This is a genomic window from Neobacillus sp. S1115, from assembly GCF_055385565.1.
The window spans coordinates 287,844-345,514 of the sequence record NZ_AP038275.1 but is presented as its reverse complement, the minus strand read 5'-3'; the positions used below and the strand labels follow the sequence as shown (position 1 = coordinate 345,514).

Here is a 57,671-nt window from a genome sequence, read left to right as displayed (position 1 = left end):
GGAAGCATTCCAACTGCATTGATTATAGGAAGACTGGTCTATGGTATTGATATCCGTGACCATGGCAGTAAAAACCCCGGTGCTACCAACACGCTGAGAGTATTAGGTAAAAAGTCCGCGGTCTTCGTCCTCGTGATTGACCTGGCTAAAGGTGCGTTAGCGGCGGCACTTCCCTTCTATTTTCAGCTCAATGCAGAACCGCTTTACTTCGGCCTGGCAGCAGTGGTCGGCCATTGCTTTCCCATTTTCGCCGGTTTCCGCGGCGGCAAGGCCATTGCCACAACCGCCGGTGCTTTATTGGTTGCAAACCTGCCATTACTTGCAATCGCTTACGTCACGTTCTTTGCTGTTATCTTTTTGACGAAGTACGTGTTTTTCGGTTCCATATCTGTCGGGCTCAGCATGCTGATTTATGATTTGATTTCTCCGAAGATTGAATTTGAACTGATTTTTCTTTTATTCCTTTTCTTGTTAATTTATCTTCATCGTTCTAATATTCGCAACTTCATTCTTGGGATTGAGCCAAAGATTAATGACAAAAATTTAGGCAGGGACCGGATCCCTCCCAAAAATAGCGGAATTAAATTTTAAATCAAAACTCACCGATTGGCGAGTCCGTTAGGACGGTTCATGAGGCGTAGTTAAATTTATTCTTTCTTATTAGCTAAAAAAAGGGCCCCAAATCGACATTGTTTGTCGCCGGGGCCCTTCACTTTACTTCAATAGGACAGCCATGATGCTATTTGCAACCGTCTGCCAAATGGAGGCATCCGTTTGATAAGAGGCAGCTAGTTGCTTATACATAGCAAGCTGTTTTTCCTGAAAATCCTCTGCATCCTTTTCCGGCAGGGCAGCACGTTCTCTTTCCACCCTCGCCTGCACTTCCGGTGCGCGCGGACCCCAGACTCCGATTTCAGTTCCTTCTTGGTCGATAAAAATAAAGATTGGAATCGCCCTTGATGTACCATTGGTCAAGTATTGGTCCATCAATTCCAGATTTTGATCGCGCAGGACCATCCGTACGTCCATGTCCGCTGCCTCGGCAATTCTCAGCAATACCGGATTATTCAGCAGCGCATCCCCGCACCAATCCTCTGTCAAAACAATCGCCCTCAACTTCCGAGACTTTAGCGTTTCCAGCCTGGCTGTATCCTCTTCTTTTAAAGCAAACTTCTCATAGATAGAAAGCATTTGTTCCTTATTTCGAGTCATCGCGCCAATGTACTCATTGACCGACATTCCTTTTTCGAACCAATCATTTAAATTCATCATTTCCCAACCTTTCTTTTTCCTTTTATGATAAACATTTTAAATATGAATTACAAAAACACCGCTTATAGCTGGTTATCATATTATTCTAAAAATATTAATCATTATCTTAGTAAATCAATATTTTGGTAGTGGAATTTTATACAGCAAACAGATAAAATATAAATACTGCAGAAAATATTATTCTAAATATTTTCTGTTTTTAAAAAAAGGGGGTAAATATATGTCCAATGAAACTTTACAACTTGTTTCGATTGGAATTTACTTGGCCGCGATGCTGTTTATTGGCTGGTATTCCTATCGAAAAACAAGTAACCTTACTGATTACATGCTCGGAGGACGTTCTTTGGGTCCTGCTGTAACCGCTTTAAGTGCCGGTGCTGCCGACATGAGCGGATGGCTCTTAATGGGACTGCCTGGGGGAATTTATGTAACCGGTTTAGCCGATGCCTGGATTGCTATCGGTTTAACAATTGGTGCTTACCTAAACTGGTTATTAGTTGCACCGCGCCTTCGCTCTTATACGCAAGTAGCAAATGACTCCATCACAATTCCTAGCTATCTTGAAAACCGCTTTAAAGACAACACGAAATTGCTCCGCATTGTATCTGGTATTGTTATTCTTATTTTCTTTACTTTTTATGTTTCATCAGGAATGGTTTCAGGAGCAGTCTTTTTTGAAAATTCCTTCGGTACCAGCTATCATACCGGACTTTATATTGTTGGCGGCGTTGTTGTGGCCTACACCTTGTTTGGTGGATTCTTAGCCGTAAGCTATACTGACTTCATTCAAGGCTTAATGATGTTGGTCGCTTTACTTCTTATCCCTGCACTTGGGATTTTTAAAACAGGTGGCCCAGCAGAAACGTTTGATACGATTCGCGCAATCGATCCGACTCTACTTGACTTCTTTAAAGGAACTACTACTCTAGGAATTATTTCAGCAATGGCTTGGGGACTTGGCTACTTTGGCCAGCCGCATATCATTGTCCGCTTTATGGCCATCAAAACAGTTAAAGAAACAAAAAGTGCCCGCCGCATCGGTATGAGCTGGATGATTATCTCGCTGATCGGAACAATTTTTACCGGATTTATTGGACTTGCCTACTTCCACCAACATACTGAGAATGTGTTAAAAAACCCGGAAGCTGTCTTTATTACACTTAGCCAGATTTTATTCCACCCATTATTTGCAGGCTTTGCCCTAGCCGCAATTCTGGCAGCGATTATGAGTACAATTTCTTCCCAGTTGATTGTTACTTCCAGTGCACTGGTTGAGGATTTGTACAAAGTGGTCGTGAATAAAAAAGCATCTGATAAACATTTAGTTTTCTTAGGAAGAATGGCAGTACTTATCGTAGCTGTTGTTGCCGCTGCACTTGCCTTTAAGCAAAACAGCACCATCTTAGACCTTGTTGCTTATGCATGGGCTGGCTTCGGCGCCGCGTTCGGTCCTGTCATCCTGTTAAGCTTGTTCTGGAAAAAGATGACGAACTGGGGCGCCCTGTTTGGAATGATTGTAGGGGCTGTCACGGTTATCGTTTGGAAAAATACCGGACTTGGCGATACGCTGTATGAAATCGTCCCAGGCTTTGTTTTCAACCTTGTCGTATCTGTTGTTATCAGCATGATCACATATAAGAAAAATGATGTAGTTGAGAAAGAGTTTGAGGAAAGCGTACGGTTGTTGAAACAAGATTAGATTTATGAGGGAAACGCTCGGAATATTTGATCCGAGCGTTTTTTTTGCATTTTTATTGCAGATTGTGGGGCTTTCCCATTTAAGATAGAAAAACTTGCCGGGTTCGGTTGTATTTAGCTTTTATATACTACTCAATTCTTATCAAGTTCGTTGGTTTGAGCTCATATAGCCTTTATATGCTACTCAACTCTTATGGGGTTCGTTGGTTTGGGCTCATATGGCCTTTATATACTACTCAACTCTTATGGGGTTCGTTGGTTCGGGTTCATATAGCTTTTATATGCGACCGAACTCTTTTGGGGTTCATCGGTTCGAGCTCATATAGCTTTAATATGCGACCGAACTCTTTTGGATCTCGTTGGTTCGGGTTCATATAGCCTTTATATGCTACTCAACTCTTCTGGAGTTCGTTGGTTCGGGCTCATATAGCTTTTATATGCGACTGAACTCTTTTGGGGTTCATCGGTTCGAGCTCATATAGCCTTTATATGCAACCGAACTCTTATGGGGTTCATCGTTCGAGCTCATATAGCCTTTATATGCGACTGAACACATTGAAAAGAATACTGTTCCAGCCACAAAAAACACCAATGTTCTCAACCCTTATGCTTTTGCTAGGGAATCGAGTTTAACTACCGTCTTCCAGTTCCTCACGGTCGCAGGAACACCTAACTTCGGAAGCTGTTGGGCCAGCTTGGAGGTCCGAATGCTTTGACGGAGATACAAATAGACATCTTTCCCCTCTATTTTAAATTCATCCTTATTACTTTGGATGGAGCCCAATTGCTGAACACCCTCCTGTGAAGGTTGACCTGCCAAAAATGCCACTTGTATACTTTCTTCCTCTTTTAAAGACTCCGTCGGGAATGGGCATGTCCGAATGATTCGTTCAAAATCCTCCGCTGTCCTTAAAACAACTGGGACCGGAAATCCAAATTTCTTGGCGATTTCATCTTCCAACAGTTGGGTAAGCTTTTCCGGCTTCTCGTTTGATTCAAATAATACGTTCCCGCTTTGAATATAGGTTTTGACCTTTTTTAGCCCTAGCTCTTCCAATAGATTTTTTAAGTCTGCCATTTTGATAATATTGTGCCCGCCAACATTTATGCCTCTTAACAGTGCAATATAAATGGTCATAGTAAGCCCCTCACTTTTTCCCGCTTTTCTTTCAATCTTACCATTTCTTATCATAGATAAACGAATTGAAACTGGTGTGGGAAGGAGTTTTTTGGAAGTTTAGAGAAAAAATAAGTAATAAACATTTTTTGGAGGTTTTATTGATGATTCCACAACGAGTAAGCCTAGTTACTATTGGTGCCTATAATCTGCCTGCACTGCGTGCTTTTTATAAGTCTTTGGGCTGGGAGGAAACTGAGTTCAGTTCTGACCAGTATGCTGTATTTAAAACGGCTGGGGTACTTATTTCTCTGTTTCCTATTGAGGAGCTGGCGAAGGATGCCGGGATTGAGTTTGGAGGCTCTGCTGAACATTATCGACCTGTTACCTTGGCGATTAATGTGGACCATAAGGAACAGGTAGATGAAGTTATCGAAAAAATCCGCGCGGCAGGGGCCCGAATCTTAAGGGAGCCAAGTGATGCCTTTTGGGGCGGGCGGACAGCCTACTTCGCCGATCCCGAAAATAATCTTTGGGAAGTCGCCTGGAACCCAAGTTCCGTATTTGATGAGCGCGGTGCGATGATCTCTTTCTAATGTTTTGATTTATACTTTTCATAACTACATGGAATCTGGGCCTAGTCTACTTAGGGCTTTATGAACATATTATAACTCCCTGGCATCGAATTCCGGGCTCCTTCGGGCGTTGTGAAAATTTCATAACTACCTAGTCCTCAGGCTCAGCTGCCTTTCAGGTGTTATAAACCCTCCATAACTACCTGAGCCACGGTCCCGACTACCTTTCGGGAGTTATGAACCCTTCATAACTACCTGGGCCCCGGACTCGACTGCCTTTCGGGCGTTATAAACCCTTCATAACTACCTGAGCCTCGGGTTCTACTACCTTTCGGGCGTTATGAACCCTTCATAACTACCTGAGCCTCGGGCCCGACTGCCTTTCGGGCGTTATGAACCCTTCATAACTACCTGGGCCTCGGACTCAACTGCCTTTCGGGCGTTATAAACCCTTCATAACTACCTGAGCCACGGGTTCGACTACCTTTCGGGCGTTATAAACCCTTCATAACTACCTGAGCCATGGGTTCGTCTACCTTTCGGGCGTTATGAACCCTTCATAACTACCTGAGCCACGGGCTCGACTGCCTTTCGGGCGTTATAAACCCTTCATAACTACCTGAGCCATGGGTTCGTCTACCTTTCGGGCGTTATGAACCCTTCATAACTACCTGAGCCACGGGCCCGACTGCCTTTCGGGCGTTATGAACCCTTCATAACTACCTGGGCCACGGACTCGACTGCCTTTCGGGACTTATGAACCCTTCATAACTCCCTAAGCCACCGGCTCGACTGCCCCTAGGGCGTTATGAGCCCTTCCCTGCCATTATTTATCCAATGTTCTGCCTAGCCGCCCTCTTAAAAAATAATTTCATCATCGGCGGAGTAACCAATGTGGAGACCAAAGCCACAACAACAATTATGGCGAACATGTCCTGACTTAAAAGTTTGGTCTCCAACCCAATATCGGCAATAATCAATGCCACTTCGCCGCGCGATACCATCGCAGCACCAATTCCCAAAGCACTGCCCCAAGAAAATCCCGCTAAAACTGAACCAAGAGATGCACCAATTAATTTCGTTAAAATAGCTAAAATACTTAATAATACGATTGGAATAATGTTTTCACCAATGCCGCCGAACTGTGCGGTCACACCAATTGAGGTAAAGAACACTGGTACAAAGATGGAATAACTGATGGTTTCGACCTTTTCAAAGATTTCATGTTTGAAATCCGTTAAACTGATTGCCACACCTGCGATATAGGCCCCTATAATAGCCGCAACTCCTGTAAATTCCGCTAAATAAGCATAAACAAAGCAAATTATCAGAGCTGACGATATAACCGTTTCTGATTCCTTTAAAACAGAGAATCTTTTTAAAAATAACGGGACGACTGACCAGCCGATTAAAAGCGCCCCTGCGAAAAATGCCACCTTTTTTAAAATAACGGCAGTTAGATTCACGTCCCCGCCTGAGAGGCTCATTAAAAATGCTAACGCTATAATGACCACTACATCATCAATTACTGCCGCTCCCAAGATAGTAGTGCCTTCCCGGGTTTTTAGCTGATTCATTTCTTTTAACGCTTGTACAGAGATGCTGACGCTTGTTGCAGATAATACTAGCCCTAAAAACCAAGATTGTGGCGCTGACATTCCGAGTAAAATTCCAGCACCATAACCGAAGACAAGAGGGAATATTATCCCGCCAAACCCAACATACGTTGATGCTTTACCTGTCCTCTTAAATTCATCCAGATCCGTTTCCAATCCAGCGATAAACATAAGCAGGATCACGCCAATTTCACTGAATTCTGCTAAAGTTTCAGTTTCATTTACCAATCCCAATACTGAAGGCCCTAAAACAATTCCAATCAAAAGGGTGCCGAGTACGGATGGCTGACCAAGTCTGACACTTAGACTTCCAGCAACTTTAGAAGCAATTAAAATGATAGCCAACTGCAGAATTTACATATTACACTCCTCTCTCAATTGTTAGCATTTGTTTTAATCAAACCATAAATGCAACACTATTATAAGGCTTCTATCACCGACAATTTCTCACACTCCCCCCTGCTAATCAAACGTTTAATTAAATGATAATAATCCTTATTATTCAAGGATTCAGATAAAATTAACCTTAATTTCTTGTCGAAAACATGCGTCCCAATCAAACGTTTGATTAAATTCCATGAATACTGGTAAATCAATGTTTCCCTATGACTTGTTCAAAAAATAGTCGCCTTTTGGCAGATGGTACTTTCACATGTTCCTAAAACCCATTTAAATTTGACATTTCCATGTCAATTAAACGTTTAATTAAATAGCATTTAACACCTTTAAAAATAAGGATTAAATAAAAAAACACCTAAAAAATTTGCCAAAATACGCCTTCAATCAAACGTTTGATTAAATCACCATTTCTTCTTAGAAAAATAGCTTTTCTCTTTTACAAGGGCGGAATAATGTCGTATCACATACCTTGTATTTCATTTGAAAATCTCAAATCAACCCGAAAAATAAAGCATCTCGACTTATTTCCCATCCTTCGACACATAATCCCACTTTGCAACATCATCCAAACGTTTGGTTATTTTAACAAGAAAACCTTTTCAGCAAAGGATTTTTTCCCGGGAAATGGTGCAGCGATTGTCGAATATTGCCCCGACATTATCTGCAAAGAAACTCATTTACAGCATGCAAAAAACCGGCAGAAAAAATTCTACCGGCTTGCAAGCTTATCTCTTATTCAATTCCTGCACTAACAACTGATTCACCAATTGCGGGTTGGCTTGTCCCTTTGTCGCTTTCATGATTTGCCCAACAAGGAAGCCAGTGGCTTTTGCCTTACCGCCCTTGAAATCTTCAATCGATTTCGGATTGTTATCAAGAATTTCACCAATAATCTTCAAAAGCGTTCCTTCATCGGAAATTTGCACAAGCCCTTTATCTTTAACAATCTGCTCGGCATCTCCGCCGTTTTCGATTAACTCTTTAAAGACAGTCTTGGCAATCTTCGAGGATATTGTTCCATTATTAATCAACTTGATCATACCGGCTAGGCCTTCTGGCGTTAGCGGAACATCATGAAGTTCTTTGCCCTCGGCGTTCAAGTAGGCGGAAACCTCACCCATGATCCAGTTGGACGCCATTTTTGCATCAGCACCTGCTGCTACTGTCGCTTCGAAGAAATCAGCTGTTTCTTTAATTACAGTCAATACTTTTGCATCATAAACCGGGAGGCCAAGCTCTTCGATATAACGCTTTTGACGCTCATCTGGAAGCTCAGGAATTTCGGCACGAATCCGGGATTTCCAGTCTTCGTCAATATATAATTCGAGAAGGTCCGGTTCCGGGAAGTAACGATAATCATCGGAGCCTTCCTTTACCCTCATCAGAATAGTCGCACCAGTTGCCTCATCAAAGCGGCGTGTTTCCTGATCGATTTTTCCACCGCCCAAGACAACCTCGCGCTGACGTTTTTCTTCATATTCAAGTCCTTTTCGTACAAAATTGAACGAGTTCAGGTTTTTCAACTCTGTTTTTGTTCCAAATTCCTCTTGCCCGACTGGACGAATCGAAATATTGGCATCACAGCGAAGTGAGCCCTCTTCCATTTTACAATCGGAAACACCTGTATATTGGATAATGGACTTTAATTTTTCCAAATAGGCATAAGCTTCATTTGGAGTTCGAATATCCGGCTCAGAAACGATTTCAATCAGCGGCGTTCCTTGACGGTTAATGTCCACTAATGAATAGCCTTTTTCATGGTTCAGCTTGCCGGCATCCTCTTCCAGATGAATCCGGGTTATGCCAATCCGTTTTGTATAACCGTCCACTTCAATTTCAATCCAGCCATGCTCGCCGATTGGCTGGTCAAATTGCGAGATTTGGTATGCCTTCGGGTTGTCTGGATAAAAATAGTTTTTCCTGTCAAACTTCGTATGCGTGGCAACTTGGCAATTCAGCGCCATTGCTGCTTTCATCCCATAATCGACTACCTTTTTGTTCAGAACAGGCAGCACCCCTGGGTAACCAAGGTCGATGACAGTTGTATTTGTATTCGGCTCAGCACCAAAGTGGTTTGGGCTGGACGAGAAGATTTTTGATTCTGTTTTTAGCTCTACATGGACCTCAAGTCCAATCACTGTTTCGAATTCCATTCTATTCACCCCCTACAATTGCGGCTTCTTTTTATGATGGTCGGTTGCCTGCTCGAACGCATGGGCAACACGATAAATAGTTGCTTCGTCAAAATGCTTGCCAATAATTTGCAGTCCTAACGGCAGTCCGCCTTCAAAGCCGCATGGAACTGAGATTCCCGGCACACCGGCAAGGTTCATTGGTATTGTCAGAATATCGTTCACATACATCGTTAACGGATCATCAATTTTTTCACCAATTTTAAAAGCAGGAGTTGGCGTAGTTGGCCCTATGATAACATCATATTTTTCAAAGACCTGCTCAAAATCCTGTTTAATCAATGTACGTACCTTTTGCGCCTTTTTATAGTAGGCATCATAGTAACCGGAGCTTAGCGCAAAGGTTCCGAGCATAATCCGGCGCTTTACCTCATCACCGAAGCCTTCTGCCCGTGTCTTCTTATATAAATCAAGTAAATTCTCTGCATCAGGTGTTCGGTAACCGTAGCGGACACCATCGAAGCGGGCCAGGTTGGCAGATGCTTCTGATGAAGAAATTAAATAATAGGCTGCCAATGCGTACTTGGAATGCGGAAGAGAAACTTCTTCCCAAACCGCGCCAAGACCTTCAAGCACCTTTAGTGCATCCAATACAGATTGCCGGACAGATTCTTGTACCCCTTCGCCAAGATACTCCTTCGGTACAGCGATTTTTAGACCCTTCACATCGCCTGTTAAGGCTCCAGCAAAGTTTGGAACGTCCACGTTTGCTGAAGTGGAATCCATTGGGTCTAGTCCGGAAATGGCTTGTAATAAATAGGCATTATCCTCGACTGTCCGTGTGATTGGACCGATTTGATCAAGCGATGACGCAAAAGCGACAAGCCCAAAGCGGGAAACCCGGCCATAGGTTGGCTTCATGCCGACAACGCCGCAAAAAGCAGCTGGCTGACGGATCGAGCCGCCTGTATCGGAACCAAGGGAAAATAGCACTTCTCCAGCTGCAACGGATGCCGCTGAACCGCCTGAAGAACCGCCTGGGACCCGGTCAAGATTCCATGGATTCCGCGTCTTTTGGAAGCGGGAATTCTCGTTGGAAGATCCCATCGCGAACTCGTCCATGTTTAACTTACCGATTGTTACTGTTTCTGCCTGCTGTAGCTTTTGAACAGCTGTTGCGTCATAGATTGGGTTAAAGTTTTCAAGTATTTTGCTGGCACAGGTTGTCCGAAGACCTTTTGTGACGATATTGTCTTTCACGCCGATTGGCATGCCGTAAAGCAACCCTTTTGTGGCATCCAGATTGTCATCCAGGGCCTTTGCCGCTTGTCTGGCACGCTCTTCATCCAATGTTAAAAACGCCTGAACCTTGTCCTCGACCTCAGCAATCCGCTTATAGGATGCATCAACAAGATCGGAGACCTTCAGTTCTTTTTTATGTAAAAGCTCATGAAGATCTGAAACTTTATGGTCAAATAAACTCACACTAATAATCCTCCTACTCCCCTAAAATAGATGGCACTTTGAATTGGCCGTCCTGATGCTCCGGCGCATTTTTCAATACTTCCTCACGCGGCAACCCTTGCTTTGGGATATCCTCGCGGAGAACATTTTTCATATCAAGCACATGGTATGTAGGAGCCACATTGTCCGTATCCAGTTCATTTAACTGTTCAGCAAATGTGATGATGGCATCAAGCTGCTTGGTGAACTTTTCTGCCTCATCCTCGGTAATCGCAAGACGCGCCAAATTGGCCACGTGCTTCACCTGGTCGGTTGAAATTCGCGACATGTCTAAGTTACCTCCGATTATTGTCATTTAATATTGATGATACCAAACTTTTTCGCTTTACCGCAATGATTACTCTTTAAGTATGGACAAGAGTTTTTAATTTTAGTTCAATTCGGACATTGAAAGTGCCTTTCCAAAAAGAAAAAGCACCCTATTCAGGCGATGGGTGCCTTGTTATTTGATCAAGTTACGTGCAGCTCGTACTGCCTCAACATATGCAGTTGCTTTTTCTTTTAGTTCGCTGAAGTTGCGTTCTTCTATTAATTTAGAATTGACCAGGCTCCCTCCGATTCCACAAGCTACTGCGCCGGCTTTAATATAGGACTCAATATTTTCTAACGAGACGCCGCCTGTTGGAATGACAGGAATGTGAGGAAACGGAGCCCCGACATCCTTAATATACTTTGGTCCAAGATTCCCAGCTGGGAAAACCTTCACTGCATCCGCGCCCCATTCAACAGCTTGAATCATTTCAGTCGGGGTCATCACACCTGGAATCGCTATTTTGCCATAACGCAGTGCCGTTCTAATCACCTCTTCAGAAAGGCTAGGGCTAAAGACAAAATCTGCACCTGCCGAGATGGCACGCTGAGCGGATTCACGGTCAATAACCGTTCCCGCTCCGATAAGAGCTTGACCTTTAAACATCTGCGAGTATGTTTCAATTGTTCGGTATGCATGTGGTGAATCTACAGTCACTTCGAGTGCCGTCACTCCGCCCTCGACAAGGCTTTCAATCACCTGTCCGACGATTTCCTCGGGCACCCTGCGGATGACTGCGATAATGCCGCTTTCGACCAATTTCTGCAGCAGCTGAACTTTCGGTATCATTAAAATCTCTCCTTCCGACAACTATCTCAAGATTTCTTCTGAACGGTCGGGAGCGATTTCAGCCCAATATGGATAACCCTCCACATCACCCGCCACCGTTACAGCAGAAGCGCCTACCCGGTTTCCAAGGGATACGGCATTCCTATAGGACCAGCCGCGAAGCAAGCCCGATATGAAGCCGGCAGCAAACCCATCGCCAGCACCAACAGTGTCGACTACCTTCTCAACTCTGTACCCGTCGACGTATTCCTCCTTGTCCCCATCATTGTAATAGGCACCGGTATCCCCAAGCTTCACAACAACCGCTTTTGATCCATTTTTAATTAATCGCTCAGCTATTTTCTCCGGTGTTTTTTCTCCTGTAAGAATCAGACCTTCTTCAATACCCGGCAAAACGATATCGCATTTACCGGCAATATCCATTAACACTTCACGCGCTTCTTCCTTTGACCAAAGCTTCAGGCGAATATTCGGGTCGAAAACAATCTTCACCTTATTTCGTTTGGCTGCATCAATCGCATGATAGACAAGCTCTCTGCAGGATGGACTTAACGCCGGTGTGATGCCTGAAATATGAAGGATTTTCGCTTTGGCAATTTCACTTTCCTGCAAATGGGCTTTTCCCATTCTGCTTGCCGCCGATCCTGCCCGGAAATAGCTTACTTTCGGATCTCTTCCATCTTGCCGTTCCTTAAAAAATACACCTGTCGGGGAGGCAGGGTCAAAGGTTACCAAACTGGTATCAACCCCTTCTCCGCGAATAAAGTTACGGATGTAAAGTCCAAATTCATCATTTCCGAGACGGCTCGCCCAGCTTACCCTATGCCCAAGTCTGGCAAGAGCGATGGCCACATTTGACTCAGCTCCGCCGATGGTCTTTTCAAATTCGTTGACATATCTTAGCGGCCCTGCTTTTGAGGGGTTTAAAAGGACCATAGTTTCACCAAAAGTAAGAACCTCCATTATTTATCCCCCTTACTTTTACCACTCTGCAACGCTGCCGTCTTTATTGCGCCAGATTGGATTTTTCCAATCGTGGCCAACCTTAGCCATTTCCTTTACATGCTCTTCATCTACCTCGATGCCTAAGCCTGGGCCCTCCAGTATCTTCACATAGCCATTTTCATATTTGAATACTGAACGATCCTTAACGTAATCAAGCAAATCACTGCCTTGATTATAATGAATTCCTAAGCTTTGCTCCTGAATAATTGCATTTGGCGTACAGAAATCCACCTGTAAGCATGAAGCTAAAGCAATTGGACCAAGCGGACAATGCGGAGCAACAGCAACATCAAAGGCTTCCGCCATAGCCGCGATTTTCTTCATCTCGAGAATTCCGCCAGCGTGCGAAACATCCGGCTGGATAATATCAACATATCCATCCATCAAGAGCTGCTTAAAGCCCCAGCGTGTATACTGTCTTTCGCCAGTCGCGATTGGCGTTGATGTATATCGGGCGATTTCCCGTAATGCCTCATTATTTTCCGGAAGGACTGGTTCTTCAATAAACATTGGTCGATACGGCTCTAATTCTTTGGCAAGGATTTTGGCCATTGTCTTATGGACACGTCCGTGGAAGTCAATGCCGATACCCACGTCTTTACCGACTACTTCACGCACAGCGGCAATCCGGTTAAGGACACTTTCCACACTTGAGAAGTTGTCGATATAGTCCATTTCTTCAGTGGCGTTCATTTTCACTGCTGTAAAGCCGGCATCAATCTTTTCCTTAGCCGCGCTGGCTACATCGCTTGGACGGTCGCCGCCGATCCATGAGTAGACGCGGATTTTATCACGTGCCGCCCCGCCAAGCATTTCATAAACAGGCATATTGTAGAATTTTCCTTTTATGTCCCACAGTGCCTGCTCAATTCCCGAAATGGCACTCATCATGATTGGACCGCCGCGATAAAATCCTCCACGGTACATCACCTGGAAAAGATCTTCAATTTTCCGTGGGTCCTGACCGATTAAATAGTCACTAAGTTCCTTTACACAAGCCTCTACCGTGCTCGCCCGGCCTTCGACGATAGGCTCGCCCCAGCCTTCTAAGCCGTTATCCGTTTCAATTTTTAGAAAAAGCCAGCGTGGAGGAACTTTGTATAATGTTAGATTCGTGATTTTCATAGTAAATTCGCCTCGTTTATATTATTTTTAAATCACGCATTTGCTAAGACTATTAACCTTTCACACTTCCGCCTGTTAATCCTGCAATGATATATCGTTGGGCAAATAGTGCGATGACTAGTACAGGTGCCGTAATGATGACAGATGCCGCCATCAGACCGCCCCAGTTAATTTCCGAATAGGATAGGAAATTAAAGATGGCAATCGGTAAGGTCTTCGTGTTATCGCCTGCTAAAATCAGTGAAAACATAAAGTTATTCCACGAGAAGATGAACGCCAAAATAGATGATGTCACAATCCCCGGTCCTGAGATTGGCAGCATAACTTTGACAAACGCCCCTGGAATAGAACAGCCATCTACACGTGCTGATTCCTCAAGCTCATGCGGAAGCCCTTCAAAAAACGGAATCATAACCCAGATAATAAACGGCATGGTGACAAGCATATGGCTTAGGATTAGCGACGTGTATGTGTCAATTAATTGCAGTTTTGAAAAGATAATAAACCATGGGATAAGGAAAGAAATTCCCGGTACAATCCTTGCTACAAGAATTAAAAGACCAAAGCCCTGCTGCTTGAATTTTGCAATTGAATAAGCGGCAGGAAGGCCAAGGATGAGCCCAAATAGGGTCGCCCCTGCTGCAACGACAAAGCTGTTCCATATAAAACTAAGAAAGTTATATTCTTTAAAAACATTAATATAGTTATTAAAGTTTGCTGTAATTTCAAAGATTTTATTGGTATTAAGAATTTGTACTTGTGTTTTAAATGAAGCGAGCAACATCCACAGGAACGGGAGTAAGAACAAAAATAGTACAAAATAAACGCCGAAATGGGTGAAAATGGATTTAATCGGACTTCGTTTTTCACTCATAGCTGTACACCCGCCCTTTTCCGTAAAAGAATCGTGAAAATACTAATCGATAGAACGATGATAAAGAAGATCATCAATAATGCGGAAGCTTGACCAATCTTGAAGTATTGGAAGCCTAACACGTACCCGTAAATGTTGGTCGTTTGGGATGAAGTCCCCGGTCCGCCCTGAGTAGTAGCATAAATAATGTCAAATGTTTTTAACGCGTCAATCATCCTTAATAAAACAGCGGAATATAGCGTCGGTTTTAACAACGGAAGCGTAATTTTTGTAAACGACTGCCAAGGAGTCGCCCCGTCAATCATCGCTGCTTCGTAAGGATCCTTCGGCAGGGAAACAAGACCTGCTAGAACGATTAAGGCGATCATCGGGGTCCATTCCCAAACATCAATAAAAATTAACGAAGGCATAACGAGACTTTGTGAGGTTAACCATTCCTGACCCGGAATTCCAAGTTTGCTTAAGAATATGTTAAGAATCCCAATATTCGGTTCATAAATTAGGACCCAAATTAAACCGACAGCAACTGGAGTTGCTACCATTGGGAGCAGGAATAAGGTTTTGACAACGCCTTTTCCAACGATATTCTGATTCATAAGAATCGCAATTCCAACCCCTAATACCGTTTCAATCAACACAGCTACAATTGTAAAATAGAACATTAACCAAAGTGATTTAAGAAAAAGTTCATCTTTAAATAATGCGATATAATTATCCAAAGCCACCCATAACGGAGGAGTCACATTGGACATGCTCCACTCATGAAAACTCAGCCAAAACGTATAGCCCACAGGCATGACCATCATTAATCCTACAAAAAGCACAGCCGGCAAGGTAAAAACCCACTTGATGTGACGGTCAATCCAATTTGTCATTCTTTTGTTCCTCCCGGAAAAGATTATGTTTTGTTAAAACAAACGGCTTTCGGGCATGATCCAGTATTACAACCTAGATTGCTGACCGAAAGCCGATTAAAAATTTGTGCTAATTAGAACGGATTACTTCTCACTGTCAAGAATCTTTTGGAATTCTCCGTCTGCCTTTTCTGCAGCAGCCTTAACATCCTTGCCTTCGATACCAGCAATGATGATATCGCCGATGGAATCACGTGCGCTTCCTACGTTGATTACCACTGGACGGTCATAAGAAGTACCAGCTTTACCATTTTCAGCAATCGCTGCCGCTAAATCTTTCGGGAATTTAGCAGTTCCTTCTGCAGACTCCCAAACAGAAATACGTGCACCAGGATTTCCTTCAGCTTGAAGCTTCGTAACCATTTCTTTGCTTTCTACCCACTTAATGAATTCCCATGCCGCTTCTTTCTTCTCAGAGTTAGCGCCAATACCAAGTGCCCAAGATGTTACGTTGTATGGCTTAGAACCATTAGCACCAGCTGGGAACGGAGCAAAACCAACTTTGTCAGCCACAGCAGATTTTGATGGATCAGTTGCGTTTGTGAACAAGGAAGATGCATCTGTATAGAAAGCAGCTTTTCCTTGAGTGAACACAGCCATTGCCTCAGGCCAGCTCATGTTTAAAGTACCTTTAGGGCCATATTTGTTTAATAGGTTTCCATAATATTCAAATGCTTTTAATGCCTCAGGTGAAGTAAGGGCGGATTTTCCATCCTTCATAAAGTCTCCGCCAAAACCATATAGGAAGCTGGAGAACTGTGTAACTGCAGCAGCACGTTTACCACGGGCAACAAATCCAGCAACGCCATTTGCAGGGTCGTTTAACTTTTTAGCCGCTGCTTCAAGCTCTTCTAATGTCTTTGGAACTTCGATGCCGGCTTTTTCTAACAGATCTTTACGGTAGTAAAGAACTTCCGTCTCTGTTACAAGGGGTAATCCAAAGTATTTTTTGTCTTGTTGCACGCTTCCTAGGGAAGAAGGAATAAAATCCTTTGTATAGTCTTGTTCTTTAGAAATATAACCAGTCATGTCTGCAAAGTAACCGCTCTTATGGAACATCTTACCGTCTTGAAGCGGACGGAACATAACAACGTCGATGTTCTTAGAGTTAGAGGCAAACTCAACGGAAGTTTTTTGTGTTAATTGGTCTTCAAAATAGCTGTCAATCTTTACTTTAATGCCAGTCTCTTTCTCAAACTCTGGCAATTGTGCCTTAATTGCTTCTGTCCAAGGATGGTTAGCAGCAACCAAGCGGATTTCTTGAACCTTTTTCTCAGTGTTCTTCTCAGGCGCCTTTGAGGTGTCAGAGGAATTCGAACCGCTGCAGCCAGCTAGTGCAGAGCTAAGACCAACGGCTAAAGCAAGAACACCAGCAGCTTTTTTAAAACCTACTAAACTCTTTTTCATAATTTTCCCCCTTGCTGTTATTTTCACAAAAGTGATAACGGTTTCATTTTATACTGTAGACCTATAACACATATTAAAAAATAGTTTGGTAGAATAATGAAATTAATAAATTCCCTTGCATGAAATTTTCCTTAAGTACCCACATTACACGATTGTTGCCTTAGCGTTTTAAAGCGTTTTCAAAAAAACTATAGATAATCAGCTTTTTTATATAATGAATAGAATCATAATGACCCTTTTCCTACATGCAAGTCCCCCTTTCAAAGGGATAATAAAATTTAGCATTGTGGTTATCTGTACCCAATACTGTCAGATATTTTCATTGAGGTATGGAGCAAGTTTTCCACAATTCGTTCTTTATTTTTTAACATTCTTTCTTTAGGACCTGCTACGCTAATTGCGGCCTGAATCGTACATTCTACCCCATATATAGGAGCAGCCAGACAATATAACCCCTCTTCATTCTCTTCATCATCAATGGCATAGCCAAGACTTGCGAACATTTCCAGTTGCACTTTGAGAGATGTTTTGTCAGTTATCGTCTTTGGTGTAATAGGCTGCAATATTAGGTTTCTGATAATTTCCTCCTGTTGCTTATCCGAGAGAAAGGTTAAGAAGGCTTTTCCTAATCCCGTGCAATACAATGGCTTGCTTTTTCCTGGTTCCGCTGTTGTACGAATGGATCGATTGCTGTTGATCTTCGCCACATAGATAAGTTCAGAATCTGATAAAACAGCCATAAAGACGGTTTCCTGTACCTCTTCCATTAGTTTTTTTAGAAAAGGCAAGCCTTGGGCAGCAACATCGAGACAATTCATCGCTATGCTTCCAAGGGGTATAAGCTTTGGTCCAAGCCTATACTTTTTTGAATAATCGACCGTCAAATAGTTTGCTTGAAATAATGTCTCAATCAAACCTGATGTACTGCTCTGCGGAAAAACAAGTGTCTCGCTTATTTCTTTGATTGTTAATCCCTCTGGGTGCTGTGCAAGCAACTCAAACACTTTTAACACGCGTTCTGCCGATTTAACAGCCATCTCCGATCCTCCTCGGAATCACATATGTGATTTTAAATCATGTATGTGATTTCATTACCCATATTACTACAGGATGTAAACCCTTACAACACATTTTTTTCTGATAAACTAAAAAATCTGCAATTTTTTAAAAAACGTTGCAGATTTCAACATAATTTCGGTTCAGTTTGCCTTATTTTTTTATTTTCCTTTTGGGGCGGGAAAAAAACTGCAAAATTTTAAACGGGATAAAGCCCAAAATTCCGCCAAAGGTATTTAAGATCAAATCATCCACATCGAAGCTGCCAAATTCGAACACCAACTGCAGTATTTCATAGGATAGACTTAAACTGAACGCGGCTAGCATGACGGTTCTAAGTTTTTGAAACTTTTTTGCCAAGAGTGGTAAGATAAAGCCAAGCGGGATAAAGCCAACCACGTTTCCAGCTAGATTCTTCACCCGAATATCGAAATTGACATCGGCTATATACAAATAAAAATTAATGGTTTTAAAGGGAACAAAATTGTTTGAGCGCCAGTGGTATCCGTCATAGGTGAAATTAAAATGATTGATAATCTGAGATAGCGGGATATATTTAAATAATACGAGTTTTGTAAGAATGGCCAGATAAAAGCAAAGTACTAAAAACAAAAATAGTTTTTTTATTAGGTTCATGTTTTTTGCTGCTCCATTTAATTAATAAACTAACCATATCATATTTTAAAAATCATCGGGTTTTTATACAAGAAATATTTCACTGGAGGTTTTTGGATGGCTGAACATCGATTTTTATTAAAAGCAAACTGGCCTGGGCTTCGGAATGATGTTGGTGAAATTGAAACCGCAAACCTGAAAACGAAGGTATCCATCCCGCCGGAAATGGACGGCCCGGGGGTCGGGACAAACCCCGATGAAATGCTGCTGGGTGCGGCTGCGACTTGCTATATCATCACGCTTGCCGCCATGATGCAGCGGAGCGGGCTTGATAAGGCGGGCTTAACGATGGAATCCGAAGGGATTGTCGATGTGACCAATGGGGTTATTACCTATAAAAAAATCATTCATAAACCACTTATCGTTTTGAAAGCGGATGCTGCCGAAAAGGATTTTGCATTAGCACACAGGCTTGCCAAGAAAGCGGAAACCTCCTGTATGATCAGCAGGGCGGTGCAAGGAAATGTGGAGATAGAATTGCGCGCTGCGGTCGAGGCGTCAAACTAAAAAGGGGCTTTAGGGCCCCTTTTTCAATTGAAAAACTCCATATGCTTTTTTTCTTGTTTATAGTAATCTAGTCTGTCTTGAAGTGTACCTGTGTGAAACTCAAATTTATGTCCATCCGGGTCGGTAAAATATAGTGATCGTTTATCCCTTTCGTCTCTTTGGCGGCCCGGCAGAATGTTGACCTGGAGTTGTTTCAGATTTTCAAACATGTTAAGGAAGTCTGCCTCTTCGATTGAAAAAGCCAGATGCGTATAGGAATGATGTATTTCATTTCTCGGTATATCCTTCTCCTCATTCAGGGCAAGCCATATGCCGTTTAGGTCAAAATAGGCGGTGGTCCTTCCTTTCACTAGCAATTTGGCGTCAAACACGCTTTGATAGAATTGGATGGATTTTTCTAGATTGGAAACGGAAAACAAAATGTGGTTTATTCCTTTAATAGTCATGATTCGCCCCCCTTCTAAATATTACCACGATTTTACTTATGGATATAAAAAAACCCATGGCACCTTTATTCCATGAGCTGATTAGCTTTATTTTCTTTTAAATAACTTTGAAAAAAGTCCTTTCTTCTTATTTTGCTTTGGAATCACAATTTCCTTTTTTGTAAGGTAAATTTCTTCTTTATCAATAGCATGATTCATTGCTAAAACTAAGCCGATGTCGGTGTCATGCTCCTTGTTGGTGACAATAGTGTGGCCAATCTTGTGTTTGGATGCGACTTTTACATATTTGGATAATTGGGCGTAACCCATATTTCCGTTTAGAAAAAGATGGGCACCAGGATATTTCTTCATTAACTGCCCTACTTGAGGGTACACTTCGGTTTCAGCTACCTGTTTTTTCGTAAGAGCGACAATAATTCGTTCGCGTAAAGATCCTAAAAATTTCCGTCTTTCCTCAGGCTTGGTTTCGAGCGGTCCATGAATGCCTTGCTGCAAGACCTCGTCAACGGTTTGTTTTTTCAAAAAGAATCAACTCCATTTAAAGGGCTATTTACTATGTATGATTTCTGTAAAGAAAACGTTCCAATCTCAGCATCTCTGAGAGTAAATGATGGCCATCCGCGAGTATTTTCACTTTATCCGAGAGTATTCCGCTCCTATCCGAGAGTAATTTGCGGTTACGAGAGTAAATTACGGTTATCCGAGAGTATTCCCGCGTTATCCGAGAGTAAACATACCTTATCCGAGAGTATTCACCGCTTATCCGAGAGTAACCCCCGCCCCAGCCACAAAGAAAAAACCCCTCCCTCCATTAAGGAGGGAAGGATTCACGTCCGAACTCTATATTATTTAGAACCAGTAAACTGCTCTTCCTCAGTAGAACCTTTCAACGCAGTAGTGGAAGAAGTACCGCCGGAGATTACCATAGATACTTGGTCGAAGTAACCAGTACCAACTTCGCGCTGGTGACGAGTAGCAGTGTAGCCGTATTGCTCGCTGGCGAACTCAGCCTGCTGCAGGACAGAGTAAGCGGCCATGCCGTTTTCTTTGTAACCGCGGGCAAGTTCGAACATGCTGTGGTTTAGAGCATGGAAGCCTGCAAGTGTAACGAATTGGAACTTGTAACCCATTTTGCCAAGCTCTTGTTGGAACTTTGCGATCGTTTCATCGTCAAGCTTCTTCTTCCAGTTGAAGGAAGGTGAGCAGTTGTAGGCAAGCAGTTTGCCAGGGAACTTCTCATGGATTGCCTCTGCAAAGCGGCGTGCTTCTTCAAGGTTTGGCTCGGAAGTTTCGCACCAGATTAGGTCGGCATATGGAGCGTAAGCCAATCCGCGGCTAATTGCTTGGTCAAGACCTGCTTTTGTACGGAAGAAGCCTTCAGCTGTACGTTCGCCAGTAATAAACTCAGCATCGTTTTCATCGATATCGCTTGTGATTAAGTCTGCAGCGTTAGCATCTGTACGGGCAACCAGCACAGTTGGAACGCCCATAACGTCAGCTGCTAAACGGGCAGCAATCAGGTTGCGAACCGCAGTTTGCGTAGGAAGCAATACTTTACCGCCTAAGTGGCCGCATTTTTTCTCAGAAGAAAGCTGGTCTTCGAAGTGAACGCCGGCAGCACCTGCTTCAATCATGCCTTTCATTAGTTCGAAGCAGTTTAGCTGGCCTCCGAAGCCTGCTTCAGCGTCAGCCACGATTGGAGCGAACCAATCGATAGAATTGTCGCCTTCTCCATGAGTGATCTGGTCAGCACGCTGAAGTGCTTGGTTGATACGCTTAACAACAGCCGGAACGCTGTTTGCAGGGTATAAGCTTTGGTCAGGGTACATGTTACCGGAAAGGTTAGCGTCTGCAGCAACCTGCCAGCCGCTTAAGTAAATAGCCTTAAGCCCAGCTTTAACCTGCTGAACCGCTTGGTTACCAGTTAAAGCGCCAAGAGCGTTGATATAATCTTCTTCGTTTACTAGTTTCCAAAGCTTTTCAGCACCTTTGCGAGCTAATGTATGTTCAATATCGATAGAACCTCGAAGTTTGATCACATCCTCTGCAGTATATGGACGTGTAATCCCCTTCCAACGTGCATCCATTTCCCAGCTTTCTTGTAATTGCGCTACTCTTGCATCAGTCATTTTAAAATCCTCCTATCAACCTATTAAAGTATTTTTTTAAAATATATTTTTGAAGAGTTAAAAACTCTCAAATCCCTATAGTTGTTGGTAACCTGGAATAGTTAAGAAATCTGCAAAGTCGTCATTTAAGATTAAGTTGTCAAACAGGTTAACGGCTTCGTCGAACCGCCCGTTCAAGTAGGCTTGGTCCCCAATTTCCCGCTTGATTTTCGTAAGTTCCTCGGCCTTTAGCTGTTCATATAATTCGGAAGTTAACTTCCGGTTGTCTTTTAAGATGCCCTTTGGATGACGGATCCACTGCCACAGCTGGGCCCGTGAAATTTCGGCGGTTGCCGCATCCTCCATTAAATTATGAATCGGTGCTGCACCGCGGCCTGAAAGCCAGGAAGCCACATATTGAATACCTACATTGATGTTGGTACGGACACCTTCCTCAGTAATCGTACCCGTTGGCACTTCCAATAAATCACTAGCTGTAATGGTAATCTTCTGCTGTTTAATCGTATGGATTTGGTTTGGAGTCGGCATTTCGCGGTTGAAAACCTCCATCGCCACCGGAACAAGCCCAGGGTGGGCAACCCACGTCCCATCGTGACCGTCCCGTGCCTCGCGCTCTTTGTCAGTGCGAACCTTGGCAAATGCCTCTTCGTTTGCCTTGGGGTTATCCTTGATTGGAATCTGTGCTGCCATTCCCCCTATTGCCGGTGCCTTGCGGCGGTGGCAGGTTTGAATCGTAAGTAAGGAGTACGAACGCATGAACGGCACTGTCATCGCCACCTGCGAACGATCCGGTAAAATAACATCATCTTGGTTACGTAGTTTTTTCAAATAGCTAAAAATATAATCCCATCTTCCGCAGTTTAATCCGGCTGAGTGTTCCCTTAATTCATAAAGAATCTCTTCCATTTCAAAAGCGGCCAGGATGGTTTCAATTAACACAGTTGCTTTGATGGTGCCTTGGGCAATCCCGAGCCTTTCCTGTGCGTATACAAATACATCATTCCAAAGCCGTGCTTCCAAGTGGCCTTCAAGCTTTGGCAGGTAAAAGTAAGGACCGGTTCCTCTTGCCAGCAGTTCCTTTACGTTATGGAAAAAATACAATCCAAAGTCGAAAAAGCTTCCTGAAATGGTTCTGCCGTCTAATAACACATGCCTTTCCTCGAGATGAAGTCCGCGGGGTCTGACAATTAGTACAGCTGTTTTTTCATTCAGTTCGTATTTTTTTCCTTCTGGATTTTCAAAGTTAATCGTCCGATTAACGGCATCCCGTAAGTTGATTTGCCCTTCAACGAGGTTCTCCCATGTTGGTGACGTGGCATCCTCGAAATCGGCCATGAACAATTTGGCTCCGGAGTTTAAGGCATTGATGACCATTTTTCGGTCAGTCGGCCCGGTAATCTCCACCCTGCGGTCCTGAAGGTCATGAGGCAGTGATGCAATCCTCCAGTCACCATTTCTGATGTGCTTCGTCTCAGGGAGGAAAGCAGGAAGCTTGCCGTTATTAATTTCCTCTTGGCGTTTCTGTCTGGACTGTAACAGTTCAGCCCGCCTTGGGCCAAATTTGGTTTCAAGTTCTTCAATAAATTTCAAAGCATCTGGCGTTAAAATCCCGTCGTATTGGGCCTTCAAGGCACCAACCACTTCCATCCCCCTTGTTTGCGTCGACACGAACTTGATCACCTCTTTGTTATAATACAGTAACTATCCTCGCTTTGTATTATATAACACACTTTCGGAAAATGGAACTACTTTTCTGAAAAATTTTAAAAAATAGGTAAAATTCCCCTGCGTAGATAAAAAAATCCTTGATATTACTAGATTCTTAACACAATAAAAAAAGCAGATACCTCTTACTCAGGTAGCTGCTTTAAATCATTTTTTCATATAAACGCTGAAACATCTCATCCCAGTCGCCGCTGTTCAAAAATTCCGGGCTGACGATGGCTGTTAACAATTTTCTTTTTAAATACGCATCCTCAACATTTTTCAAAATCCATTGCCGTTTTGAAAAAAGAAATTCTAGATAATCCTCGTACCGGGAGTCAAACTGCTGCTCAAGCTGCTTACGGATCTGTTTCGCTAGGATTGGGCTTGCTCCTCCTGTGGACACCGCAATGCTTAAGCGGCCTCGCTTCAGATGGGAAGGCAGATGGAAATCAGACTCCTCCGGATTGTCCGCAATGGATACAAGCTGATGCTCCGCCGCTTCTTCCTTCACCAGATTGTTGGTGTGTGGGTCATTCGTGGCCGCTATGATGAGAAACGCCTCCTGGATGTCCGACTTGGCAAACGGCTTTTGTTTCCAGGCTATTTTTCCTTCGTGGGCCAAATGTTGTATAACAGGCGTACTTTCCGGGCTAATGACTGTAATGGCTGCTCCCGTTTCCAGCAAGCCTTTTACCTTCCGCTCAGCTACCATGCCGCCGCCGGCCACGATTACCTTTTTTCCTTCAAGCTTAAGCATAATTGGGTAATAACCGTTCATTCTGCCCCTCCATCATCTATTGGCAGGAGTCTTTTCCGGCCAAGGACCAGTTAAATACTCGACTAGCGCCTCTTTAGTGGCCTTTTTTGGCATGCCGCTTTCCGCGAGACCTAGTTTGGCCACTTCGCCCATCGTTTGTTTGCCCATTCCGACAACTTGGACATTTTTCAAAAAGGCTTCTGTTTCGATGCCGAATTTTTGCAAAGCTGTTATAAATGGCTCAACAGAGGCGCTCGAAGGGAAAACAACTGTATTTACATCCGCATCGTCCATCATTCTTTTAAAAATTGAAAAGAACTGTTCATCTACTTTTTTGTCGCTTGTTTTCCAGAAATCAGCGTTTTCATATTTTTGTACCTGGGCCCCGCTATCTCCAACTACAAGCATTTTTCCCCCATCGGACATTTCATCGATCAAGCCTGGAACGAATCCTCGTTCTTTTAAGGCATTGATGGTTTTGATGGAAAAACCGAAAAGGTCTGCTGTAATTTTCCGAATATCCACCCCATGATTCTTTAACGCAGTGAAAAATTCTTCGATACTCTCAGGCGATGTGAATAAGATTTTTTGATAACTGGATATGGTACCCATAATCTCTTCGTTAACAGGTGCTGCGATTCTTTTCCACCTTGGAAACTCGATTACATCCGCGCCTTGACTCATCAGTTCCTTCGCTAACTCGCTCTCGCCTTCACTCGTGCGCGCCAAAAGAATCTGCCGGCCATGTAATGGCTTTTTCTCAAACCAGCTTATTTTTTCACGGAGAGATGCGACATATCCTACCAAAATAATCGCCGGATTGCTAAACTTCGCCTCTTCAGCCTTGGCGGCAATATCAGCCAATGTCCCCTGCAGTGTCTTCTGACGGCCGAAGGTGCCCCATTGAATTAAAATTACTGGGGTTTCGGCTGGCTTCCCGTGGGCAACCAAGTTTTCACAAATGTATGGCAAGTTCCGGACTCCCATGTAAAAAGCGATTGTATCCATCCCGCGGGCAAGACTTGCCCAGTCAAGGAGCGGCTTGCCTTCCTTTGATTTATCATGGGCCGTTACGACCGTAAATGATTCCGCATGTTCCCGATGGGTAACAGGGATTCCGGCATAAAGAGGGGCAGCCATTCCCGATGTGATACCCGGGACAATTTCGAATGGTATTTGGTGGTTCGCCAAGGCTTCCGCTTCCTCGCCAACCCGGCCGAATACACCCGGGTCGCCGCCTTTAAGCCTGACCACAGTTTTACCTTCCAATGCTTTAGCGACCAAAACGTCATTTATATTTTCTTGCCGTAAAAAATGGCGGTCCGGTAATTTCCCCCCGTAAATCAGTTCACAATTGTCAGGAGCAAACTCCAAAAGCTTCGGGTTGGCTAGGCGGTCATATAGAATAACCTCTGCCTGCTTGATGGCTTCAAGCCCTTTCACAGTAATTAGTCCAACGTCCCCCGGTCCTGCTCCTACTAAAAAAACTTTTCCAGTTCCCATCGTGCAGCATCCTTCCGTGTTTTCCTTCTATAATACGACAAATATAATATCTTTTTCTATTTCTATGTTAAATGTTTTAACATAGCCGGTATCCGGAGCCTGCACAAGCCCGTCTTTTAAGGAGATTTTCCAATCATAGACAGGGCAAAAAACATAATCACCACTGACAAGCCCTTCCGAAAGAACACCGCCCTTCGAATGGGGACTGCGGTTTTCCAAGGCATAAACATTGCCATTAGATGTTTTAAAGAGCGCAATTTCCTTGTCATCGATTTTAATAGTATAACCAGATCTTGCTTTTAGGTTTGAATAGTTTGCAACCGGTATACGAGTTATAGTTTGCAGCATTTTGCTCACTCTCCGACCTTAATGGTATGTTTAGTATAATATTTCTCTTGAATTTCTTCACTATGAATGGCTTCATCCCATGGCTCGATATATTTTTTCAAAGTTTTGTCCATCCGTTCGTTTAAGGCTTTGCGTGTTTCCTCGTTTGCCAAGACCCCTTGGATATGCTCTAAGCTCAGGCGCTCTAGCCATTTGGAAGTACGCTCCAGATAGTTTGCTGTCTCACGATAGTATTGCAGATAGGCGCCGGTCATTTCGATCACCGCTTCTTGGGTTTTCACCGTGCATAAGTGGTCACCAGTGCGAAGGTCAACCCCTCCGTTGCCGCCGACATAGATTTCCCAGCCTCCATCAATGCCGACGAAACCGATATCCTTGATACCTGCTTCAGAGCAGTTTCTTGGGCAAGCAGATACCCCCATCTTCACTTTGTGCGGCGTATCAAGACGCTCAAATTTCTTTTCAAGCTCAATGCCAAGTGCCATTGAGTCCTGTGTACCATAGCGGCAGAATTGGGCACCGACGCAGGTTTTGACGGTGCGAAGCGTTTTTCCGTAAGCATACCCTGATGGCATATTAAGCTCTTCCCAAATGCTTGGCAGGTCTTCTTTTTTGATGCCAAACAAGCCAATCCGCTGGCCGCCGGTTAGTTTTACTAATGGAACATTGTATTTCTCGGCCACTTTGGCAATTTTTATTAAATCCTGTGGTGTTGTCACCCCGCCGTACATTCGCGGCACAACGGAATAGGTTCCGTCCTTTTGGATATTAGCGTGCATTTTTTCGTTAACAAGGCGGGAATCGCGGTCATCCTTATACTCGTCCATGTGAATCATGCCGAGGTAGTAATTAATCGCGGGTCGGCATTTTGTACAGCCTTCCTCGTTGTTCCAGCCTAAAACGTTCATGACTTCTTTGACACTTGTTAAGCCCTTTACTTTGATTTCTTGAACCAATTCCTCGCGGCTTAAGGTTGTGCAACCGCAAATGCTTGTTTTTTGAGCTGCTGATGCGTCAAATTGGTCGCCGAGAGTATGTTCTAGTATGCTTGCGACCATTGGTTTACAGCGTCCGCATGAGCGGCCGGCGTTTGTGCAATGGCTGACCTGATCTAGAGTGGTCAACCCTTGTGTTTTGATCGCCTCGACAATGGTTCCTTTGGTAACGCCATTACAGCCGCACACCAGTTCATCATTTGGCATGGAGGCAATGTCATCACTGGAGGAGCCGCTTGCACTGCATTCTGACTGAAGAATCGATACGCTGGTCATGCCGCTGATGTTTTCCTGTTTCGTTAGCATCCGAAACAGTTTTGTGCTGTCTTTTGTATCACCGTAAAGGACAATCCCAACAATCCTGTTATCTCTTGTTAGAATCCGTTTATAAATGCCGTCATATTCGTTGTAGGCCATGATTGATTTTGTTGTGCCGTCTTCAAAGATTTCCCCCGCTGAGAAAAGGTCAACCCCTGCTACCTTAAGCTGGGTGCCTGTTACTGAACCTTTATATGGCTCCGCTTCGAAGCCGCTGATGCGATTCGCCAAGACCTTCCCTTGTTCGTACAATGGCGCCACTAAACCATAGACAATTTCCCTGTGTTCGGCACATTCTCCGACTGCGTAAATGTGAGGAAGACTGGTCTCCATAAAGTCATTTACGACAATGCCTCTGTTTACATAGATGCCGCTGTTTTTGGCCACTTCTGTGTTTGATTTGATGCCTATTGCCATGACAATTAGGTCGGCTTCTACTTCTGAACCATCTTTAAAGCGTAGTCCGGTTACCCGCTCATCTCCAAGGATTTCAACGGTTTCCTTTTCCATTAAAAAGTTCATACCTTGGGCTTCTAGTTCTGCCTTAAGCATAGATGCTGCAATATGGTCCAGTTGGCGTTCCATTAGCGACGGCATTAAGTGAACAACATCCACTTTCATTCCTAGGTTTAGCAGGCCTCTTGCAGCTTCAAGGCCAAGCAGACCGCCGCCGATAACAACAGCTTTTTTGTATTCCTTTGATGATTTGATCATCATTTCACAATTATGGATATCACGAAAACCGGTCACACCCTGTTTATCCGTACCTGGAATTGGCAAAATAAAAGACTTGGAACCTGTTGCGATAATTAATTCATCGTACTCAACTTCACGGCCTTGGTCACTGATGACCCGTTTGGCTTCTGCGTCAATTTTTACAATAGCTTCGCCTGTATATAATTGAATATTGTTTTCTTTGTACCAATCCAACGGGTTGATAATGATTTCATCGAAACTAGTATCGCCTTGAAGAATATTTGATAGCTTAATTCTGTTATAGTTTGGATGTGGTTCTTCTCCAAAAATGGTGATTTCAAAATGTTCAGGTGCAAGTTTAAGGATTTCTTCGATTGTCCTGACTCCAGCCATTCCGTTACCGATCATTACTAATTTTTTCATGTTGGGCCGCTCCCTATATGTTTTGTTTAGTTATTTTTAATGGTTATTAAGGTTTCATTTATAGTTAAATTGTAAACTCCCGTCTTTTGAAAATTTGTGAGGTTCGTCACAATCCGCTGTTGTTTGTGAATGGTTTCACATTATTGTCATAAACCTATTATTTGGTGGATAATATTGGAATAACCAATGGTGACTGAGGTGTGAAATGGCGGAACACACAATTTATAAAAGTGATGAAGGTAAACAAAAGATTCTTAGATTCTATAAGAATTACGTGGATTCTTTTGGGGTAGAAATGGAAAGAGTTTATGTGGAGACTTCTTTCGGCAGGACACATGTATTGATTACGGGCCCAAAAGACGGGAAACCGTTATTTGTTTTTCAAGGGGGAAATTGCATCAACCCGATGACATTGTCATGGTTTAAACCTCTTTTTGAACACTACAGGGTTTATGCTCCTGATACGATTGGCCATCCCGGGTATAGTGCAGAGAACAGGATTTCGGCGAAAGATGATAGTTTTGCCCGCTGGATTTCAGAGTTAATGACCTATTTCGGTGTAGAAAAGGCCACTTTTGCAGGTCCATCCTACGGTGCCGGAATCTTATTAAGGCTCGCTGCGTATTTGCCTGAGAAGATAGCTTGTTCGGTGTTATTTTGTCCAGCAGGGATTGCGCTTGGTTCAAAATTAGAGATGATTAGAAAAATCTTAGTTCCGTTGATGTTTTTCAAGGGAACCAAGTCGGCAGCCCAACTGCAGAAAATAGCGGATAATATGTCTGATGGTTTTATGAAAGAAATAGATAAAGAGATTATCTGTAGCATCTTCAACTATACGAAGCTTGAACAGGATATGCCTAAGCTGACGGAAAAGAGGGAGTTACTGCGTTACACCGCTCCTACCATGGTTATCGCCGGCAGTAAGGATGTGTTTTTTCCAGAGAAGAAAATAGGTCCGGCAGCTAAGGAAATCATCCCCAATCTAGCAAACTATGAAGTGTTTAATATGGGGCATATCCCATCAGAAGAACAGTTGGTTGTAATTAATGGGAAAATAAAAGAGTTTTTAAGATTGCATTATGGTTGGTGAAGGACACTTTCAGATTTACTACACTCTATTTTGTCCTTCATAACCCCGATGAAGGACAATATCCAGCTCAAAACAACTAATTTTGTCCTTCACAAAACAAAAGACCTCTTCCGAATCCAAAAGGGAAGAGGTCTCATATATAACTAATACAATTCCGATGTTGTTTTTCCTTGCATATGAAGAAGCAAGTAGTCAGGGCCGCCAGCTTTAGAGTCTGTTCCGGACATGTTGAAGCCGCCGAATGGCTGGTAGCCGACAATGGCACCCGTACAACCGCGGTTGAAGTAAAGATTACCGACATGGAAGTCCTCGCGTGCCTGCTCCATATGGGCACGGTTTTTGGTAATAACCGCACCCGTTAAGCCATATTCAGTATTGTTGGCTATCTCAAGCGCTTCGTTGAAATCCTTCGCTTTTGAGAAACCTACCACCGGTCCGAAAATTTCCTCTTGCATGATGCGGGACTTCGGATCTAAATCAGCAAATATAGTTGGCTTGATGAAGTAACCTTTGGAGCTATCTCCTTCGCCGCCAGTCATCAATTTGCCTTCTGACTTACCGATTTCAACGTATTCCATGATTTTCTTGAAAGCATTATTATCAATAACAGGGCCCATGAAAGTATCTTGTTCAGATGGCTCGCCAACTTTTATTTGATTAGTCAATTCCACGACGCGATTCAATACTTGATCATATACGTCCTCAACAATAACAGCCCGAGAACATGCAGAACACTTTTGACCGGAGAATCCGAATGCTGATGCCATGATGGATTGTGCAGCCAATTCAAGATCTGCTTCACTGTCCACAACAATCGTATCCTTACCGCCCATCTCGGCAATTAATCGTTTCATCCAAAGCTGTCCTTCGCTGATTTTGGAAGAGCGGTCGAAAATGCGCAGGCCAACATCTCGGGAACCAGTGAAGCTGATGAAACGTGTATCCTTATGATCAACTAAGTAGTCGCCCACTTCGGCGCCGCTGCCTGGAACGAAGTTTAGTACACCCTTTGGCAATCCTGCTTCTTCCATTACTTCCGCAAATTTAGCTGCAATAATTGGTGTCGTGGATGCAGGTTTCAACAGTACCGTGTTGCCAGAAACAATCGCGGCAACGGTAGTACCTGCCATGATTGCAAATGGGAAATTCCATGGTGAAATGATAATACCTACACCAAGCGGAATATAATCGTAACGGTTAAATTCGTTGGGACGGCTTTGTACAGGCACACCATTTTTTAAGACAAGCATTTGCCGGCCATAGAATTCTAAAAAGTCAATTCCTTCTGCCGTGTCAGCATCTGCTTCTCTCCACGGCTTACCCGCTTCTTTTGTCATCAAAGCAGAGAACTCATGCTTGCGGCGGCGGATAATAGCTGCCGCTTTAAAAAGCACATCTGCACGGACTTCCGGCTTGGTTTTTCTCCATGTTCTAAATGCCTCAACGGCCGCCTGCATCGCTTTTTCTGCAAGTTCTTTATTGGACTTTGACACGCGGCCGAATACTTCCTCTTTGTTGGCGGGATTATAGGAAACGATTTTTTCCTCAGTAGTCACTTTTTCACCGCCGATAATTAACGGATAATCCTGTCCTAAATATCCTTCAACTGTTTTTAAGGCTTGAAGATAGGCTTGGCGGTTTTCTTCCACAGTAAAATCTGTTAACGGCTCATGTTTATATGGTTGTACCATGCTAAAATTCCTCCTATGTAATAAATCATTTAATCCTTACGGAAAAAATAATAGGTTGTCTAAAAATACACTGAAAACCCCCTCTTCAGGAGGCGGCGAATTTCGCAGAGAAACAATCCTATTTTGCCTCGAAAAATAGATTGTTAACCAAAAAAAAAAGACCCGGCCGCCGGCCGAATCTTATTGGTAAATATACACAAACGGTTCATTTTCATTGGCTTTACGGACAATCAGTGCTTCAGGGCCGTCCACGGAGGTCACGTTTACTGATACCGAAATGTATTCAGGAAAATGCTCCATGACCAATCCCGTGACATATTGGGTAAATCCAATTCCCTCTGTTTTTCCGTAAAATTGAATTGGAATCGTGATATCCAAATTTTGCAGCTGATCGCCTACGTAAAACGCCCGGCCAATCACGCCGTTGAAGTTAGGAAAATATTCTTCAACATCCTGTTTAAAGTTTAAAAAGGCGATTGTATCATCGCGGTGTGCTTCCTGGGCATCACTGGATGGGAATAAATAATATTTTTCGTCGACTTTTTCCCATGAGTTTAGACTTGAGCTGCCTTTATCAACTGTTGTATATGCAATGAAATTTCCTGGCACAACCGAAGATTTGCTTTGCTGGGCGAATAATGCAATCGTGATTGGAACGTCGCTTACATTTTTCATGGTCCTAATTCGTTTGATCATTTCTTCCGCTATTTTCTTTCCTTCGCGTTCCATGTCTGCAAAGTCAATATGCTGCTCTTTTTCAACAGTACCGCTATCGACTTGAACCTTGTAATAGTAGGTTGAATTAAGGGCAAGGCCAATGGTAATTCCGCCTAGTGAAACGTTACCTTTATCATCCTTTGTTAAATAATCATGCTCCAAAATATGTGCTAAATAAAGCGGACTGCTCGGTTCCCCTGGCGGGCCTGTATCAACAGGGTTTAATCCGATATTATCCGCTGCCTTCAGGCTTTTTGCCTTTAGCTGCTCCTCTGTATATTGTCGGCTCAGCAATTGTCTTACCGTTTTTTCCTTGATTTCCTGTCCTTCACGGAAATAATATTTATCAGTATCAAAGCTATTTTGGGCTATACGCATTAAACCCATTTCAAACTCGTTTAAATCATATCTTGTATTGATATTATTGACGACCAATCCGCGGGCCTGCCCCGGCTCAAATGGCAGAATGGTCCGGTAATATTTATCTGAAATATTATATTTCGGAATAATCGCCTTCCCTTTATCCTTCTCCTTTGTTTGCACTTCTTCATTTTGCTTTTGAAAAGTAGGTGCGCAGGCACTCAGCAAAAAGACAAGGGAAAGCGCGAGCAATGAGAGTTTTCTCAAAACTGACACCTCTTACTTATTTAATTCTTCAAGGAGCTTCTCTTCATCCCACACTTCAATTCCCAGTTCCTGTGCTTTTGCGAGCTTGGAGCCTGCATCTTCACCAGCAATGACCAAGTGGGTTTTCTTGCTTACACTTCCCGCCACATTTCCGCCTAACGCCTCAATCTTTTCTTTTGCTTCATTTCTCGATAAGCGTTCCAGTTTGCCGGTTAATACCACCGTCTTGCCGGCAAAAATAGAATTAGATTCCTCGGCGGATACCTTTCTTACCCCTTTAAACTCCATGTTCACTCCAAAAGAAGCTAATTCCTGAAGCAGTTCGGTTGCCTCTTCCTGTTCGAAAAAGCTGACGATGGAATCAGCCATTTTATCACCGATTTCATTGATGGCAATCAGATCTTCTTTGGAAGCAGACGCTAATCTTTCCATTGCCCCAAATTCCTGGGCCAAAGTTTTTGCCGCTTTTGCCCCGACATGACGGATGCCAAGCCCGAAAAGCAGTTTTTCCAGCGAGTTTTCCTTAGAGGCTTCAATCGCTTTTAACAGATTGGAAACCGACTTATCTCCCATTCTTTCAAGGGCAATAAGCTGGTCATAGGATAGCTTATAAATATCAGCCACATCGCTGATTAATTTTTCGGCAAACAACTGGCTGATGACCTTTTCCCCAAGGCCATCAATGTTCATCGCATCCCGTGACACGAAATGGATTAAACCTTCACGGATTTGCGCCGGGCATTTCGGATTAATGCAGCGAAGGGCCACTTCACCCTCTAATCGGACTAGTTCGCTTTCACATTCCGGACAGTGTGTCGGCATATGAAAATCGACCTCTTCTCCTGTGCGCTGATCAGCCAAAACATTGACGACTTCCGGGATAATGTCGCCCGCTTTTTTAATGACGACCTTGTCGCCAATTTTGATATCCTTCTCTCGGATTAGATCCTCATTGTGCAAGGAAGCACGCTGCACAGTGGTTCCAGCCACTTTAACCGGTTCTAAAATAGCTGTAGGTGTAATAACGCCGGTGCGGCCGACGCTTAATTCAATATCCTTCAAAGTCGTTACAACTTCTTCAGCCGGGAACTTATATGCTATTGCCCAGCGCGGGCTTTTGGCAGTCGTTCCAAGAGCAGCCTGCTGTTCTAAGGAGTCAATCTTAATAACGATCCCGTCAATTTCATAAGGCAGATGCGGGCGCTTCTCCACCCAGCCATTTACATAGTCAATTACCTCATCGATATTGACGCACTTTCTCCGCTCTTTATTTGTTTTAAACCCAAGTTTGTCCAAGTAATCTAAGCCTTCGCTATGCGAGACGACGCCGAGGTCCCCTGGATTTCCAATTCCATATAAAAAGATATCCAGTCTCCGGGAAGCCGCCATTTTCGTGTCAAGCTGGCGGAGTGAGCCTGCCGCCGCATTTCTTGGGTTGGCAAATAGCTCCTCCCCCCGCTCTTTCCTTGCCTCATTCAGCGCTTCAAAGGAACGCTTCGGCATAAAGGCCTCACCGCGGACCTCCAAGGACACAGATTCTGTGAGGCGGAGCGGAACGGATTTAATTGTTCTTAGATTTGCCGTTATATCTTCGCCAATTGTACCATCACCGCGGGTAGCCCCCTGGATAAACAAACCGTCTTCGTAACGTAAAGAAACTGCAAGGCCGTCAATCTTTAACTCGCAGACATATGAAAAGTCATCCCCTACAGCCTGACGGATACGGCGGTCGAAGTCTCTTAAGTCCTGTTCATTAAAAGCGTTGCCCAAGCTCAGCATCGGTGTTCGATGCTCGACTTTTTCAAAAACATCAAGAACCTCTCCGCCAACCCTTACAGACGGAGAGTCAGGTGTTTTTAATTGGGGGAACTTTTCTTCAAGCTCCAATAGCTCCTGCATCAATCGGTCATATTCAGCATCCGGTACGGATGGTTTGTCTAAGACATAGTATTCATAACCGTATTGGTTTAATAGTGTCCGCACTTCGGATATTTTTTGTTCAGCGGTTTGAAGGTCCATATATCCAACCCTTTCCTCATCTAATTGCAGCAAGTTCCCCAATAAAAATGAGGAAACCTATTTTTCACTTACTTTAAGACGATTTTTCAGGAAAAATCGTTACACCTTTTTGATCGGTGCAAATTTGGAAAGCAGGCGTTTGATGCCAGTTGGACTTGGAAAAGCAATATCGAGTTCGGTGCCTTCTCCCTGTCCTTTCACACTGACAACGGTCCCAATGCCCCATTTTCCATGTTCAGCTTTGTCGCCAACCTTCCAGTCAGCTCCCTCACCGCCCGAAGCAGCTGAAACTGGGCGCATAACTGGCTTACGTGGAGAGGCAGGAGTGCCAAATGTACCCCGGCCGGTTCCTGAAGCCCCGGCAGATTCGAAGGAAGAACGTGACCCTGCAAAGGAAGAACGGCTCGAGCCAAATGAACTGCCGCTCGATGAAAAAGAAGAACTTCTTGAGCCAAACGGCGAATGCCGTCTTTCCGGTTCAAAGACTTCCAAAAGGTCTTCGGGAATTTCACTAATAAACCTAGACGCCGGATTCATATTAGTCCGTCCAAACAGGGTCCTCATTTGGGCATTTGTAAGGAACAGATTTTGCTCTGCTCTTGTGATTCCTACATAGGCAAGACGGCGTTCCTCCTCCATTTCCACCTCTTCCATCAAGGAGCGGCTGTGCGGGAAAACCCCTTCTTCCATACCAATTAAGAATACAATGGGGAACTCGAGTCCTTTTGCGGAATGCAAGGTCATCAAAACAACTGAGTCTGCCTTTTCCCCGTCATCATCCATGGAATCAATGTCGGCAACAAGAGCTAAATCAGTTAAAAAGGCAACAAGGGTTTTATCATCATTTGTTTCTTCAAAGTTTTTCGTAACAGATAACAATTCCTCAAGGTTCTCCAAGCGGCTTTGCGCTTCTATGGATTTTTCTGCCTTTAGCATTTCGCTATAGCCGGTTTTATCGAGGACTTCTTCCACTAATTCAGTTACGGATAGAAACTCCTGCATATTCGTATAATTTTTGATTAAATCGCGGAATTCTGCTGCCGCTTTTGTTATTTTTGGGCTTAAACCAATTAAATCAATGGAGTCAAGCGCTTGAAAAATCGACAGATCATGCATCGCGGCAAAATCAATAATTTTATCAAGCGAGCTTGAACCGATGCCGCGTTTCGGAACATTGATTACTCGCTGCAGGCTGATGTCATCATCTGGATTGGAGATTAATCGCAAATAGGCAAGCATATCCTTGATTTCTTTTCGATCATAGAACTTCGTACCGCCGACAATGGCATAACCGATGTTTGATTTAAGCAGGACTTCTTCCATTACACGGGACTGGGCGTTCGTACGGTACAAAATGGCGATGTCCGAAAGCTTGTACTTCCCATCGCGGGTCAGTTCCTTAATTCTGCCTGTAACAAACTGTGCTTCGCCCTGCTCGCTGTCGGCACGGTAATAAACAATTTTGTTTCCTTCAGGATTTTCCGTCCATAAATTTTTCGCCTTACGGTTAAAGTTCTTTTCAATCACTTTATTGGCTGCCAAAAGAATCCTTTTGGTAGAGCGGTAGTTTTGTTCAAGAAGAATGACTGTAGCGTTTGGATAATCTTTTTCAAAGGAAAGGATGTTGGCAATATCCGCACCTCTCCAGCGGTAAATGGACTGGTCGGAGTCGCCGACAACACAAAGGTTTTTAAAGCGGTTTGCCAGCAGTTTGACCAGTAAATATTGTGCTTTGTTCGTATCTTGATACTCATCCACGTGAATATACTGGAACTTGCGCTGATAGTATTCCAATACTTCCGGCACACGCTGGAACAATTGAATCGTCTTCATGATCAGGTCATCAAAGTCCAGGGCCTGATTTTTCCGGAGGCGTTTCTGGTATTCTTCGTAAACATCGCTGACAACCTGTTCGAAATAGCCCCCAGAGGTTTTTGCATATTCTTCCGGGTCAATGAGTTCGTTTTTAGCAGAGCTGATGGAACCCAGAATCGCCCGCGGGTCAAATTTCTTTGGATCAATGTTCTTTTCCTTTAATATCCCTTTAATGACGGATTGCTGGTCGCTTGAATCCAAAATCGTAAAATTTCGGTTAAACCCGATACGGTCGATGTCACGGCGTAAAATGCGGACACACATCGAGTGAAAGGTAGAAATCCAAATTTCTTCTGCAGCGCCGCCCATCATTTTCGCAATCCGTTCTTTCATCTCTCGGGCAGCTTTGTTCGTAAATGTAATAGCCAAAATATTATAGGGATTAACCCGTTTTTCCACAATTAAATAAGCAATTCGATGCGTTAACACTCTCGTCTTGCCGCTTCCGGCCCCGGCCATGATCAACAGCGGTCCGTCCGTGGCTTTTACAGCCTTTTGCTGCTCCGGGTTCAAGCCGTTTATCAATTTATCAGTTAAATATTGCAATCTATCCACCACCAAATACAAACATTCGTTCTTATTTTTATCATAACGGAATCTGTGTCCTTAAGCAACTTTTATCGGACACTCTTCACGGTTTCTAATGCTAGGTCAAAGTTATCATAAATAGCGTTTCCTACTACAATTACATCCGCGTGCTTGGCCATTTCTGCAGCCTGTTCAGGAGTTGAAATGCCGCCGCCATAAAACAGCTTCGTGTTATTAAGCACCTTTTTCACGTCAGCAACCAATTGCAAGTCGCCGTATTTGCCACTGTATTCTAAATAAAAAATGGGCAGATTAAACATTTTTTCCGCCATCATCGCATAGCCCTTAACATCATCAATGGTTAATTGTGCATTGGCGGAGGAAAGTTTAGCTGCTTTGCAATCGCTATTAAGGATGCAGTAGCCCTCCATGACTATTTCTCCCCAATCCATAATTTCACCAAACTCCTTCACCGCTTGATGATGAAGGCCGGTAATCCATTTTGTATCGGTACTATTTAGGACGGTTGGGATAAAATAAAGATCGAAGCCGGGGGTTACGGTTTCGATGTTTGATATTTCAAGTACACAGGGCACAGTATAGCGACGGATCCTAGCCATCAAATCAAGAACATTTTCAAGCGTGACTCCGTCCGTTCCGCCGACAATCACGGCATCCGTACCAGATTCGCAAATTTTTTCAAGTTGTTCGTCCAATATTTCTTTATTTGGGTCGAGTTTGAACACGTGGCGCCACGCGTGAACATCATACATCTATTAAGCCCCCCAATTCATAATTCCATTAAACCATTATAGCACTAGAGCATTCGATACAAAAACAATACAATGAAACTATTTTTGGAAAATATCGGTATGGTAAATGGAAACTCGCCGATTGGCGAGTCCGATAGGACGAAGACAGAGGCGTAGTTGAATTTATACTTTCCTATTAGCTAAAAAGAAAAAACCGGAGAGACTTTCTACTCCGGTTTTTTGATATTTAGGTTATGCCTGGCTGTTTTCTTCCTTTATCCGCTCTAAGACCATTTCATAGGTGTCGTTTCCAAAGTTCAAGCATCGTTTTACGCGTGAAATGGTAGCTGTGCTTGCTCCAGTTTCCGATTCAATTTTGTGGTACGTGTTTCCTTCACGGAGCATTCTAGCTACATCCAGGCGCTGGGCTAAAGCCTGAATTTCGTTAATCGTACATAAGTCATCAAAAAAACGATAGCATTCCTCCAGGTCCTTCAATGAAAGAACGGCTTTAAACAATTGGTCAAGCTCTTTACCACGTAGTTTATTAATTTGCATATAATTTCCCCTTTACCGTATAAATCATTGTACATCAAATGAGACGCTTTGAGAAAGGCCTGGTTTAGCCGGCACTACATTGACCCATGTTTTTCCTGGAATGAGGGGAACCTCTTGGCCCTCCTTCATCGGAACAATTCGTCCGTCCTTGTTCGCCCAATTCACTTCGTTTACTTTTCCCATTTGCAGCAGGTAGGCTTTTCCTCCGGATTTTAAATCCACTTTCAGGTGGCCTGCCGAATCATAAACCTGGTGAACTGCTTCAATGATAAAAATATTATCCAATAGGACTGGCTCATTATTTTCTAAATCCACGGTCTGTTCACCGCCAGAAAAGCGTTTGTACTTGCCAGACTGGGGATCAAACGTAAAAGTCGAATCAGAGATGCCTCCTCTTGAGTAGGAAATCATCACAGATTTTGCTTCATTTCCTGTGACCTTACTCTTTTCGTCCTCTTTTAAAAATGTAAAGCTGGGTGGTGTTTTATCCATCGTATAGTGCTTTTGTTCAACACCCTTTAAAATGTTTTCGTACGTAATGTACGAGTTATGCGGTGCTTTGCGGGCACTGGACCGCTTAAACAATGTACCATCATATTGCATTCCATTTAAGTTATCAACATAGTTGCTCTCAAGCATCTGCCTTGCTTCTTCACTGTACCCATGGGCGATATAAAGAGCGTTTAGACCTTTGGCCAGATCAATATAATAGGCTCGTGAACTTCTTACCGGACCTATATTTGCCGGCTTTTCACTTTGAAAGACAGCTAAGAAACGGGTCATATCCCCTTCTGCAATAAGTTCATAGACAATATCCGCCTTAGACAAGCCTGATTGCGGCCTAGCCTTTGGATGATTATTAATCATGACTGCGACTGCTCTTCCATCTGTTTTCGTTTCTGATTTTACGCCAGTAAGAGGAAAATAGTAGGCGATTTCTTCCTTCTTTTCTTCTTTTTCCACTACCTTGTCAACCACTTTTTCTTTTGGTTCCAGTGGTTTTACCGTTTCTTCTTTCTTACTGCATCCAGAGAACAGTATAAGAAGCGCTGCTGCTGCAACAGCCCATTTTTTCATCCAGTCAACACCCCTGTTTCCTCTCCATACATCCAATCACTTTCGCGCGTTAAATCATTAACTTAATTATAGTTTAACGCATTATCGATGGAAAGAGTACTGTTTTGTTCATCACATCATACATCCCCTGCTGGGTAATCCGAATATACGGCAAATGCGTCGTTGAGAAAAACAACAAGCTATAAATCGGATCGGAAAAGTTGTAGCCTCGATTTTTCAATTCCTCAAGCAGACGTTTCTCCTGAACCATTAACTCCTCCATCGGAAGATTTGACATAATTCCAGCCAATGGCAGCTGCAGCTCGCAAACAACCTCCCCGCCTTCGACTAGGACGATCCCTCCGTCCAATTCTTTCATTCTATTAAATGCCAAAAGCATATCCTGCTTGTTTTTTCCAATTAAAATGATATCCCCTGTATTGGAAAAGGAACTTGCCAGTGCAGATAAATTATTGGCAAATCCTTTTAACATCGTGTTAATCCGCCATTTCCCTTTGCGGTCAATCAAGGTAAAGAAACACTCATCATGATCGGTTGTCAATTCATCTCCCGAAACATCAATGGCAATGGAATATGGTTTCGTGATAACAGAATTCTCCATTTTGATTCCGAACGGCATGGAAAATTGCAAGTCGTCCATTGTTAATTCCCAGTCTAATTTCATCGGCTTTAAACCATACTGTGACCAATCAACAGCAGGGTAGGCTTCCTCAACCTTCATTCCATTCCGTTTTACCCATTTTCCTTTAGCCAGTACAGATACCGGTGTTGGATTTTCAACGCTTGATAAGAAGTTAATATTTGCTACTCTGCCTGTGGCAATGTTCCCGAGAAGGTGGTCGATGCCATAGTATCTAGCAATATTAACTGAGGCCATATTATAGGCATCAATAACCGGAACATCTTTTTCAATTGCAATCCGAATCATAGCATCGGTTATGCCCTGCTCGTAAAAAGTCGAAGTAGCTCCGTCCGTATTAAATATTAATCTATCATATGCGTCAATTCCCATCCGCTTCATGTCATCAAGAATATCAGGCAGATCAGGGCGAATTGACGAATAGCGTAGGGAAACCATATAGCCCTGCATGAGGCGGTTATAAATTTCCTCACCCGTCATTGCCTCATGGTCACAATCAGCCCCCAAAAGCATCATCTTTGCCAAGGTTTTTTCCGAAGCGCCAGGAAAATGGCCTTCGATTTTCTTGCGCATCCGTTTTGCCTCTTGAATCCAATGAAGCATCATATCATCGCCGTTTAAAAGCTTTGGCCAGCCCGTCAGCTCTCCGCCCTGAAGGACCGCGTCGTGCTCTAGCCAGGACTTAATATTACTGTGTGAAAAAGTTTCTTCCTCATACAAAATTTCTGTTTGCGAATCAAACCGGCACCACCAAAACATTGTGGATGGAATCGAGCGGAAATCCCGCAATAATGAAAACGCTTCCCTTTTTGGTAAATTCAAAGCAAGGGCCATATTGTCATTAATTAATGTCGTGGTTCCAAACTGCGATGCATAGGCCGCAAGAGTATGGGGATTATATAATTGAAACGGATGAGCATGTGGTTCAATATAACCTGGAACAAGGATTTGTTCCGTACAATCAATGATTTCACAGTTTTCTGTGTTGGCAGGCAGGTTCTCGCCAACATAAACAATCCGATCGTCATATATCCAAATATTGGCACGCATCCATTTCTTAAACGTCTGATTTAAGTATAAGGCGTTTTTTAACAGAATGGTGGGGGCTGTTGTCCCATCCAAAACGGATACATGCATGCGTAATTGTCTGTTTTTCCAGCGGTAGCGCTGTTCCAGCATACAAAATCCCTCCCTAAAATGAAACGTATCTATTTATAAATTGTTTGATTTCACAATAAAGAAAACCCTTACAAATTTCTTAGTTATTATACTATCATATTTTGTAATTTAAAGCAGTAAAGAAAATGATAAATATTGTAAAACTTTTGTGAAGGAGTGAACAAAAATGAAAATTACACCAAACATAGGGATTTTAAACGCCCTAATCCGTATTACTGTTGGACTTACCTTGCTTTCTTGGTGCACTGCTAAATTGGTGAAGCAGCCATGGAGAGATTCCTACTTGTTCGTCGCTCTTTGTGCGGCCATGAAGGTGGCGGAGGGAATTGTCCGCTACTGTCCAATGACGGCATTATTTGAGAAGTATCAGTGTATGGTCGATGAAGGGAAACTCGGCGGATCTGTTGATGGAAACATTGATGCCGCTGATGGGATTGAAGGGTTGACCGGGGATGCCATGCCGTATAATCCGACCTGATGTTTAAATTAGTAAATTTTTAAAAAAGGGCTGTCCGCAGGTGCGGCAGCCCTTGAATCTAGAAGACGTGCGCGATAGCCTTAAAACCGATATCCCTCCGGTAAAAAACACCTTCGGACGTTAATTTTACAAGCTCAGCATAAACTTTTTCCTGTGCTTCTGCCAAGTTCCCAGCCTTAGCACCCACCAAAAGAACTCGGCCTCCAGTGGTCACAAAATCACCAGTTTCGTTTTTAGCTGTTCCCGCATGAAAAACATAAACCTGTTCAGCGTCCAATTCTGATAAACCGTCTAGTACAGCACCTTTTTCGTAATCCCCAGGATATCCTTTGGAAGCGACCACCACTCCCAGCATGGCCTCTTCATCCCACTCCAGAACAGGTGTGCCGCCATCCAACAATTCATTCACCACTTGAACTAAGTCTGATTTTAAGCGCGGTAAAATTACCTGAGTTTCCGGGTCGCCAAAACGAGCATTGAATTCAATTACCTTCGGACCGTTCTCCGTTTTAATCAGACCGGCATATAAAATCCCGCAAAAGCTTCTACCCTCTTGAACCATTGCTTTGGCCGCTGGTTTCAGAATAGTTTCAACGGCTGTCTGAACAATTTCTGCGCCAATTTGCGGCACCGGTGAATAGGCACCCATCCCGCCGGTGTTCGGTCCTCTATCGCCGTCAAAAGCCCGTTTATGATCCTGGGCGATTTCAAGCGGAATCACTACCTCGCCATTGACGAAAGCCATTAAGGAAAATTCTTCTCCGTCCAAAAATTCCTCAACCACTACCCGGGCAGAAGCAGCGCCGAACTGTTTATCCAATAACATGCTTTTGAGGCTTTCCAGTGCTTCCTCCATGGTCATGGCCACGGTAACACCTTTCCCTGCTGCCAGCCCATCCGCCTTTATGACAATTGGAGCACCCTTCTCTTCAACATACTGACGGGCCTCGTCATAAGAAGTAAAGACAGCATAATCAGCCGTTGGAATTTGGTATTTCTCCATTAATTCCTTGGCGAATGACTTGCTTCCTTCGATTTCAGCCGCCGCCTGACGCGGTCCAAATACCCTTAGCCCCGCCTCAGAAAACTTATCGGCCAATCCCTCAAGAAGCGGCACCTCTGGACCGATTATCGTTAAAGCGACGCCCTGTTCCTTGGCGAACTGGATCAGTTGTTTGTGGCTGGATTCCTCAATCGCAACAAGCTCTGCCACATCTGTCATGCCAGCATTGCCAGGGGCAGCAAACACTTTCTCCACCTGCTGGCTTTCGCTCGCTTTCCGGCAAATCGCATGCTCTCTACCACCGCGGCCAATTACCATAATCTTCACTGTTCTTCACCCCGATTAATGTTTAAAATGTCTGACGCCAGTAAACACCATAGCAATTCCATATTCGTCCGCTTTTTTAATTGAATCCGCATCACGAATGGAGCCGCCCGGCTGAATAATCGCTGTAATACCTGCTTTTGCTGCAGCTTCGACGGTATCGTCCATTGGGAAGAAAGCATCGGAAGCAAGCCCCGCACCTTCAGCTTTTGCACCTGCCTGCTTAAGGGCAATTTCTGCTGAGCCGACACGGTTCATCTGTCCAGCACCGATTCCAAGGGTCATGTCCTTGTCAGAAACGACAATAGCATTGGATTTCACATGTTTAACAACCTTCCAGCCCAGCTTTAACGCTGCCCACTCAGCCTCCGTTGGCTGTCTCTTCGTTGGAATTGTGATATTGGCATCATCAAGGCTATAACGGTCTTGGTCCTGCATGAGCAGTCCGCCTTCAATCGTCGTCATTTTCCGTTCCACTTTTTGTCCCTGCTCAAATGGAATGGTTAACAGACGCAGGTTCTTTTTAGATGTCAAAACCTCAATCGCTTCCTTCGAGAACGAAGGGGCAATAATAATTTCTAGAAAAATTTCATGGAGCTTGCGGGCTGTCTCTGCATCCACTTCCTGGTTTAAAGCAATAATTCCGCCGAAAATGGAAACGGGGTCTGCAGCAAACGCCTTTTCAAAGGCTTCGAAGACAGTTTTTCCCGTGCCGACTCCGCACGGATTCATATGCTTAACGGCAACTGCTGCTGGTTCCGTGAACTCTTTCACGATTTGCAGCGCTGCATCAGCATCGTTGATGTTATTATAGGAAAGCTCTTTGCCATGAAGCTGGTCGGCATAAGCAATCGAGAATTTGGAACCAAGCGGCTTTTTGTAAAAAGAAGCCTTTTGATGAGGGTTTTCTCCGTAACGAAGCGATTGCTTCAATTCATAGGTAACCGTTAATTTCTCCGGATTTTCTTCCTCAGCTAGGTTGGTCATATATTCCGCAATTAACGCATCATAAGCAGCAGTATGACGGAATACCTTAGCAGCAAGCTTTCGTCTTGTTTCTAGCGTTGTTTCCCCGTCAGCTTTTAACTCTGCAAGTACGGTTTCATAGTCAACAGGGTCGACAACCACGGTAACATATTGATGATTTTTTGCAGAAGCGCGAAGCATTGCTGGTCCGCCGATATCGATGTTCTCAATCGCATCTTCAACCGTCACATCCGGCTTTTCAATTGTCTGCTGGAATGGGTAAAGATTGACACAAACAACCTGAATTGGATCGATGTGATGCTCTTCAAGCTGCTTTTGATGGTCTGCTTCGCCATGTTTCGCCAGCAAGCCGCCGTGAATAAATGGATTTAATGTTTTGACACGGCCTTCCAAAATTTCTGGAAATCCGGTAACGTCCGTTACACTAAGAACAGGAAGCCCCTGTTCCTGAAGCATTTTTTTCGTCCCGCCAGTCGAAACAATCTCAAATCCTAGATTGATCAATTCCTTTGCAAATTCGCTTACCCCGTTTTTGTCTGATACACTAATTAGCGCGCGCTTTTTCATTTTGTAATGCATCTCCTTTTGTCAATAACATCTGCAGAATGGATGGGTATAGCTTGTGTTCAATCTCCTGAATCTTCCACTGTAGGCTTTCTCTCGTTTCATTTTCCTCAATTCGTACCCGTTCCCGGACAATGATAGGCCCTGTATCCATACCTTCATCGACAAAATGGATAGTCACGCCGCTCCATTTGGCGTTTGCAGCTAATGCCTGGCCAATCGCATCCTTGCCCGGGAAGTCAGGAAGCAATGAAGGATGGATATTGATAATCCGTCCTTCATATTCACTTAACAAAGTAGAGCCAACCAGCCTCATATAGCCTGCCAGCACAATCAAATCGACTTGTTTATTTTTCAATAACAGGACGATTTCTTCTTCATAAGCTTCCTTGTTTGGATAGTCTTTGGCGTTAAAAACAAATGTAGAGATTTCAGCCTCCCGCGCCCGTTCAATCACATAAGCCCCAGGTTGGTCGCAAACAAGCAGGGAGAGGTTTGCTGAAAGCTGGTTCGCTTGGACAGCGTCGACAATCGCTTGAAAATTACTTCCGCTTCCGGATGCAAAGATTGCGATATTTTTCATCGACGTCCACCCCTGCCATTAATTTTGATGCCTTCGCTATCAGTTACTACTCCGATTTCATAAGGGGTTTCGCCGCATTGTTTAAAGTGTTCAAGCACATCAGCAGCATCTTCCTTATTCACCGCTATTACCATACCAATTCCCATATTAAAAATATTATACATCTCTTTATAGTCAATTTGTCCAAGCTCTGAGATCAGCTTAAACACATATGGAATATTCCAGTTTTTTTCATCGAGCTCCGCCCCTAGTCCTTTGGTGAGCATCCTTGGGATATTCTCGATAAATCCGCCCCCAGTGATATGGGCCATGCCTTTAATGTTGAATTTTTTCAATGCTGACAAAATCGGCTTTACATAGATTTTTGTCGGTTTCAGCAATTCTTCTCCCAAGGTGCAGCCAAGTTCATTCACAAATTCAATCAATGACCAATCATTAAATACCTTCCGTACTAAGGAATAGCCATTGCTATGGATACCGCTTGACGCAAGACCAATCAGGACGTCGCCTGCCTTAATCGTTTCACCAGTAATCAAGTTGGACTTTTCACACGCCCCGACCGTAAAACCTGCCAGGTCATACTCATTTCCACGGTAGAGTCCAGGCATTTCCGCTGTCTCTCCGCCAATTAAGGCACATCCGGCTTGCTCGCAGCCATCGGCAATCCCTTTGACAATTGCTTCAATCTTTTCGGGGAGCGCTTTGCCCGTTGCAATGTAATCAAGGAAATACAATGGCTCTGCACCTTGGACGACAATATCATTGACGCACATCGCCACGGCATCAATGCCGATTGTATCGTGGCGGTCCATCGCAAAAGCAATCTTTAGTTTAGTTCCTACCCCGTCCGTTCCTGACACCAAGACCGGCTCTTTTAAGTTTAGGGTCGATAAGTCAAACATCCCGCCAAAACCGCCGAGGCCGCCCAAGACGCCGGCCCGGGCTGTTTTTTGGACATGCTTTTTCATTCTTGCTACGGCTTCATAGCCTGCTTCGATATCAACACCAGCTTGTTTGTATGCATTAGCCACTGCTGTCACCCCTTTTGGTAGTAGTATTGAAGTGTATCTGGATAGATTTCAGTCGGATAATTTCCGGTAAAACAGCCAAGGCAAAATCCGTTTGTTCCTTCCTTCTGACCAAGGGAGACAAGCATCCCTTCAAGGCTTAAGAACGTTAAGGAATCTGCTCCAATCAACTGTCTGATCTCCTCAACCGATTTATCTGAAGCAATTAATTCTTCCTTTGAGGATGTATCGATTCCGTAGTAGCATGGGTTTTTGATTGGCGGTGAGCTGATGACAACATGCACCTCGGTTGCCCCTGCTTCCTTTAGCATTTTGACAATTCTTCTGCTCGTTGTTCCGCGGACAATCGAGTCATCGACCATGACGACACGCTTCCCTTCGACTACCCCTCGGACAGCCGACAGCTTCATTTTTACCCCTTGCTCACGGAGCGACTGGGACGGCTGGATAAAAGTCCGGCCGACATATTTATTTTTAATTAAGCCCATCTCATAGGGAATACCCGACTCTTCGGCATAGCCGATTGCAGCAGAGATGCTGGAATCTGGAACTCCTGTCACCACATCTGCCTCAATTGGCGCCTCCATGGCCAATCTTTTCCCCATATTTTTGCGGGCGGTATGCACATTGATTCCCTGGATGTTGCTGTCCGGTCTTGAAAAATAAACATATTCCATCGTACAAATCGCTTTTGTTGAACTAACCGAAAACATCTCTGACTTGATTCCATTTTCATTGATGATTAATAGCTCGCCTGGCTCAACATCGCGAATATATTCAGCGCCAATTACGTCAAACGCACATGTTTCCGAAGCGACCACATAAGCATCGCCAAGGCAGCCGAGCGAAAGCGGCCGTAATCCATGAGGATCGAGTGCCACCATTAATTCGGTTTCGGTCAAAATCAAATACGCATAGGCTCCTTTTAGCATCGAAAGAGCGTTTTTCACCTTGTCATTCATGTTCGGAAATCCGCTTCTTCTGATCAAGTGGGCAAGTACTTCCGTATCTGAGCTTGTTTGAAAAATGCTGCCCTGCGCTTCAAGCTGATGTTTTAAAGAATTTGCATTCACTAGATTGCCATTGTGGGCAAGTGCCAGACTCCCTGTTTGGGAATGAAACAGGAGGGGCTGGACATTCTCATAACCCCCGCCGCCTGCTGTTGCATAGCGGACATGACCAATCGCTGTGTTGCCAGTTAACTCTGCCATTCTATCAGCCGTAAAAACTTCTGTAACCAGTCCTTCGCCCTTGACCACTTTCAGTGTATTGCCGTCATTAACGACAATGCCGGTTCCTTCTTGGCCTCGGTGCTGCAGGGCATGCAGCGCATAATAAGTCAGCTGAGCTGCATCCTTATGGCCCCAAACACCAAAGACTCCGCACTCCTCGTTTAATCCCTTGATTTCAGCAAGCATGGGATTGCCCCCTTCCAGGCAGCTTTTAATTCTTCCACAGACGACTCAAGGACTGTTTGCTCTCCAGATATCACGCTCATTGTTCCTGAATTATTCACTTCGCCGATCAAGGCGGCTTCTACTAAACTTTCAAACTCAGCTTGATGTTCCTTTTTCACAGATAAAAGGAAGCGGGACTGCGTTTCACTGAATAAGGCAGAAACTAGGTTTCCAGCGACATTCACTTTCGCCCCAAGCTGTGGATTTTCAAACAGACATTCTGCTAAAGCGACTGAAAGGCCGCCTTCTGACAAGTCATGAGCAGACTGAACCACTCCGGCACGAATCGCTGCAAGAACTTGCTGCTGTCTGTCTTTTTCGATTTGAATATTTAATTCCGGTGCCTTTCCAAAAACCTGGCCATTGTTAAGGAGCTTTTGCAGCTCGCTGCCGCCAAATTCATCCTTAGTTTCTCCGACTAAATAAATCAGGTCACCGCTGTTTTTAAAGTGCTGGGTTGTAATATGATCAAGGTCTTCGATTAGTCCAACCATCCCAATAACAGGTGTCGGATAAATAGCAGTACCGCTTGTTTCGTTATATAAAGAGACGTTTCCGCCGATAACTGGTGTTTCTAATACCCGGCAGGCTTCACTGATACCGTCTGCCGCTTTTTCAATCTGCCAAAATACTTCTGGCTTTTCCGGGTTACCGAAATTAAGGTTATCGGTAATCGCTAGTGGTTCCGCGCCAGAACAGATGATATTTCTTGCTGCTTCCGCCACAGCAATTTGCCCGCCTGTTTCCGGGTCTAAATAGACGAAGCGGGAATTACAGTCAGTTGTCATTGCCAGTGCTTTGCGGGTGCCGCGGATTCTTACTACGGAAGCGTCCGATCCCGGAGCGATGACTGTATTGGTGCGAACCATATAATCGTATTGTTGATAAACCCATTCCTTGCTGGCTACAGTTGGCTGGCTTAATAGTTTTACCAGTGTTTCTTGTAAGTTTTCTACTTGTGGAATTTCGTTCTCCATCGCCTGGAATTCTGCGAAATATGCAGGCTCCATGGATGGCATGTTGTAAACAGGCGCGTCCTCCGCTAAGGAATCGACCGGAACGTCGGCCACTACTTCACCGTGATGAATCAAGCGCAGTTTCTTGTCATCCGTTACCTTTCCAATTGCAACAGCCTCTAAATCATATTTTTCAAAAAGCTCGACGATTTCCTGCTCACGGCCTACTTTCACGACCACCAACATGCGTTCCTGTGATTCTGACAACATCATTTCATAGGCAGTCATGCCAGTTTCCCGCTGCGGAACAAGGTCAAGGTTCATCTCGATACCCATTCCGGCTTTGCTGGCCATTTCAGCAGAGGAGCTTGTAAGTCCCGCTGCACCCATATCTTGAATGCCAACAAGGGCATCGGAATGAATCAACTCAAGACAAGCTTCTAGAAGGAGTTTTTCCATAAACGGGTCACCGACTTGAACTGCTGGACGGTCTTTATCTGATTCCTCGGTTAATTCTACAGAAGCAAAGGTTGCCCCGTGAATGCCATCGCGGCCGGTTTTCGCGCCGACATACATAACGGTGTTTCCAGCACCGTGCGCTTGGCCTTTTTTAATATCTTTGTGGTCGATAAGGCCAACACACATTGCGTTAACGAGCGGGTTGCCCTCATAGCAATCCTCGAATTGGATCTCGCCGCCAACAGTTGGAATTCCGATACAGTTTCCATAACCGGCAATCCCGGCAACGACTTCTTTAAAAAGGTATTTGACTCTGGAAGAATAATCCAGCTCGCCAAAACGAAGCGAGTTTAATAGGGCAATTGGGCGTGCTCCCATCGAAAATACATCGCGGATAATACCGCCTACCCCAGTTGCTGCGCCTTGATACGGTTCAATTGCAGATGGATGGTTGTGGCTTTCAATCTTAAATACAACCGCCTGACCGTCGCCAATATCAACAATCCCGGCGCCCTCGCCAGGTCCTTGAAGAACCTTTGGGCCGCTGATTGGGAACTTTTTCAACACAGGCTTTGAAGTTTTGTAGCTGCAGTGCTCAGACCACATGACGGAGAAAAGGCCTGTTTCGGTATAATTCGGTGTCCGGCCCAGGATGTTTTCAACCAAGGTAAATTCGTCATCGGATAAACCCATTTGCTGATATAGTTTTTCTGCTTTAATCTGTTCTGGATTTGGTTCAAGCGTTAACAACATGTGCTTCCCTCCAAGCCTTTACGATTGATTGGAACATTTTCAGACCGTCCGCGCTTCCGAGCAAGCTGTCAACAGCACGTTCTGGATGCGGCATCATTCCGAGCACGTTTCCTTTTTCATTGATGATTCCGGCAATATCAGCGAGACTTCCGTTCGGGTTTTGCTGATAGGTAAAGACGATTTGGTTGTTTGCCTTTAATTGTTCGAGTGTTGCTTCGTCGCAATAATAATTTCCCTCGCCGTGGGCGACTGGAATGGTGATGGTTTGCCCTTGTGCGTATTCACCAGTAAACATGGATTCGTTATTTTCTACCTTTAATTCGACTGGTTTGCATATAAATGAAAGACTTTCGTTTCGTCTCATCGCCCCAGGCAGCAGGCCAGCTTCTAAGAGTATTTGAAAACCATTGCATACTCCCATTACCGGCTTTCCAGCCTCGGCAGCCTTGATGACTTCCTTCATGACCTTGCTGAAGCGGGCAATCGCACCCGTGCGAAGGTAATCCCCATAAGAGAAACCGCCTGGCAGAAGAATGCCGTCAAATTCGTCTAAGTTGTCTGTATCATGCCAAACGTATTCAACTTCCTCACCGAGTTCGTCTTTTACGGCATGGTACATATCGATATCACAGTTGGATCCCGGAAAAACGATGACCGCAAATTTCACTGTGCGACACACTCCTCTACTTCATATCGGTAGTCTTCGATAACCGGATTGGCGAGCAGCTTGCTGCAAATTTCGTTGATGACTTCATCGATATCGCGTTCTGATTTTTCAAGTGTCAGTTCCATATATTTGCCGATGCGGACATCCGCAACTTCCGGGTAATTTAAAGAGTGAAGGGAATGGGTAACGGCCTTTCCCTGCGGGTCCAATACGCTCTCTCTTAATGTGACGAATACCTTAACTTTATACATGCTGATGTCCTCCAAGTCTTTTAAGAATAGTTTCATAGGCTTCGGTTAAGCTTCCTAAATCACGGCGGAATACGTCTTTATCAAGCTTTTCGTTTGTCTTCTGATCCCATAGGCGGCAGGTGTCAGGGGAAATTTCGTCGGCTAATAAAATTTGCCCATCTTGGTCTTTGCCAAATTCAAGCTTAAAGTCGATAAGATTAACGCCAAGATTATCGAAAAAGTTTATTAACACTTCGTTGATTTGCAGTGCTTTATCTCGTAAAATACTGATTTCTTCAACTGTTGCGGCTTTCAGTTCGAGGATGTGGCTTTTTGTGACAAGCGGGTCACCCAAGTCATCGTTTTTTAAATAAAATTCCACGATTGGCGCTGATAGCGGGCGGCCTTCTTCGACTCCCAAACGTTTTGAGAAGGATCCTGCAGCTGTATTGCGGACGACGACCTCAAGCGGGATAATGGAGACTTTTTTAACTAATTGCTCGGTTTCGGATACGCGTTTGATGAAATGCGAGTCTATTCCTTGTTCTTTAAGTTTTATAAATAGCAAACTAGTAATCTCGTTATTCAAACGGCCTTTACCGGTGATGTCAGCCTTCTTTTGTCCATTAAAAGCGGTGGCAGAGTCTTTATACTCGATTAAAACAATTTGCGGGTCTTCAGTTGAATAGATACGCTTCGCTTTTCCTTCATATAGCATTTCTTTCATCTTGGGTCGCTCCTTATTTTTCAATATTAGGAATCTTCAGTATAGGTAAAGGGGCATAACCATGTTAGTGATGCCCCTGTTTAATTTTTTTCGTGTTAACTTGCTGCCTTACGCATTTAATCCTAATCGATCAAAAATGGTATCCACATGCTGTAGGTGGTAGCTGTAATCAAAGCAATCGGCGATTTCCTCAGCAGACAGCTTTGAGGTAATTTTTTCTTCCGCTTCGACTAAGCTGCGGAATGGAACCTGCTTTTCCCATGCTTCCATTGCCTTTGGCTGGACAGTGTCGTAAGCCGCTTCGCGGGATAAGCCTTTATCAATCAGTGCTAGCAGCACGCGCTGAGAGTAAATCAAGCCAAGCGTACGATCCATATTGCGCTTCATGTTTTCCGGATAAACCGTTAAATTCTTAATGATATTTCCAAAACGGTTCAACATATAATTCAACGCAATTGTGGCATCCGGCAGGATAATCCGCTCAGCCGAAGAATGGGAGATATCGCGCTCATGCCATAGTGGAACATTCTCATAAGCCGTCATCATGTAGCCACGAATAACGCGGGCCATCCCTGTCATATTCTCGGAACCAATCGGGTTACGCTTATGCGGCATCGCCGATGACCCTTTTTGTCCTTTTGCGAAAAACTCTTCTACCTCACGCGTTTCACTTTTTTGTAAGCCGCGGACTTCTACGGCAAATTTTTCAATCGAAGTGGCAATTAACGCCAGTGTCGACATGTAATGAGCATGACGGTCACGCTGCAAGGTCTGTGTAGAAATCGGCGCACGTTGAATCCCTAATTTTTCACAAACGTACTGTTCGACAAACGGATCTATGTTGGCATACGTTCCAACTGCACCGGAGATTTTCCCAAACTCCACACCTTGGGAAGCCTGCTTAAAACGCTCCAGGTTCCGCTTCATTTCTTCATACCAAAGGGCAAGCTTTAAGCCAAACGTTGTTGGCTCCGCATGTACGCCGTGTGTCCGGCCCATCATAACCGTATATTTATGTTCAATCGCCTTATTTCGCAAAATCTCAATAAAGTTTTCGATGTCCTTAAATAAAATCGCATTGGCTTGCTTTAAAACATAGGAAAGGGCTGTATCAACCACATCCGTAGAAGTTAAGCCGTAATGCACCCATTTACGCTCTTCGCCTAGTGTTTCAGATACGGCACGGGTAAAGGCAACAACATCATGTCTTGTTTCTTCTTCAATTTCCTTAATCCGGGCAATATTAAAGGAAGCATTTTCGCGCAGTTTTTGAACATCCTCTTTCGGAATCTCACCTAACTCGGCCCACGCTTCACATGCGAGAATTTCCACCTCAAGCCAAGCGTTGAAGCGGTTCTCCTCCGTCCAAATGGCTCCCATTTCTGGTCTCGTATAACGATCAATCATCTTTTATCCTCCGATCTTTACTGTGGCAGCCGCCCAAATGCTGCTCTTTTGGATTTCGTCAAGGGCATCTTCTACAATATCACGCAAAATAGTAACATGGCCCATTTTTCGCTTCACCTTTGGTTCTTTTTTTCCGTACAAGTGAACCTTCCAATCGTTCATGGCCGGAATTTCTTGATATAAGCTTTCAAGATGCTCCCCTAATAGGTTGACCATAACAACTGGTTTTAATAGCTCCGTGCTACCTAATGGCCAGCTGCAAATCGCGCGGATATGCTGCTCAAATTGCGATGTCTGGCAGGCCTCAATGGAGTAGTGCCCGGAATTGTGCGGCCGCGGTGCTAATTCGTTAATGTAAATTTCACCATCAGCAGTCACAAACATCTCCACCGCAAGCGTTCCTGCCAATCCTAGGTAGTCGGCAATCTGTTTCGCCTTTTGAATCGCCAGGGCTTTTGTTGCCTCCGAGATCCGTGCCGGAACAATCGTCTGATGCAATATATTGTCTACGTGAATGTTTTCCGCTACTGGTAAAATCGCTGTTTCTCCATCCAGTCTGCGCGTCACAATCACGGAAATTTCTTTTTCAAATGGGACCCATTGCTCTAGCACGCATTCGCCATGATTAATAAGGGCTTCCCCTTTTTCTAAATCACTATGTTCCTTTATGACCAGCTGGCCTTTTCCGTCATAGCCGCCTCTTGCCGTTTTTAATACAGCAGGATAGCCCACGGCTTCAATTTTTAAAAATAAATCTTCCACACTATAAATCTCTTCGTATGGAGCGACTTCAGCCCCTGCGTTCCGAATCGCCGCCTTCTCTGTGATTCGGTTCTGGGTAATGGTCAATAGCTTTGGTCCCTGCGGAACATAGGCTTGTTCGCAAAGCCAGCTTAATGTATCTGCATCAATATTTTCAAATTCATACGTGATCACGTCACTTACCGCAGCTAACCGGCCGATTGCCTCGCGGTCATCATAAGCGCCGATGACTTCCACATCTGCCACTTGCCCGCAAGGAGAGTCCGCTGTCGGCTCTAAAACGGCAATCCGAAAGCCTTGAGCTTTAGCCGCCAACGCCATCATTCTGCCAAGCTGGCCGCCGCCAATAATACCGATTGTCGCCCCTGGTAATATAACTTTATTATTCAAGTTCATCACTGCTTTCTAACACTGCGTTTTTAGTCGCTTCCCGCCTTGCTTCCAATTTGCCCGCTAACTCCACGTCAGTTGCAGCGAGAATTTGTGCCGCCAAAAGCCCGGCATTCATTGCGCCAGCCTTGCCAATTGCAACCGTCGCAACCGGTACACCGCCTGGCATTTGCACGATTGACAGCAAAGAGTCGAGTCCGTTTAAAGCCTTCGTCTGGACAGGAACACCGATGACAGGAAGAGTTGTTTTCGCAGCCACCATGCCCGGCAAATGCGCTGCCCCGCCTGCTCCAGCGATAATTACCTTTAAGCCTTTTTGTCTGGCATCTTCTGCATATGAAAACATCAAATCTGGTGTCCGATGTGCAGAAACGACTTTCTTTTCATATGGAATTTCAAGCTCTTCCAAAATATCGCATGCATGCTTCATAGTTTCCCAGTCCGACTTGCTTCCCATAATTACGCCGACCAAGTTCTTCATTCCGCTGGTCCCCCTATAAAACTTTTTTAGAAAAATAAAATACCCGGACAAATGGTATCTCTAGAAGAGAAAGCCATTTGTCCGGGCATGGAAAATCAAGAACACAAATCTAAGGGGGATGCCCCTTATGTGCCGAACATATTGACTTTCCCTCATAGTCCAATAATTTACGGTTATTGGGTAGAGACTTATGGGCCATATTCCCATTGATATATGAGGGTAAGAATAATTTCGTAATTTCTAAACTTATCTTACCAAGCATTTTAGTAGGCTGTCAACCAATAATCGAACATTATTTTTAAATATTACTGTAATGTTCGTGTTTTACTCGATAATTCTTGCATCAAAGATAATTTTCCTCCCGGCTGGCTCGTAAACGGTTTCATTGCCTTTCTTGACCTCTTGAAAAATAGGTTTCTCTATTCGGCTTACAGGCGTATACCCCTGCACCTTTATCCGATTTAAACATTCCTCAATACTCTCATTATCCTGTACCTCAAATTGCATCTTCTTTTTCCTCATTTAAATAATTTACCTCGTTTCACGGATTTGACCCAGAAACCGCCATAAATAGTTTTTGGCTCATAGGCAATGATGAAGGCTTTTGGATCAATATTTTTAATCGCATCATATAATCTTAACTCAAACTTTCTTGGAGTGAGAATCTGCAAGGCCATCCGGTTTCCTTCCAGCCCATGCGCCTCCCAGTCGGTCACGCCATAGCCCTTTTCCCTCAAAATCTTCGGCAAATTCTTATCATATTCCGCTGTGATGACATTGACGGTAATATAGCCGAGAGCCAACTTCTCTTCAATTTTCATACCGACAATAACGCCAATCCCATAACCGACTGCATAGGCAACCAGGTTCTGAATCTCATTTAAATTGTTTAAAACCAGACCCAGCCCCATCACATAAATGACTACCTCAATCATGCTAAGGAACGCGGCCAAATACCTCTGCCCTTTTAAAGTTAGAATCATCCTAATAGTAAAAAAAGACACATATACAATATTAATGATAAGGATAATTGCAACCATAACATAACTATTCTCCAACATTGAATGCCCTCCTAAACCGTGCTTCCCCTACTTTAACATATTCATCTACCAAGGTCAGTCAGAAGGGATGTTCGCTTTTTCCCCCGCAAGCCGGTTCGCTGCCTGTTTAATGAACAGCGTATCCTCCGCAAGCATGATGTCGTGGTCAAAAAGTGTTTGGGCAATAATCCTTCTCGCCTTAATGCCGGCTTCCCAATAAAAAGCGTCATCGACCAGTCCGGTGATGGTATACTCAATCCCATGATAGTTAGCGTTGATCGCTGTAATGCCAAAAACACTAAAGGGCTCTACAATACAATTTTCTCCGTCCATCTTTAAACAGTCTTGATTAACTTCATTTATTTTTTCACAGGCCAGCTCCAAGACCGATAAAACCTCTTCGGGATTCTCCCGATAGCTGATCACCACGTTTTCAATCACGCGCATTTGTTCAATATTATAATTATGAATTTGTTTGATTTCCCCATTGCTGATCGTTAACAGCTTCCCGCTCCACTCCCGGATTTTAATAAACCTAAGACCAATTTCCTCAACCGTTCCACTGAAAGTGTTATTGATCGTAATAAAATCTCCTTTATGGAGCTGTTTTTCATAAATTAAAAAAGTGCCCGAGAGAAGGTCCCTAATCAGGCTTTGCGCACCAATACCAACAATGACCCCGACTACCCCCGCGCCGGCGAGAAATCTCCCAAAATTATCGACATATTGAGAGAGCGCGTAAAAAATAACCCCAATCGTCGCCAAATACCTAGTAAAGGAGCGAACCATACTCGCAATCGTCTCCTCTTTCCGCTCCTCAATAAAATGCGTCTGCTGAAAAAACTTATGAATAACCCGATTAATCACAAACACACCCAACCAAGCAATCACAGCCGCAAAAAAAATACTCGTCAATCTATACTCATGAAGCCAATCAAACCATGCCATCGTTCCACCTCCAGTGAAGCATGGGTGAAGCATGGGGACGGTTCTTGTGCATCACTTCATCCCGCATATCCTTATTCTTTACAAAGAATCGCAGGATTTACTATTTTTAGGGGAAAATATTGAAACATGGGGAAACACAGGTGATGCATGGGGACGGTTCTTGTGCATCAAAAAAGGTGAAAATGAAACATAAGAACCGTCCCTTTACATCAGGTCAGATGGGGTGATTTCGTGATTAGAACCGTTCTGCTTGCCATTTTGCTTACTTTTACATTCCTAAGTAATGCTTTCGCCACTGTTCAGGAAAAAGCAGCTTTTATTCGCCAAGATGATTTATGGGTAAAAATCAACAATAACGAAGGACGGTTAACTAAAGGTGAATATGTAAGGTACCCAAAGTGGTCCTATGACGGACAATGGCTTGCCTATTTAAAGGCCGTTAAACAGGAAGGAAATATCGTTTATGATGGTGATCTATGGCTCTATAATCTTCATACTAATAAACATTTTAAGATGGCTTCAAAAGTTAACAAAAACTTTCAATGGTCCGGCCGTGAAAATAAACTTGCTTATCTCGTCAACAAGACTCTTTATGTAGTAGATACTAAACCTTCTAAATCCTTGCTGGCTTCGATGCTGGCTCAAGGCGTGGAGAACTTTTCTTGGCTTACTAATGGGGATGGTTTATTGATCTCCGCCAAAAAAAGTGAACAGCTTCATTCTGATATTATTTTATCTCTGGTTATGTTAGAGGTGGACAGGCAAAGGCCGATTGTAAAGAACCTATTTACAATACCAGTTGGGGAGGATGAATACTTTGTCAGCACAAGTTCGTTTAAGTGGTCATCTGATAAGGGCTGGATTAGCTTTTTATTAATTCCGACTGCTTCCATGTCGGCAGATGCGAATCCACTTTGTCTGCTGTCTGCTGACGGGGCGGTTTTTAAAAAAGTGGATGAGATGCTGAATTATGCGGAATGGATGCAGTGGGCGCCCGCCGGAACTAATTTAGCTTATATTGGCGGAGTCGGAAGGGAAGCGACTTATAATAAGCATTTGTTGCTGGTAAGGCCTACTCCTTTGAAAAAAGAGCTTATAACGCCAGCTAAGGGATATGCTGACCGGGATTTAGTTTGGAAAAATGAAACGGTAGTGGTTGTTTCCCGATCAGCCGAAAGTAAGGAGGGCAGACTGGATGAACGGCCTCTTCCTCAGTTATTAGAGGTAAATCTCCTTACCGAGAAACAAAAGCAAATTACCTTTCCTCAAAAAAATAAAGGTGATTTTGTACCAATGGTTAGAAAGGAGCAGCTTTTTTGGATAAGGACTGACCGACAGAAAGCAGACGTACTTACTT

At 43.9% G+C, this 57,671-nt stretch carries 53 protein-coding genes and 1 riboswitch (2 of these 54 cut by a window edge); of the genes, 8 read left to right on the top strand and 45 right to left on the bottom strand.

Translation table 11 applies throughout. From position 1 onward, the window contains the following. On the top strand, positions 1-591 hold the 3' portion of the coding sequence (gene plsY, locus ACZ5B7_RS01825) for a glycerol-3-phosphate 1-O-acyltransferase PlsY (protein ID WP_464492391.1). The gene continues 36 nt to the left of window position 1, outside the view; the window shows 591 of its 627 coding nt (coding positions 37-627); its start codon lies off the left edge, out of view; its stop codon occupies positions 589-591. 123 nt (positions 592-714) lie between these two features. Here plsY and ACZ5B7_RS01820 read toward each other — a convergent pair whose 3' ends face one another. Next, entirely contained in the window at positions 715-1,269 is a 555-nt protein-coding gene (locus ACZ5B7_RS01820) for a thioredoxin family protein (RefSeq protein ID WP_464494415.1), read from the bottom strand. Positions 1,270-1,492: 223 nt separating this feature from the next. Between ACZ5B7_RS01820 and putP the strand changes: the two genes are divergently transcribed. Next, positions 1,493-2,971 carry a sodium/proline symporter PutP gene (gene putP, locus ACZ5B7_RS01815; protein WP_464492390.1) on the top strand — a complete coding sequence of 493 codons (1,479 nt, stop codon included), beginning with the start codon at positions 1,493-1,495 and terminating at the stop codon, positions 2,969-2,971. A gap of 603 nt (positions 2,972-3,574) precedes the next feature. On the opposite strand, the gene ACZ5B7_RS01810 is transcribed toward putP, so the two are convergent. Further along, positions 3,575-4,108 carry a DUF1697 domain-containing protein gene (locus tag ACZ5B7_RS01810; RefSeq protein WP_464492389.1) on the bottom strand — a complete coding sequence of 178 codons (534 nt, stop codon included), beginning with the start codon at positions 4,106-4,108 and terminating at the stop codon, positions 3,575-3,577. 143 nt (positions 4,109-4,251) lie between these two features. On the opposite strand from ACZ5B7_RS01810, the gene ACZ5B7_RS01805 reads away from it, so the two are divergent. Beyond that, entirely contained in the window at positions 4,252-4,683 is a 432-nt protein-coding gene (locus ACZ5B7_RS01805; protein WP_464492388.1) for a VOC family protein, read from the top strand. Positions 4,684-5,492: 809 nt separating this feature from the next. Here ACZ5B7_RS01805 and ACZ5B7_RS01800 read toward each other — a convergent pair. The 12 genes from ACZ5B7_RS01800 to ACZ5B7_RS01745 all read right to left on the bottom strand — a co-directional run bounded on the left by ACZ5B7_RS01800 (position 5,493) and on the right by ACZ5B7_RS01745 (position 18,449). After that, positions 5,493-6,632, bottom strand: coding sequence for a cation:proton antiporter (locus ACZ5B7_RS01800; protein ID WP_464494414.1), 1,140 nt, complete (start codon positions 6,630-6,632; stop codon positions 5,493-5,495). Between the two features lie 770 nt (positions 6,633-7,402). Continuing rightward, positions 7,403-8,830 carry an Asp-tRNA(Asn)/Glu-tRNA(Gln) amidotransferase subunit GatB gene (gene gatB / locus ACZ5B7_RS01795; protein ID WP_423800482.1) on the bottom strand — a complete coding sequence of 476 codons (1,428 nt, stop codon included), beginning with the start codon at positions 8,828-8,830 and terminating at the stop codon, positions 7,403-7,405. Positions 8,831-8,842: 12 nt separating this feature from the next. After that, a complete protein-coding gene (gatA, locus tag ACZ5B7_RS01790; RefSeq protein ID WP_464492387.1) occupies positions 8,843-10,294 on the bottom strand; it encodes an Asp-tRNA(Asn)/Glu-tRNA(Gln) amidotransferase subunit GatA in 1,452 nt (483 codons plus the stop codon). 13 nt (positions 10,295-10,307) lie between these two features. Continuing rightward, complete coding sequence (gatC, locus tag ACZ5B7_RS01785; protein ID WP_213120875.1) at positions 10,308-10,601, bottom strand: Asp-tRNA(Asn)/Glu-tRNA(Gln) amidotransferase subunit GatC; 294 nt, start codon at positions 10,599-10,601, stop codon at positions 10,308-10,310. Positions 10,602-10,775: 174 nt separating this feature from the next. Beyond that, positions 10,776-11,432, bottom strand: a complete 657-nt coding sequence (locus tag ACZ5B7_RS01780) for a bifunctional 4-hydroxy-2-oxoglutarate aldolase/2-dehydro-3-deoxy-phosphogluconate aldolase (RefSeq protein WP_464492386.1) — start codon at positions 11,430-11,432, stop codon at positions 10,776-10,778. Positions 11,433-11,453: 21 nt separating this feature from the next. Continuing rightward, a complete protein-coding gene (locus ACZ5B7_RS01775) occupies positions 11,454-12,395 on the bottom strand; it encodes a sugar kinase (protein ID WP_464492385.1) in 942 nt (313 codons plus the stop codon). Positions 12,396-12,413: 18 nt separating this feature from the next. Next, positions 12,414-13,562 carry a galactonate dehydratase gene (gene dgoD / locus ACZ5B7_RS01770; protein ID WP_464492384.1) on the bottom strand — a complete coding sequence of 383 codons (1,149 nt, stop codon included), beginning with the start codon at positions 13,560-13,562 and terminating at the stop codon, positions 12,414-12,416. Between the two features lie 52 nt (positions 13,563-13,614). Further along, the gene (locus ACZ5B7_RS01765; protein ID WP_423800478.1) at positions 13,615-14,436 is read right to left on the bottom strand and encodes a carbohydrate ABC transporter permease; all 822 of its coding nucleotides are present in this window, start codon (positions 14,434-14,436) and stop codon (positions 13,615-13,617) included. Then, positions 14,433-15,311: a carbohydrate ABC transporter permease gene (locus ACZ5B7_RS01760; RefSeq protein ID WP_423800477.1), complete on the bottom strand. Its 879-nt coding sequence runs from the start codon at positions 15,309-15,311 to the stop codon at positions 14,433-14,435. The genes ACZ5B7_RS01765 and ACZ5B7_RS01760 overlap by 4 nt, the downstream gene beginning before the upstream one ends. Positions 15,312-15,434: 123 nt before the next feature. Beyond that, on the bottom strand, positions 15,435-16,757 hold the full coding sequence (locus ACZ5B7_RS01755) for an ABC transporter substrate-binding protein (protein WP_464492383.1): 1,323 nt from the start codon (positions 16,755-16,757) through the stop codon (positions 15,435-15,437). Positions 16,758-17,047: 290 nt separating this feature from the next. After that, on the bottom strand, positions 17,048-17,794 hold the full coding sequence (locus tag ACZ5B7_RS01750; protein WP_464492382.1) for an IclR family transcriptional regulator: 747 nt from the start codon (positions 17,792-17,794) through the stop codon (positions 17,048-17,050). Positions 17,795-17,966: 172 nt separating this feature from the next. Further along, positions 17,967-18,449 carry a VanZ family protein gene (locus ACZ5B7_RS01745; protein WP_464492381.1) on the bottom strand — a complete coding sequence of 161 codons (483 nt, stop codon included), beginning with the start codon at positions 18,447-18,449 and terminating at the stop codon, positions 17,967-17,969. A 96-nt stretch (positions 18,450-18,545) separates the two neighbouring features. Here ACZ5B7_RS01745 and ACZ5B7_RS01740 point away from each other — a divergent pair, with 96 nt between their 5' ends. Continuing rightward, the gene (locus ACZ5B7_RS01740) at positions 18,546-18,995 is read left to right on the top strand and encodes an OsmC family protein (protein WP_464492380.1); all 450 of its coding nucleotides are present in this window, start codon (positions 18,546-18,548) and stop codon (positions 18,993-18,995) included. A gap of 23 nt (positions 18,996-19,018) precedes the next feature. On the opposite strand, the gene fosM is transcribed toward ACZ5B7_RS01740, so the two are convergent. The 8 genes from fosM to nirB form a co-directional block, all read right to left on the bottom strand. Then, positions 19,019-19,441: a FosM family fosfomycin resistance protein gene (gene fosM / locus ACZ5B7_RS01735; RefSeq protein WP_464492379.1), complete on the bottom strand. Its 423-nt coding sequence runs from the start codon at positions 19,439-19,441 to the stop codon at positions 19,019-19,021. A gap of 87 nt (positions 19,442-19,528) precedes the next feature. Beyond that, positions 19,529-19,963: a YueI family protein gene (locus ACZ5B7_RS01730; protein ID WP_464492378.1), complete on the bottom strand. Its 435-nt coding sequence runs from the start codon at positions 19,961-19,963 to the stop codon at positions 19,529-19,531. A gap of 323 nt (positions 19,964-20,286) precedes the next feature. Beyond that, positions 20,287-21,570, bottom strand: a complete 1,284-nt coding sequence (aceA, locus tag ACZ5B7_RS01725) for an isocitrate lyase (RefSeq protein ID WP_213147767.1) — start codon at positions 21,568-21,570, stop codon at positions 20,287-20,289. 75 nt (positions 21,571-21,645) lie between these two features. Beyond that, positions 21,646-23,217 carry a malate synthase A gene (aceB, locus tag ACZ5B7_RS01720; RefSeq protein WP_464494413.1) on the bottom strand — a complete coding sequence of 524 codons (1,572 nt, stop codon included), beginning with the start codon at positions 23,215-23,217 and terminating at the stop codon, positions 21,646-21,648. Positions 23,218-23,437: 220 nt separating this feature from the next. Beyond that, complete coding sequence (locus ACZ5B7_RS01715) at positions 23,438-24,055, bottom strand: NAD(P)-binding protein (RefSeq protein WP_464492377.1); 618 nt, start codon at positions 24,053-24,055, stop codon at positions 23,438-23,440. Positions 24,056-24,067: 12 nt separating this feature from the next. After that, positions 24,068-25,537 (bottom strand): uroporphyrinogen-III C-methyltransferase, encoded by a 1,470-nt coding sequence (cobA, locus tag ACZ5B7_RS01710; RefSeq protein WP_464492376.1) that lies wholly within the window; start codon positions 25,535-25,537, stop codon positions 24,068-24,070. A 27-nt stretch (positions 25,538-25,564) separates the two neighbouring features. Further along, entirely contained in the window at positions 25,565-25,885 is a 321-nt protein-coding gene (gene nirD / locus ACZ5B7_RS01705; protein WP_464492375.1) for a nitrite reductase small subunit NirD, read from the bottom strand. 5 nt (positions 25,886-25,890) lie between these two features. Then, positions 25,891-28,317, bottom strand: a complete 2,427-nt coding sequence (gene nirB / locus ACZ5B7_RS01700) for a nitrite reductase large subunit NirB (RefSeq protein ID WP_464492374.1) — start codon at positions 28,315-28,317, stop codon at positions 25,891-25,893. 205 nt (positions 28,318-28,522) lie between these two features. On the opposite strand from nirB, the gene ACZ5B7_RS01695 reads away from it, so the two are divergent. Next, on the top strand, positions 28,523-29,407 hold the full coding sequence (locus tag ACZ5B7_RS01695; RefSeq protein ID WP_464492373.1) for an alpha/beta fold hydrolase: 885 nt from the start codon (positions 28,523-28,525) through the stop codon (positions 29,405-29,407). A 143-nt stretch (positions 29,408-29,550) separates the two neighbouring features. On the opposite strand, the gene pruA is transcribed toward ACZ5B7_RS01695, so the two are convergent. From pruA to ACZ5B7_RS01655, 8 genes are all read right to left on the bottom strand, one after another. Continuing rightward, complete coding sequence (gene pruA / locus ACZ5B7_RS01690; protein ID WP_464492372.1) at positions 29,551-31,098, bottom strand: L-glutamate gamma-semialdehyde dehydrogenase; 1,548 nt, start codon at positions 31,096-31,098, stop codon at positions 29,551-29,553. 180 nt (positions 31,099-31,278) lie between these two features. Beyond that, on the bottom strand, positions 31,279-32,442 hold the full coding sequence (locus ACZ5B7_RS01685) for a CamS family sex pheromone protein (protein ID WP_464492371.1): 1,164 nt from the start codon (positions 32,440-32,442) through the stop codon (positions 31,279-31,281). 12 nt (positions 32,443-32,454) lie between these two features. Next, positions 32,455-34,461 (bottom strand): NAD-dependent DNA ligase LigA, encoded by a 2,007-nt coding sequence (gene ligA / locus ACZ5B7_RS01680; RefSeq protein WP_464492370.1) that lies wholly within the window; start codon positions 34,459-34,461, stop codon positions 32,455-32,457. A 99-nt stretch (positions 34,462-34,560) separates the two neighbouring features. Beyond that, a complete protein-coding gene (pcrA, locus tag ACZ5B7_RS01675; protein WP_464492369.1) occupies positions 34,561-36,882 on the bottom strand; it encodes a DNA helicase PcrA in 2,322 nt (773 codons plus the stop codon). Between the two features lie 71 nt (positions 36,883-36,953). After that, positions 36,954-37,637 (bottom strand): heptaprenylglyceryl phosphate synthase, encoded by a 684-nt coding sequence (pcrB, locus tag ACZ5B7_RS01670; RefSeq protein WP_464492368.1) that lies wholly within the window; start codon positions 37,635-37,637, stop codon positions 36,954-36,956. A gap of 231 nt (positions 37,638-37,868) precedes the next feature. Further along, a complete protein-coding gene (locus ACZ5B7_RS01665) occupies positions 37,869-38,174 on the bottom strand; it encodes a YerC/YecD family TrpR-related protein (protein WP_213147778.1) in 306 nt (101 codons plus the stop codon). A gap of 24 nt (positions 38,175-38,198) precedes the next feature. After that, entirely contained in the window at positions 38,199-39,251 is a 1,053-nt protein-coding gene (locus ACZ5B7_RS01660) for a DUF3048 domain-containing protein (protein ID WP_464492367.1), read from the bottom strand. Positions 39,252-39,324: 73 nt separating this feature from the next. After that, complete coding sequence (locus tag ACZ5B7_RS01655) at positions 39,325-41,070, bottom strand: adenine deaminase C-terminal domain-containing protein (protein WP_464492366.1); 1,746 nt, start codon at positions 41,068-41,070, stop codon at positions 39,325-39,327. A gap of 166 nt (positions 41,071-41,236) precedes the next feature. On the opposite strand from ACZ5B7_RS01655, the gene ACZ5B7_RS01650 reads away from it, so the two are divergent. Continuing rightward, positions 41,237-41,548: a YgaP family membrane protein gene (locus ACZ5B7_RS01650; protein WP_464492365.1), complete on the top strand. Its 312-nt coding sequence runs from the start codon at positions 41,237-41,239 to the stop codon at positions 41,546-41,548. Positions 41,549-41,606: 58 nt separating this feature from the next. On the opposite strand, the gene purD is transcribed toward ACZ5B7_RS01650, so the two are convergent. The 15 genes from purD to ACZ5B7_RS01575 all read right to left on the bottom strand — a co-directional run bounded on the left by purD (position 41,607) and on the right by ACZ5B7_RS01575 (position 56,314). Beyond that, positions 41,607-42,878: a phosphoribosylamine--glycine ligase gene (purD, locus tag ACZ5B7_RS01645; RefSeq protein WP_464492363.1), complete on the bottom strand. Its 1,272-nt coding sequence runs from the start codon at positions 42,876-42,878 to the stop codon at positions 41,607-41,609. 15 nt (positions 42,879-42,893) lie between these two features. Further along, on the bottom strand, positions 42,894-44,429 hold the full coding sequence (gene purH / locus ACZ5B7_RS01640) for a bifunctional phosphoribosylaminoimidazolecarboxamide formyltransferase/IMP cyclohydrolase (RefSeq protein WP_464492362.1): 1,536 nt from the start codon (positions 44,427-44,429) through the stop codon (positions 42,894-42,896). After that, entirely contained in the window at positions 44,407-45,009 is a 603-nt protein-coding gene (gene purN, locus ACZ5B7_RS01635; protein ID WP_464492361.1) for a phosphoribosylglycinamide formyltransferase, read from the bottom strand. The genes purH and purN overlap by 23 nt, the downstream gene beginning before the upstream one ends. After that, the gene (gene purM / locus ACZ5B7_RS01630; protein ID WP_423800455.1) at positions 45,006-46,040 is read right to left on the bottom strand and encodes a phosphoribosylformylglycinamidine cyclo-ligase; all 1,035 of its coding nucleotides are present in this window, start codon (positions 46,038-46,040) and stop codon (positions 45,006-45,008) included. Before purM ends, purN begins: the two co-directional genes overlap by 4 nt. Positions 46,041-46,045: 5 nt before the next feature. Beyond that, positions 46,046-47,455 carry an amidophosphoribosyltransferase gene (gene purF / locus ACZ5B7_RS01625; RefSeq protein WP_423800454.1) on the bottom strand — a complete coding sequence of 470 codons (1,410 nt, stop codon included), beginning with the start codon at positions 47,453-47,455 and terminating at the stop codon, positions 46,046-46,048. Next, positions 47,431-49,662, bottom strand: a complete 2,232-nt coding sequence (gene purL, locus ACZ5B7_RS01620) for a phosphoribosylformylglycinamidine synthase subunit PurL (RefSeq protein ID WP_464492360.1) — start codon at positions 49,660-49,662, stop codon at positions 47,431-47,433. The genes purF and purL overlap by 25 nt, the downstream gene beginning before the upstream one ends. Next, entirely contained in the window at positions 49,646-50,329 is a 684-nt protein-coding gene (gene purQ / locus ACZ5B7_RS01615) for a phosphoribosylformylglycinamidine synthase subunit PurQ (protein ID WP_464492359.1), read from the bottom strand. Before purQ ends, purL begins: the two co-directional genes overlap by 17 nt. Beyond that, the gene (gene purS / locus ACZ5B7_RS01610) at positions 50,326-50,580 is read right to left on the bottom strand and encodes a phosphoribosylformylglycinamidine synthase subunit PurS (RefSeq protein WP_213120909.1); all 255 of its coding nucleotides are present in this window, start codon (positions 50,578-50,580) and stop codon (positions 50,326-50,328) included. Before purS ends, purQ begins: the two co-directional genes overlap by 4 nt. Continuing rightward, positions 50,573-51,286 (bottom strand): phosphoribosylaminoimidazolesuccinocarboxamide synthase, encoded by a 714-nt coding sequence (gene purC, locus ACZ5B7_RS01605; RefSeq protein ID WP_423800451.1) that lies wholly within the window; start codon positions 51,284-51,286, stop codon positions 50,573-50,575. Before purC ends, purS begins: the two co-directional genes overlap by 8 nt. A 108-nt stretch (positions 51,287-51,394) precedes the next feature. Beyond that, positions 51,395-52,693 carry an adenylosuccinate lyase gene (purB, locus tag ACZ5B7_RS01600; protein ID WP_464492358.1) on the bottom strand — a complete coding sequence of 433 codons (1,299 nt, stop codon included), beginning with the start codon at positions 52,691-52,693 and terminating at the stop codon, positions 51,395-51,397. Positions 52,694-52,696: 3 nt separating this feature from the next. Further along, a complete protein-coding gene (purK, locus tag ACZ5B7_RS01595; RefSeq protein WP_464492357.1) occupies positions 52,697-53,851 on the bottom strand; it encodes a 5-(carboxyamino)imidazole ribonucleotide synthase in 1,155 nt (384 codons plus the stop codon). Further along, positions 53,838-54,326, bottom strand: a complete 489-nt coding sequence (gene purE / locus ACZ5B7_RS01590; RefSeq protein WP_423800448.1) for a 5-(carboxyamino)imidazole ribonucleotide mutase — start codon at positions 54,324-54,326, stop codon at positions 53,838-53,840. Before purE ends, purK begins: the two co-directional genes overlap by 14 nt. A gap of 135 nt (positions 54,327-54,461) precedes the next feature. Then, a riboswitch (purine riboswitch) is annotated at positions 54,462-54,563 on the bottom strand. 87 nt (positions 54,564-54,650) lie between these two features. Continuing rightward, complete coding sequence (locus tag ACZ5B7_RS01585; RefSeq protein ID WP_464492356.1) at positions 54,651-54,833, bottom strand: NETI motif-containing protein; 183 nt, start codon at positions 54,831-54,833, stop codon at positions 54,651-54,653. A gap of 11 nt (positions 54,834-54,844) precedes the next feature. Then, positions 54,845-55,387 carry a DUF2179 domain-containing protein gene (locus ACZ5B7_RS01580; RefSeq protein ID WP_423800446.1) on the bottom strand — a complete coding sequence of 181 codons (543 nt, stop codon included), beginning with the start codon at positions 55,385-55,387 and terminating at the stop codon, positions 54,845-54,847. A gap of 54 nt (positions 55,388-55,441) precedes the next feature. After that, the gene (locus ACZ5B7_RS01575) at positions 55,442-56,314 is read right to left on the bottom strand and encodes a mechanosensitive ion channel family protein (protein ID WP_423800445.1); all 873 of its coding nucleotides are present in this window, start codon (positions 56,312-56,314) and stop codon (positions 55,442-55,444) included. A gap of 46 nt (positions 56,315-56,360) precedes the next feature. Between ACZ5B7_RS01575 and ACZ5B7_RS01570 the strand changes: the two genes are divergently transcribed. Both ACZ5B7_RS01570 and ACZ5B7_RS01565 read left to right on the top strand, forming a co-directional pair. Further along, positions 56,361-56,507 (top strand): hypothetical protein, encoded by a 147-nt coding sequence (locus tag ACZ5B7_RS01570; protein WP_464492355.1) that lies wholly within the window; start codon positions 56,361-56,363, stop codon positions 56,505-56,507. A 38-nt stretch (positions 56,508-56,545) separates the two neighbouring features. After that, on the top strand, positions 56,546-57,671 hold the 5' portion of the coding sequence (locus ACZ5B7_RS01565) for a TolB-like translocation protein (protein ID WP_464492354.1). The gene runs 149 nt beyond the window's last position; 1,126 of the gene's 1,275 nt are visible here — the first part of the coding sequence; the start codon lies at positions 56,546-56,548; its stop codon lies off the right edge, out of view.

Excerpts from the sequence above, each read along its gene's own strand:
- ACZ5B7_RS01820 (WP_464494415.1), bottom strand. The coding sequence starts at position 1,269 with ATGAATTTAAATGATTGGTTCGAAAAAGGAATGTCGGTCAATGAGTAC.
- putP (WP_464492390.1), top strand. The coding sequence starts at position 1,493 with ATGTCCAATGAAACTTTACAACTTGTTTCGATTGGAATTTACTTGGCC.
- ACZ5B7_RS01810 (WP_464492389.1), bottom strand. The coding sequence starts at position 4,108 with ATGACCATTTATATTGCACTGTTAAGAGGCATAAATGTTGGCGGGCAC.
- ACZ5B7_RS01805 (WP_464492388.1), top strand. The coding sequence starts at position 4,252 with ATGATTCCACAACGAGTAAGCCTAGTTACTATTGGTGCCTATAATCTG.
- gatB (WP_423800482.1), bottom strand. The coding sequence starts at position 8,830 with ATGGAATTCGAAACAGTGATTGGACTTGAGGTCCATGTAGAGCTAAAA.
- gatC (WP_213120875.1), bottom strand. The coding sequence starts at position 10,601 with ATGTCGCGAATTTCAACCGACCAGGTGAAGCACGTGGCCAATTTGGCG.
- ACZ5B7_RS01780 (WP_464492386.1), bottom strand. The coding sequence starts at position 11,432 with ATGATACCGAAAGTTCAGCTGCTGCAGAAATTGGTCGAAAGCGGCATT.
- ACZ5B7_RS01775 (WP_464492385.1), bottom strand. The coding sequence starts at position 12,395 with ATGGAGGTTCTTACTTTTGGTGAAACTATGGTCCTTTTAAACCCCTCA.
- dgoD (WP_464492384.1), bottom strand. The coding sequence starts at position 13,562 with ATGAAAATCACGAATCTAACATTATACAAAGTTCCTCCACGCTGGCTT.
- ACZ5B7_RS01765 (WP_423800478.1), bottom strand. The coding sequence starts at position 14,436 with ATGAGTGAAAAACGAAGTCCGATTAAATCCATTTTCACCCATTTCGGC.
- ACZ5B7_RS01760 (WP_423800477.1), bottom strand. The coding sequence starts at position 15,311 with ATGACAAATTGGATTGACCGTCACATCAAGTGGGTTTTTACCTTGCCG.
- ACZ5B7_RS01755 (WP_464492383.1), bottom strand. The coding sequence starts at position 16,757 with ATGAAAAAGAGTTTAGTAGGTTTTAAAAAAGCTGCTGGTGTTCTTGCT.
- ACZ5B7_RS01750 (WP_464492382.1), bottom strand. The coding sequence starts at position 17,794 with ATGGCTGTTAAATCGGCAGAACGCGTGTTAAAAGTGTTTGAGTTGCTT.
- ACZ5B7_RS01745 (WP_464492381.1), bottom strand. The coding sequence starts at position 18,449 with ATGAACCTAATAAAAAAACTATTTTTGTTTTTAGTACTTTGCTTTTAT.
- ACZ5B7_RS01740 (WP_464492380.1), top strand. The coding sequence starts at position 18,546 with ATGGCTGAACATCGATTTTTATTAAAAGCAAACTGGCCTGGGCTTCGG.
- fosM (WP_464492379.1), bottom strand. The coding sequence starts at position 19,441 with ATGACTATTAAAGGAATAAACCACATTTTGTTTTCCGTTTCCAATCTA.
- aceA (WP_213147767.1), bottom strand. The coding sequence starts at position 21,570 with ATGACTGATGCAAGAGTAGCGCAATTACAAGAAAGCTGGGAAATGGAT.
- aceB (WP_464494413.1), bottom strand. The coding sequence starts at position 23,217 with ATGGAAGTGGTTGGTGCCTTGAAGGCCCAATACGACGGGATTTTAACG.
- ACZ5B7_RS01715 (WP_464492377.1), bottom strand. The coding sequence starts at position 24,055 with ATGAACGGTTATTACCCAATTATGCTTAAGCTTGAAGGAAAAAAGGTA.
- cobA (WP_464492376.1), bottom strand. The coding sequence starts at position 25,537 with ATGGGAACTGGAAAAGTTTTTTTAGTAGGAGCAGGACCGGGGGACGTT.
- nirD (WP_464492375.1), bottom strand. The coding sequence starts at position 25,885 with ATGCTGCAAACTATAACTCGTATACCGGTTGCAAACTATTCAAACCTA.
- nirB (WP_464492374.1), bottom strand. The coding sequence starts at position 28,317 with ATGAAAAAATTAGTAATGATCGGTAACGGAATGGCTGGAGTCAGGACA.
- ACZ5B7_RS01695 (WP_464492373.1), top strand. The coding sequence starts at position 28,523 with ATGGCGGAACACACAATTTATAAAAGTGATGAAGGTAAACAAAAGATT.
- pruA (WP_464492372.1), bottom strand. The coding sequence starts at position 31,098 with ATGGTACAACCATATAAACATGAGCCGTTAACAGATTTTACTGTGGAA.
- ligA (WP_464492370.1), bottom strand. The coding sequence starts at position 34,461 with ATGGACCTTCAAACCGCTGAACAAAAAATATCCGAAGTGCGGACACTA.
- pcrB (WP_464492368.1), bottom strand. The coding sequence starts at position 37,637 with ATGTATGATGTTCACGCGTGGCGCCACGTGTTCAAACTCGACCCAAAT.
- ACZ5B7_RS01665 (WP_213147778.1), bottom strand. The coding sequence starts at position 38,174 with ATGCAAATTAATAAACTACGTGGTAAAGAGCTTGACCAATTGTTTAAA.
- ACZ5B7_RS01660 (WP_464492367.1), bottom strand. The coding sequence starts at position 39,251 with ATGAAAAAATGGGCTGTTGCAGCAGCAGCGCTTCTTATACTGTTCTCT.
- ACZ5B7_RS01655 (WP_464492366.1), bottom strand. The coding sequence starts at position 41,070 with ATGCTGGAACAGCGCTACCGCTGGAAAAACAGACAATTACGCATGCAT.
- ACZ5B7_RS01650 (WP_464492365.1), top strand. The coding sequence starts at position 41,237 with ATGAAAATTACACCAAACATAGGGATTTTAAACGCCCTAATCCGTATT.
- purH (WP_464492362.1), bottom strand. The coding sequence starts at position 44,429 with ATGAAAAAGCGCGCGCTAATTAGTGTATCAGACAAAAACGGGGTAAGC.
- purN (WP_464492361.1), bottom strand. The coding sequence starts at position 45,009 with ATGAAAAATATCGCAATCTTTGCATCCGGAAGCGGAAGTAATTTTCAA.
- purF (WP_423800454.1), bottom strand. The coding sequence starts at position 47,455 with ATGCTTGCTGAAATCAAGGGATTAAACGAGGAGTGCGGAGTCTTTGGT.
- purL (WP_464492360.1), bottom strand. The coding sequence starts at position 49,662 with ATGTTGTTAACGCTTGAACCAAATCCAGAACAGATTAAAGCAGAAAAA.
- purS (WP_213120909.1), bottom strand. The coding sequence starts at position 50,580 with ATGTATAAAGTTAAGGTATTCGTCACATTAAGAGAGAGCGTATTGGAC.
- purC (WP_423800451.1), bottom strand. The coding sequence starts at position 51,286 with ATGAAAGAAATGCTATATGAAGGAAAAGCGAAGCGTATCTATTCAACT.
- purB (WP_464492358.1), bottom strand. The coding sequence starts at position 52,693 with ATGATTGATCGTTATACGAGACCAGAAATGGGAGCCATTTGGACGGAG.
- purK (WP_464492357.1), bottom strand. The coding sequence starts at position 53,851 with ATGAACTTGAATAATAAAGTTATATTACCAGGGGCGACAATCGGTATT.
- purE (WP_423800448.1), bottom strand. The coding sequence starts at position 54,326 with ATGAAGAACTTGGTCGGCGTAATTATGGGAAGCAAGTCGGACTGGGAA.
- ACZ5B7_RS01585 (WP_464492356.1), bottom strand. The coding sequence starts at position 54,833 with ATGCAATTTGAGGTACAGGATAATGAGAGTATTGAGGAATGTTTAAAT.
- ACZ5B7_RS01580 (WP_423800446.1), bottom strand. The coding sequence starts at position 55,387 with ATGTTGGAGAATAGTTATGTTATGGTTGCAATTATCCTTATCATTAAT.
- ACZ5B7_RS01575 (WP_423800445.1), bottom strand. The coding sequence starts at position 56,314 with ATGGCATGGTTTGATTGGCTTCATGAGTATAGATTGACGAGTATTTTT.